We start from the raw sequence: 57671 nt of genomic DNA on the forward strand, positions 1-57671 counted from the left end.
GTGAAGGACGGGGAGAAGGGGGCTGGCCGCGCCCTTGCCGCTTCCTCCTTCTCCCCGTCCTTCACGGGGAGAAGGTCCCGGCAGGGGGATGAGGGGCGGCGCGGAGAGATGTAGGTGAATACCAGGGGACAGTTTACTTTCTTTCCGCCAGCGCGAGCCTTGAAGCGCATTCGCTCTTCTGCGGAAAAAAGTAAACTGTCCCCGGAGGCTGATCACGGCGCCTTGACCTCCATCATCCCCGTCGAGGTGCGGGCCGAGAATTGCGGGCGGTACATGTCCTCCACGCTCGCCGCCGGATGGGCGTAGACGCCGGGCGTTACAGCGCGCACGACATAGGCCAGCGTGACCTGCCGGCCGCTGTCGCCGTTGCGGTCGAAGGCCGCGACGAAACGGTCGTTGCGGAATTCGAGGTGTGCGGCTTCGGTCTGTTCCAGCCACGGGAAGCTGGACAGGCTGGCGCTGTTGACGAGGCCGGGATTGTCGATCTCGAAGCCGGCCGGCAGCAAATCGCTGACCAGCACGCGTGACGGCCAGGAGTTCTGCTCGGTGACCTTGAGAACCACGACATAGCGCTCGTTCTGATTGACCTGAGTGACATTCGCCTCCTTGCCGTCCAGCGTGTAGTAGGTACGCTCAATGGCAAAGCCGTCTCCGCCGGCCGGGAGCGGCTGCGACGGGGCGGCGACCGCGGTCACCACCGCCTGCACGGCGCTGGAGCCGGCGTTGGCGATGACAAGCGGACTGTCGACGATGTCACTGCCGTCGAAGCGCTGGGAATAGAGCCCGGTATGCTCTGTTCCGTTGACCGTCAGCTTCATGTCGGCGGCATTGGTGCGCAGCGCACGCGCCGCGAGCAGCATCCAGGCGTCGTCCTGCGTGCTGGTCCAGCGCCTTGCCTTGCGTTCCGCGCCGACCAGCTTGATCAGTTCGGGAACGACCGACGGCATCGGTTTGCTTTCGGCGGCGAGCGCCAGCATGGCGGCGCCGTCGCGCAGGCGCGAGCCGTAATCCGAGCGGTACCAGTCGTGCTCGGGGTTCTGCTTGGCAAGCTGGAGCGCGGCCTGGAAGGTCGCCTCGCTGCGCTGGGTGTCACCGTAGAGCGCGAGGCTGGCGGCGAGCTGGGCCACCGCCATCGGGCTGGAAAAAGCTTCCAGCTTGGTGTCGGCGTAATAGCGCAGGTCGCCGACCGACGCCTTCTTGTTGCGCGCGAGCACATAGAGAGCATAGGCGATCTCGCTGCCGCGGTCCTCGATGTCGAGGTCGTAGGAGAGCGAGTTCTGCAGATTGTTGATCGCCTGCAGCATGGCCTGGCGCGGCACATCGTAGTTGAGCTCGCGGGCCCGCGTCAGGAAGTCGGAGACGTAGGAGTCGAGCCAAAGGTCTCCCGAGCCGGGTCCCCACAGGCCGAAACTGCCCGACGAGGATTGATAGTTGAGCACGCGGTAGATCGCGTCCTGGATGCGGCCGCGCAGTTCGGGCTCGTCAGCCAAGCCGGCGCCGGCCGAAAGCTCGCTGACATAAAGCAGGGGCAGGGCGCGGCTGGTGGTCTGCTCGGCGCAGCCATAGGGGTAGCGGTCGAGCGCCAAGAGCAGCGACGGCACGTCGAAGGCGGCGGACGGCGAGACGCCGACGCTGACATAGGCGCCGGGCAGCACGCTGTCGGCCAGAAGTTCGCGGTCGATGCGAACGCTCTTGCCGTTCGGGCCAAGATCGACGACCAGCCGGTTGGTGACCGGCAGGACGGCGGGGCGAACCGGAATGTACAGGGTCTGCTCGACCGCCGGCCCGTTCTCATGGGCGAGGCGGATGGTCAGGCTGGCGTCGCCCGCCGTCTGGGCAATCAGCGGCACGGTGATCGACTGGCGTTTTCCTGATGTCAGCGTGACGTGGTCGGGAAGTGCCGCGCTGCCGGTCGACAGGTCGCCGGTGGTCTCGATGGCGAATTTGTAGTCGCCGTCGGGGCCGTCGGTGTTGGCGATGTCGAGGCGCATGACGGCGGAATCGCCCGGCGCCATGAAACGTGGCAGGCCGGCGGTGATGACCACCGGATCGCGCACGATCACGTCGGTCTGGGCGTGGCCGACGGCTTCCTTGGTCCAGGCGACGGCCATGATGCGGACCGCGCCGTTGAACTGCGGGATGTCGAAGTCGACGGTCGCCTTGCCGTCGGCGTCCAGCTTCACCGGCCCGGAGAAGAAGGCGACGAGCTTCTCCTTCGGCGGGTTGCCCTGCGCGGTGAGACCGCCGCCGTCGCCGCCGGTGCGCAGCCGCCCCGTGGCGCCGAGCGAGCCGTCGATCAGGCGGCCGTAGAGGTCGCGCAGTTCGAGGCCAAGGCGGCGCTGGCCGTAATACCAGGCTTCCGGATCGGGCGCCTTGTAGTCGGTCAGGTTGAGGATGCCGACATCGACGGCGGCGATGGTGACATAGGCGTCGGTGGCGGCGGGCAGGCCGGTGACCTGCACGGGGATGGTCAGCGGCTGGCGCGGCTCGGTTTTCTGGACCGGCGACAAGGAGACCGCCAGCTTGCGCGCGCCGGGGTCGACGGTCAGCCATTTCAGGCCGATGGCGCGCCCGGGCATGCGCGATTGCTGGGCGTCGCCAGGACGGAACAGGGTCGCCGTGACATAGGCGCCGGCGCCCCAGTCGGCGGAGACCGGGATGTCGATGGTGGCGCCGCCGGCGGGAACCGTGGCGGTGTAGGTGGAGAGCAGCCGGTCGGCGCCGACGGTAACCAGCAACTCGCCGGCAAAGCGCGGCGAGATTTGCAGCTTGGCGACCTCGCCGGGAGCGTAATGCTCCTTGTCCAGCGCGATCTCCAGTCCGTCCGGCGTCTCGGTGGAGGTCGCCGAGACGTACCAGCCGGCGTCGAATTCGACGCTGGTAGCCGGGCCTTCCGGATCGGCGGTCGCGACTTCGAGACGGTAGCGGCCCCAGTCGACCGGCATGGTGACGCTGGCTGTGCCGTCGGCATTGATGTCGAGCGTGCCGTTGGAGACGGCGCGGGTCTGGGTGACCGCCTCGTAGTTCCAGGAATTGCCGGTGCTGTACCACTGGTAGTCGCGCTCGACCTTGACCAGCGACCACTGCGCACCGGGCATCGGCTTGCGGTTGCCGTCGGGATCGACGGCGATGACGGTGAACTTCGCCGTGCCGCCTTCCGGCACCTCGCCGCCGGAGAAATCCGGGCGGATGCCGATGACGTCGGCCTGGCCCCTGATACCGAGGTCGATCGATTCTTCCACGGCGCGGCCGCCGCTCTCACGCATGCGCACGGTGACGGCGGCGGTGAGCAGCCGCGTGGTGGAGGGCAGGGCGTCGACTTGGACGGGGAACGTCGCCTTGCCGTCGTCGCCGACGAGCGGCAGGTCGGTGAGCGGGATGCGGGTGGCGTCACCTTCCTGCTCGTCGGCAAGGCCGAACTGGAAGTTCGGGAAGTCGTCCCACTCGCGGGTGGTGTCGACCGTCATTTCGCCTTCGAGCGCCAGGCCGGCAGCCGGCGCGCCATAGAGGAAGCGGCCGTCGACGGTGATGTTGGCGGGCTCGCCGACGCCGACCTCCTCCTTGTCGCTGGTCATGGTGAATTCGATGCGGTCGGGAACGAAATCCTCGACCAGAAAACTCTGGCTGGCGACGGCGGGCTGCTTGGGATCGGTGTAGATCGACAGCGTCCAGGTGCCGCGCATGGCGTTGGGCGACAGCAGCAGGTCGACGGCGTGGCCGCCGGCGGATGCGCCATCGCTGACAAGGCGCCGGTCCTCGACGCCGTCGGGGCGCGCGAAGACGAAGGTGAGCGGCAGCTTTTCCACGGCGCGCGCCGCGTCGTCGCGGGCGAGCGCGGCGACATGCACGGTCTCGCCGACGCGGTAGATGCCGCGCTCGGTCCAGGCATAGACGTCAAGCGCGCCTGGCGAGGCGCGGCCGGTGACGCCGCGGTCGGAAAGGTCGAAGCCGGCGCGGGTCATGTCCAGGAAGACGAAATCCTTGCCCTCGGCATTGGCCATCAGCACTGCCGGAACCATGCCGCCCGTGCCGCGAGTAAGTCCGGGGTTGAAGGTGGCGCGGCCTTCGGCGTCGGTCCTGGCGGTGCCGAGGATCTCGTTGTTCTTGGCGAGCAGCGTCAGGTCGACATTGGCCATGGCTTTGGCGGAGCCGAGCGAGCGGGCGAAGACGTTGAGCCCGTCCTGGCCGGTGTAGGTGGAAAGGCCGATGTCGGAGACAACGAACCACTGCGTGGCGCGCGACGACCACTCGTCGCTCTTGTCGTTCTCAGGCTGGGCGGTGAGCACGTAGACGCCGGGCTGGCGGTTGGGGAGCGCCTCGTCGACCGGGAAGGAGGTGGTGACGTCCTTGTTGATCTCGTTGGCGATGTCGAGCTTGCCCTCCCAGACGGGCGCGCCCATCTGGTCGGCGATGTTCTCGATGTCATAGGAATCGAGCTGCTTGAGGAACTGATAGCCTGAAAGCAACTGCGCCAGTGAGCGGTCGCCGATGCGGAACAGCTTCATGTCAGCGACGGTCATGTTGACGGTGACGACCGGGATGCCGCGCCGTGCGGTGGCGGGCAGGACAAAACTGTCGCCGGTGAAGCGTACGGAAGCGCCGCGGTCCTGGATATAGATCGACAGGGCGACGGGGGCGGAGATGACCTCGCCGATCGCGGCGGGCAGGCCGGAGCGGATGGTGATGTTGTAGTGGTGGCCGTGTTCCAGGCCCTCGACGCAGAGCTGCTCGTCCTTGGCCTCAACGGCCTTGGGGGCTGCGCCGTCGACGGTGACGAAGGGCGCGTAGTCGACGCCCGTCTTGACCAGTTCCTCGGAGAACTGGACGCAGAGGCGCGGCGAGGGCGTGTCTGCGTCGATCGTGTGCTCGACGACGCGGAAGCCTTTCCGGGCTTTCAGGTCTTCGTATTCGGCGCGGATGGATGCCGAATTGACCAGCGCGAGGCTAGCTTCATAGGCCTGCAGCGACGGGCGGAAGAGGTTGCGGCGGTCGAGGCCGGCGGCAATCGTGGCCAGTACGTCGGCGCGGCCGGGGCCGGTGCGCACGAGCTGGTAGGCATTCCAGGCGGCGGATGCGGCGTCGCGGTTGAGCGTCGCGCTTTCCGAACCGTTGGCGCCCTGAACGGCGAGCAGGGCGCGCGACAGGCCGAGCCACAATTTGCCGTCGTCGGGCGCGATGCGGATCGCGGCGGTGTATTTTGTAACCGCGCCGCGCGCATCGTCGGTGAGCAGCGCCTGCTCGGCGCCTTCGGTTAGATTGACGAGCCCGTCGGTCGGGCTGGGCGGCGTCGCCGTCAGGGCAGCGCGGTACTGCCAGGCCTCGTCGGCCATCCAGGACGGGAAGAAGGACATCTGCGGCGGCGCGCCGATGTCGGGCTCTCCATCGATGGTGACGACCTTGCCCGCGACCGCGCCGTTGAAGGTCTTCAGCGTCGCGAAATCCGACTTGAGGAAGCACCATTTCGCCTTGGTGTTGTAGGTGAAGGCGCGGCATTGCGTGTCGCCGAGACAGGTGGTCTTGCACTGGTCGAGCGACAGGTTCTGCTCGGAGCGCAGGTCGAAGCCGAAATAGTCGCTGTTCTGCGTGGTCTCGATCGCCCGCGCCTCGGCGGCAAGCGCCGGCGCCGACCAGGCTGCCATCATCAGGAACAGGGCCGACAGAATGCGAATCGCTCGCATAGCAACTCCCCCTAAAGCATCATCGCCGAGAGGTATTTATGCCACCCCAAGGCTCATCCTCACCAATTCGGCGGCCACCGCGTACCCATCAACGGTTGGCCATCGTTCTCATACGTGTTACGGCACCCATGGGGGCAAGTTGAACACGTATCATCATGAATTGCCCAACGATTTCTGACAGCGCGATTGTGGCCCCTTTACGAACGGTTCATATCGCCCGTTCAAAATTAGCCCCTGGAGTAAGTTTGCGTTAATGATGAAGCGGCAACCGCAGCGTTGGAGGGGCGAGACCGCGACCGTCAGGATCGCGCGCGTTGCCCTTTCCGGACTGTTGTGCACCACCGCGCTTGTCGCGCTGCCGCCACGCGCCGCCGCCTTCCAGATCTTCGGCTACAAGTTCTTCGAGAAGGAAAACGAGGAAGACGCCGACATCGCTGATCCGCTGCACTACACGGTGACGGTGGAAGTGCCGGGCAACGACGATCTGAAGAAGAAGATCAGTGACGCCTCGTCGCTGGTCGCCGACGAGGACCGCCCGGTATCGGGCTCGCTCGGCCTGCTGACCAAGGCGCGCGGCGACCGCGAGCGGCTGGTTGCGGCGCTCTACGAGGCGGCGCGTTATGACGGCGTCGTCGACATATTGATCGCCGGCAAGTCGATCGACACGCTGCCGCCGGACGCCGAGTTTGGCGCGGGGCCGGTGCCGGTGACGATCAGCGTCGAGGCTGGTCAGGCCTTCGTGCTGGGCGATGTGCAGTTGAAAGGGGATGCGGCGGGTTTGTCGCCGGCGGAGTTCGGGTTGACGCCTGGCGGCGATGCCGGGTCGACCAAGATACTCAAGGCCGAATCGGACGTGGTGAGGAGGCTGAAGGCGGAAGGCCGGCCGCTGGCCAAAGTGACAGGACGGGAAGTGATTGCCGACCACAGGACCGGGACCGTCGACGTTTCGCTGGCCGTTGCGGCCGGGCCGGTCGCCGGGTTCGGGCCGACGACGGTCGACGGCACCGAGACCATGGACAATGACTTCACCGCCTATATGGCCGGACTGGAGCCCGGAAAACCCTATTCGCCGGAGGATCTGGACGAGGCGCGCGACCGGCTGACCGGGTTGGGGGTGTTCAACAGCGTCGCGGTTGCCGAAGCCGACGCGCTGGATGCCAATGGCAGGATTCCGATCAACGTGACGGTGACCGAGCGCAAGTTGCGTTACTACGGTGTCGGCGCCACCTATTCCAACACCGAGGGAATCGGGCTGGAAGGTTATTGGGGCCACCGCAACCTGTTCGGACATGCCGAGAAACTGCGCATCGAGGGCTCGATCAGCGGCATCGGCAGCAACGAGTTCACGGCGTTGAACTACAATGCCGGCATCATGTTCGAGAAGCCCGGGGTCATCGGCCCGGCATCGAAGTTCTTCGCGAGCCTGAAAAGCGTCTTCGAACATCCGGATGCCTACGACCGGTTCTCCGTCGAAGGCAGCGTCGGCCTCGCCTACCAGCTCAGCAAGACGCAGAGCGTGTCGGCGGAGCTGGACGTCGAATTCTCGCGCATCACCGACGTCTTCGTGACCGACCACGACTACCTGATCGTCTCGACGCCGCTGCAATATGCTTTCGATAACCGCGACAACAAGCTGAACCCGACCAAGGGTTTTCGCGCCGTGGGTTATGTCGAGCCGGCCTACGACCTTTTGAACAGCGTCGCCTTCGTGAAGCTGAAGGGCGAGGGCTCGGCCTATCAGGCACTCGATTCCCAAGGCAGGATCGTGATCGCCGGCCGCGCGGTGCTGGGCTCCATCGTCGGTGCCAGCGTCGAGGAGGTGCCGGCCGACCGCCGCTTCTATGCGGGCGGCGGCGGCTCGGTACGCGGTTACGCCTATCAGGGCATCGGCCCCAGAAAGGACGACGAGCCGACCGGCGGCCTGTCGCTGGCGGAAGGCTCGGTGGAAGTGCGCTACGCGGTCAACGACACTTTCGGCATCGTGCCTTTCGTCGATGCGGGGACGGTGTCGCTGGAGTCGTTCCCGGATTTTGCCGACGTCAAGGTCGGCGCCGGCATCGGCATAAGGTACATGACGCCGTTCGGGCCGTTACGCGTCGACGCGGCCGTGCCGCTGAACCCCGACTCCCACGATCCGAGCTTCGGCATCTATGCCGGCATCGGTCAGTCGTTCTGAGGGCGTTGGGATGATCTGGGTCCGAAGATTTCTCAGGATTCTCAAATATACGGTGCTGATCGTGCTGGCCTTCGTGGTCGGTGCGCTGGCGGTGCTGACGCTGACCGGTAAGGGCCGGGAGAACCTTGCCTCGATGATCTCGGATTTTGCGTCGAGCCCCGACCGGAAGGTGCGGATCGCTGGCATTGACGGCATCTGGTCGGGTAATTTCTCGCTCAACCAGCTTGTGCTGGAGGATTCCGAAGGCCCCTGGCTGGCCGTGCGCGGCATTGAGGTCGACTGGTCGCCGATTTCGCTGCTGTGGCTGAAGTTCGACGCCGAGAGGGTTGCAGCCGAACGTGTCGAATTTGCTCGGCTGCCGAAACCGTCTTCCAAGCCACCGGCCAAAAGTGGCTCCGGCTCGCTGCCGGTTGACGTGTCGATCGGCGCGCTGGATTTCCCCGATATCGCGCTCGGCCAACCGGTGACCGGGGGGCAGGTGGCGAGCATCGCGGCCAAGGGCAAGGCGATGGCGCAGGCCTCGCCGCTGACAGTCAATGCGGACCTGACGGTATCGCGCACCGACGGCACGGCCGGCGAGGTGCTGGCGGCGATCGATTTTGCGCCGCGCGACAACAAGCTCGACATCGACCTGAAGGCATCCGAGCCCTCCGGCGGCATTTTGGCGAACCTGCTCGGCCTGCCGGGAAAACCGGCGGTCGACATTATCGTCACCGGTTCGGGGCCACTCGCCAACTGGAAGGGCAATGGCACCTTCGCGGTCGACGGAAACCTGATCACCACGGTTTCGGCCACGCACAGGCAGACCGACGCCGGCAATGTGGTCGAAGCCAAGGGCGACGGCGTGTTCGATCGTTTCCTGCCGGAACGGTTCCGGCCGCTGCTGGCAGGCAAGGCGGATTTTGACCTCGCAGGCACGCTCACAAAAAAGGGTGGCGTCGAGATCGCGCGCGCCCGCATCGACAGCGGAGCGCTGGGCGTCACGGCAACCGGGTCGTATGACCCCGCTGGCCTGACCGACATCGCGATGGAGCTTGCAGCCAAGAAAGGCGGCGTACCGCTGTCCTTCGGCACCGAGCAAAGCCCGATCGACATCGTGATCGGTTCGGCGACGGTGCGGGCGCTCGGCGACGGGCGCAAACCTGGCCTCGACATCTCGGCAAAGCTGCCGTCGGTTTCCACGAATGACGTCAGGCTGGCCGATCTCGGCATCACGCTGCATTCCGACGAGTTCGATATTGCCGCCCGCTCAGGGCCGGTCACCGGTGCTGCGACGGCGGCGAGCCTGACCATCGACAACCCGACCGTCGCGCCGCTGGTAGCGGGCGAGATTCGCGCCGGACTGGAAGGGACGCTCGCCACCGACGCGCTGAAGATCAGCACGGGGACGCTGCGCAGCGACGCGATCGACGGCAATTTCGCCGGCGATGTTTCGCTCAAGGACGGCTCGATCACGCTCAAGCTCGGCGCGGATGTGGTATCGGCCGCGCTGCCGCCCGGCGCCCGGCCGATGCTTGGCGACAAGGTTGCGTTGGCGGCCGATATCGAGCGCGACACTTCGGGTAACGTTTCGGCGAACGCGCTATCCGTGCAATCCGGCGGTCTGACCGCCAGCGGCTCGGCGCGACTTAGCGAGGGCGTTATCAACGCGGATCTCAAGGGGGCTCTGGCTGATATTTCGCCGTTGGCACCGCAGGCATCGGGCGCCATCGTCGTGTCGGCCAGGGCCAAAGGCCCGTTGGCCGCGCCTGAAGTCGAGGCCAACGTCACCAGCGAAAGGCTGGGTTTCGGCGACCGCGCCATCGACGATCTGGACCTTCGCGCGTCAGGAACCGTCGACCTCGCCGCGCCGCAGGCGTCGGTGACGCTGAAGGGCAGCTTCCAGGGCGAGGCGATTGACGGCAAGGCGGTGGTCGCCACGACCGATGGCAAGCGCGAAGTCCGCGACCTCGATTTTTCGCTCGGCCCCAACAAGATTTCCGGCAAACTTTCGCTGGACGACAAGTTCGTGCCGGCGGGCACCGTCGATTTTGACCTGCCGGAACTGGCGCGGCTGGCGGCGCTTGCCGGGCAAACGGTCGAGGGCGCGGCGAAGGGCAGCGCGATCTTTGCTGAAGACGGCGGTGTGCCGCAGGTGAAGGTGACGCTGGCGTCGGATTCGATCAAGCGCGAGGCGGTCAGCGTGACCAATATCGCTATCGATGCGCTGGTCGCCGACTACCTCAAGGCGCCGGCCATAGCCGGCACGATCGGCGCGACGCTGGCCGACGTGATGCCTGGCCAGCCCGCCGCCGACATTCGCATGTCGGTCAACGGCACCATGGCGGTGATCTCCGGCGACGGTACGGTATCGATGGAAGGCAAGCCGGTGACCAGTTTCACCGTGGCGCACCGCATGACCGACGCGGGTAGCCAGATCGAGGCCAAGGGCGACGGCGAGTTTTCGCGTTTCGTACCGGAGCGAGCGCGGCAGTTCCTCGGCGGCAAGACGAATTTCGACGTGGCGGCGCTGCTGCCGAAAACCGGCCCGATCAGCATCGACCATGCAGATGTTTCCAATGGTGCGCTGACGGCCAAGGCCAAGGGCACCTACGATCCCTCGGGTTCGGTTGATATGTCCGTCCAAGTCGGCGCGGGGCAGAGCGGACTGCCTTTGTCCTTCGGCACCGACGAGGCGCCGATCGACATAACCATCGGCTCGGCGACGGCGCGGGTTTCCGGACCGCTAGCCGAGCCGAAGCTGGACATCGGCGCAAACCTCTCGAAGGTCGCGACCAATGATGTGCAACTGGTCGACCTCGGCATCACGCTGCGTTCCGACAAGTTCAACATCGCGGCGCGCGCCGGGGCGTTCACGGGAGCGGCGAGCGCTGTGCGGCTGGTGATCGACAATCCGACCGTTGCGCCGCTGGTTGCCGGCGAGGTCAAGGCCCAGATGGAAGGGCTGCTGGAAACCGATGCACTGACGGTGACCAACGGCATCCTGCGCAGCGATGCGATCGACGGCGGTTTCGGCGGAAAAGTGTCGCTCAAGGACGGGTCGATTACGCTGAAGCTGAAAGCCGACGTTGTGACTGCCGCTCTGCCGGCGGCGGTGCGGCCTGTGCTCGGGCCAAAACTGACGCTGTCGACTGATCTGGAGCGCGACACGGAAGGCAATGTGTCGGCCAATTCACTGGCGTTGCAGTCTGGCGGCGTGACCGGCAGCGGCATCATCAAGCTGAGCAATGGCCAGATCGACGCCAACGTGAAGGGCGCGCTTGCCGACATCTCGCCGCTGGCCCAACAGGCGCGGGGCGCCGTGGCCTTCTCGGCCACCGCCAAGGGAGCGCTGGCCACGCCGGACGTGACGCTGGCGGTGACCAGCGACAAGATGACGGTTGCGGACCGGGACATCGAGAAGCTGGCGCTGAATGCCTCGGCGAGGGCAGACCTCGCCAACCCGCAGGCCAATGTTACGCTTACCGGCCGCGTGGCCGGCGAGACGCTGGATGGCAAGGCCGTGCTGAAGTCGACGGGCGGGCGGAGCGAGGTGAGCGACCTCAATCTGTCGCTTGGCAAGAACCGCATCGTGGGCGCGCTGACGCTCGACCAGAATTTTGTCCCCGACGGCTCTATCGATTTCGACCTGCCGGATATCGGCCCGCTGGCGGCACTGGCGCTGGAGACGGTTGAAGGCAGCGTCAAGGGCAAGGCCAATTTCACTCGGCAGGGACAGGCGGCGCAGGCGACGGTGTCGCTGAAGTCCGATTCGATCACGCGCGGTGACATCGTGGTGCGCGCGGTTGCGGTCGATGCGCTGATCACTGACTACATGGTTTCGCCCGGGGTTTCGGGAACGGTGAAGGCGCAGGAGGTGCGGGCCGGCACGACGGCGGTGCGCGGCATCGACCTGAAGCTTTCGCGCGAGGAGGCGTGGACGCGGTTTTCCGGCGGCGCGTCCGTCAACGACATTCCGCTGAAGGCTGCCGGCCGCGTCAAGGTCGAGAACGGCACCACCACCGTCGAGCTTGCCTCGGCCGAGGCGACGATGCGCGGCATCAAGGCCGCGCTTGCACGCGCTTCGACGATCAGCATCGCCGGCGGCCAGACCAAGCTCGGCAATCTGGCGCTGAACGTCGGCGGCGGTTCGGTGACCGTATCGGGCAGCGCTGGCTCGGTGCTCGACGTGAACGTGGCGATCGCCAGGCTGCCGGCCTCGGTCGTCAACGCCTTCGCGCCGGGGCTTGATACCGGCGGGACGATCTCCGGCACCGTCAAGGCGACGGGCGCCGCGGCAAATCCGGCCGTCGCCTACACGCTGGACTGGACGGGTGCGCAAACGTCGCAGACGCGTGGCGCCGGGCTTGGCGGGATGACCATCCGCTCAACAGGCAATTTCGCGTCGCAGCGGCTGACCTTCCAGGCGAATATGAGCGAGGGGTCCGGGCTGGCGCTGAAGGGTGGCGGTACGGTGGCGATGGGCGCCCCGCCACGGCTCGACCTGAAGTTCGACGGCGGCGTGCCGTTCGGTTTCCTGGCGGAAAAGCTTGCGGCGCAGGGGCTTTCCTTGACGGGTACGGCCAACGTCAACATGACGGTGACCGGCGCGGCCACGGCCCCGGTGATCGGCGGCAGCGTGCGCACCTCCGGCGCGCGCCTCGTCGACGCCAAGACGGGCATCGCGGTCAACGAGATCGCCGCCGACATCGCGCTCGGAGGCGGGCGGGCGACGATCAGCCGGGCCAGCGGCAAATTGTCGAGCGGCGGCTCGGTATCGGCATCCGGCACGGTCGGCATCGATCCGGCGCGGGGCTTTCCGGGCGACATCGCCGTGAAGCTTACCGACGCCCGTTATACGGACGGCGAGGTGGTGACCACGACGGCGTCCGGCGACCTGACAGTGAAAGGGCCACTGGCGTCGGCGCCGGTGATCGGGGGAACCGTCAACCTGTCGCGTACGGTCATCTCGATTCCGCAACGACTGCCCAGTTCGCTGACGGCGCTCGACGTCCAACACAGGAACGCGCCGGCGGCGGTGCGGAGGCAGGACCAGGCATTGTTTCCGCCGCAGGCAAGCGGCGGCGGCGGTTCGGGCGGGCTGGCGCTCGACCTGACGATCAACGCGCCGCAGCGCATCTTCGTGCAGGGCAGGGGCCTTGACGCCGAGCTTGGCGGGTCGCTGAAACTGGTCGGGCCGGTGTCGGCGCCGCGCGCTACCGGGCAATTCACCATGCGCCGGGGCCGGCTGTCGCTGCTCGGCCGGCGGCTGACGTTTACGCGCGGCAATCTCGGCTTCACCGGGTCGCTGGTGCCGACGCTCGACATGGCGGCGGAATCCAGTGCCAGCGATGCCACGATCACGGTCGCCGTCACCGGGCCGGCCAACAATCCGAAATTCAGCTTCACCTCGGTGCCAGCGCTGCCCGAGGACGAGGTGCTGGCGCGGCTTATCTTCGGGCAGGCGATGGGGAACCTGTCGCCGTTGCAGATCGCGCGGCTGGCAGAGGCCGCCGCCGAACTGGCGGGTGCCGGCGGGACGACCGGGCTCTTGAGTTCACTGCGCGAAAAACTCGGCGTCGACGATCTCGACGTCAAGTCCAACGCGGACGGCAGTACGGCGGTTTCAGTCGGCAAATACCTGAACGACAAGACTTATTTGACGATCGAGGCCGGCGATAAGGCCGGCTCCAGCAAGGCGGCTATCGATCTCGACGTCGGGCGCGGCGTGAAGCTCAGGGGCGAAGCCCATGAGGACGGGGAGGCCAAGGGCGGCATCTTCTTCGAGCGCGAGTATTGAGACCGCTGGTAGCTGCCAGTCTGCGTGGCACTTGCGGTGTCTCTCCGAAACATCGCCTTGATGAACGGTCACATGACGATTGTAATCGTCGAGGCCGGGCATATCATCGCCATTGTCAGGCACATGGGAGGCTCGCGGTTTGAAGATCAGCGCCACCAGGGAAGAGGCTGTCGCGATCCTCGCAGCCATGCGCGATGTATCCGGCCTGGACCGCGCTCTGACCGAGGCGGACCGCGCCAGCCTCGTGGCAGCAGCTCACTGGATATTCGGGATCGCGGACCCGGTCGATGCCGACCGCCTCCCGGCTGGTGATCCGGCCGCGCTGGCCGCGGCGCTCGAAACACCCGCGCTCAGAGAAGAGGCTATCCGCTTCATCGCCGTCTCGGCCTTCGTCGACGGCAGCCTCGATCCGGCCAAGATACGGCGCGTCCTCGCCTATGCGGCGGCCGTCGGCGTCGAAGGGGATTACATCGACGAAATCACCCAGGCAGCGAAAGGCAATCTCCAGTGGGCGCTCGGCCACATGGTGCGCGACAATCTGGAATCGATTACCGGCAAACCCTGGGCGGACGGCCCGAACCGCGATGCCGAGGCGCTGGCGTTCCTGCTCCCCTATCGTGGCGGCAAGGCCGATCCGGCACTGGCCGCGCGCTTTCGTACCCTTGCAGACCTTCACGAGGGCAGCTTCGGACGCGCTTTCCTCGATCATTTTGACAGGAATGGTTACGCGCTGCCCGGCGAGCCGGACGCCCTCAATCTGGTGTTTTCGCTTCCGCACGATTCCAGCCATGTGTTCGCCGGCTACGACACAACTCCGCGCGGCGAGTTGCTTGTTTCTACTTTTACCGCCGCGATGCATCCCGTGCACCCGATATCCGGCCACGTCCTGCCCGTGATCTTCTCCTGGCATCTCGGCATCAAGATCAACGATGTCGCGAAATCGGCGGAGGGCGCGATGGACCCTTCGGAATTCTGGCATGCCTGGGCACGGGGCGAAGCGATGAAGATCGACATTTTCGGGCCGGACTGGGATTTCTGGGCTTGGGCCGCCCGCCCACTTGCCGATCTGCGCCGGCAATATCTCGGCGATGGATGAGGACTGGCTGTTCGGCCGGGCGCGCTACGGGCCGAGCGTCGCCCTAGGTCCACCCATGCGATTGTCGGTCAGCGGTTTCTCGTCCGGAGACCACGGCCAGGGCGAGAGATCGTCGCGCGAATCGGCGCTGATCGAAACATGCATATGCTTGGTGTGGGGATTGGTCCCGATATACGGCTCCCACGCCTTGTGCTTTTCCGGCCCGTAATAACGCGGCGACGTGCAGCTTTCGTCCGCCTGCCGCCGGTGCGGTTGATCCGTAAAGCAAATCTGCTTGTTCCAGATCACATAGGTGACGCGGGAATCCCAAACCACATCCTTCGACAGTTCCTCGCAGTCGACGCCATTGGCCGGATCGTGCGTCAGGTCGAAGGCATTGCCGTCATTGTGGTCGCTCTTGCGGGCCTGATGCGCCGCGTCGCCCATGATGCCGTCGCTGGCGCGATTGCGTTTCGGCCAGCGAAGCGTCGCGTCCGACAACGCCTTTCGACATGCTGGTGCCGCGGTTGCCATATCGAGCCTCTCCAGAATGCGCCGCGTTGGCGGCTGTGGTCGCAGGGCCCCCAATAATGAAATTTACCCCGGTGTTGTAACTGCGCAATGCCGTTGTGCGAGCGCGTCGGTTTCATAGCGCGGATCGCAAAACCGCCGGTGGCACGACAGGCGGCGGGTTGTGGTCCTTATGCCGCCGGGCGATGTCTCATATCATTCCGGAAAATCAAGAATCGGATCACGCAATCGCAGATTTGCGAATTTGCGTCATTCTTGTCGTATTCGCGCGTACCGCCCCTCCCGCAAAGTTGCACATTCCGTCACGGGAACACCCTCCCTCCGCTTTGACAAGGCGGTGCGGATGCGGAATGGTAACGGCGAAAAGCCAACAGAGCGGGAGTTTGCAATGACATTCTACAAGAGCAACGGCGATCGCGTTCCGGCGCACATCGAAAAGATGGCCGAAGGCGTGAAAGCAGGATCGATGGATCGCCGCGAATTCCTGGCGCTGGCCAGCGTGTTCGGCGCCTCCACCGCGATGGCCTACGGCATGATCGGCCTCGCCGCGCCGACGCCGGCGATGGCGCAGGAGCCAAAGAAGGGCGGCGTGCTGAAGGTCGCCATGTGGGTCAAGGATCCGAAAGATCCGCGCCTCGCCGACTGGTCGGAAATCTCCAACGCCGAACGCCAGGCGCTCGAGCCGCTGGTCAAGTACACCAGGGACTACACGTTCGAGCCCTATCTGCTGGAAGGCTGGGAGATCAACGACGACGCCACCGAATACACGCTGAAGCTGCGCCCGGGCGTGACCTGGAACAATGGCGACACTTTCACGGCCGAAGACGTGATCTTCAATTTCACGCGCTGGGCCGACAAGAGCGCCGAGGGCAACTCGATGCCGGGCCGCCTCGGCACGCTGGTCGACGAAGCCAGCGGCAAGCTGCGCGAAGGCTCGGTCGAAAAGGTCGACGACATGACGGTGAAGCTGAAGCTCACCAAGCCGGACATTGCACTGATCCCGCAACTCTGCGACTACCCGGCGCTGGTCGTGCACCGCTCCTTCGACGAGACCGGCGCGAATTTCGTGAAGAATCCGATCGGCACCGGGCCTTTCGAACTCGTCTCCTATGATGTCGGCCAGAAGGTGGTCTACAAGCGCCGCGAGAACGGCAAGTGGTGGAACGGCGAAGCCTATCTCGACGGCGTCGAGTTCATCGACTATGGCACCGATCCGTCGGCGATGGTGTCGGCCTTCGAGGCGGGCGAGGTCCATACCAACCACGAGACGTCCGCCGACTATGTAACGATCCTCGAGGGCGTCGGCGCCGTCACTTCCGAGGTGGTGACCGCAGCGACGATCGTGGCGCGTACCAACGTCAACAACAAGCCCTATGACGACCAGAAGGTGCGCAACGCGCTGCAACTCGGTGTCGACAACGCCATCGTCCTGCAGCTCGGCTACGGCAACGCCGGCGTGCCGGCGGAAAACCACCACGTGGCGCCGATCCACCCTGAATATGTCGAGCTGCCGAAGGTGCCGCGCGACGCCGCGAAGGCCAAGGCGCTGATGGCGGAAGCCGGGCAGGCCGATTTCGAGCATGACCTGATCACGGTCGACGAGGACTGGCACAAGAACACCGGCGATGCTATCGCCGCGCAGCTTCGCGACGCCGGCATCAAGGTGAAGCGCACGGTTCTGCCCGGCTCTACCTTCTGGAACGACTGGACGAAATATCCGTACTCGATGACCAACTGGAACATGCGCCCGCTGGGCATCCAGGTGGTGGCCATCGCCTACCGCACCGGCGAGGCATGGAACGAGGCCGGCTATTCCAATCCGGAGCTCGACAAGAAGATCGGCGAGGCACTGTCGATCGTCGATGCCGAGAAGCGCAAGGCACCGATGGGTGAGATCGAAAAGATCCTGCAGGATTCCGGCATCATCATCCAGCCTTACTGGCGCAAGCTCTACAACAGCTCGATGCCGTCGGTGAAAAATCACGGAATGCACCCAACGTTCGAGCATGATTTCGGCAAAGTGTGGCTCGACGAAGCTTGATCGGCGACTTTACGAAAGGGGGCGGCTCGCCCCCTTTCCCGCCTTATCGGGGTGACGACTACTGACCCCAACCCGCACGGCAGGGGGCGATGATGCTTGCTTTTGTTCTGCGCCGTCTCGGCACCATGCTCATCACCATGGTCTGCCTGACGATGGTTGTGTTCTTCATGGTCAATCTCGAACCGAACCTGAAGAAGCTGGCGATCAGCCAGCTCGACATGCGCACGCCTGCCGACCAGCTCGAAAGCTGGCTGGTCAAGAACGGTTATAGGCAGAACTTTTTCGTGCGCTACGGCCAGTGGATCGGCGTGGTGCGCAAGCAGCCGAACATCGATGCCGCGACCGGCAAGGCGACACCGCGCTTCTCCTTCTGCAACGAGCCGGCCGAGCCGTATTTCGGCGGCATCCTGCAAGGCGATTTCGGCTGCTCGACAAAATTCAAGACGACGGTGTCGACGAAGCTCTGGCCGGCGCTGGGCGCCACCGGCATCCTCATGTTCTGGGTAATGGCGACGATGGTTCCGATCGCGCTGCTGGTCGGCATCCTCGCCGGCATGCGCGAGGGCTCGCGCTTGGATCGAACGCTGTCCGTCGCGTCAATCGCCACGACGGCGACGCCCGAATATGTGTCAGGCGTCATCTTCACCGTCATCTTCGCCTCGTGGCTCGGCTGGCTGAACGGCTCCGCCGCCTCGGCGCCCGGGCAGGGCATCACCTTCTATAATTTCACGCTGCCGGTGATGACGATGGCGGTCTACGGCATCGGCTACATCGCCCGCATGACCCGCGCCTCGATGGTCGAGGTGATGACGCAGCAATATATCCGCACCGCGCGGCTGAAAGGCCTGAGCTTTTCGAACGTCGTCATCAAGCACGCGCTGCGCAACGCGCTGATCGCGCCATTCACGGTGATCATGCTGCAGTTTCCCTGGCTGCTCACCGGCGTGGTCATCGTCGAGACTATGTTCCGCTATCAGGGTTTCGGCTTCACACTGGTGGAGGCGGCGGGCAACAATGACATCGACCTGTTGCTCGGCTGCTCGCTGGTCTCGGTGTTCGTCGTGCTTTTCACGCAGTTGATCTCCGATGTCGGCTACGCCTATCTCAACCCGCGCATCCGCGTGCAGTAGGAGCGAACGCCCATGCAAGTGGAATATATCGGCGCCCTCCAGATCATTCTCGGCGTGATCGCGCGGTTCTGGCCGGTCTGGCTGGCGATGGCGATCGTGATCGGCGCCAGCGTCGTCTACAAGAAGAAGCTCGGCCTCTACGGCCAGATCTACGACAACAATGTCGGCATCGCCGGCGTGCTGATCTGCTTCTTCTGGCTGTTCACGGCGATATTCGCCTCGACGGTGGCGCCCTACGATCCGCTCGCGCAGATACCGGTGATGAAGGACGCACTGCCGGGCGCCATCGTTCCAGACGCAGGCGGCATCTACTATTTCGGCGGCGACAAGCTGGCGCGCGATATCTTCAGCCGCATGGTCTATGGCAGCCAGATCGTGCTGATCATCGCGCCGGCCGCCACCATGTTCGCGATCATGGTTGGCGTCACGCTGGGTCTTCCGGCTGGTTATTATGGCGGCAGGATTGACTCGGTCCTGTCGTTCCTCGCCAATCTGGTGCTGGCCTTCCCCGTCATCCTGCTGTTCTACCTGCTGGTGACCCCCGGTATCATGGACACGCCAATCCCCTACGGGCTGGCCGGGGTGTTCTTCCTGTTCCCGATCATCTTCTTTGCCACGTTGTTCTACACGCGCTTCAAGAACCGTCCTGACCGGCTCTACATCCTGCTCGGCCTGACGATCGTTCTCGGCGGCTGGATCTATCTCGGCCTGGTCTTCGACGCCGATCCGCTCGGCATCGTCCACATCGATCCCAACCAGCTCAATATCTTCGTGGCCGTGGTGTTCGCGTCCAGTCCTGGTGTGTTCCGCATCGTTCGTGGCCTAGTGATGGACATCAAGACGCGCGACTACATCGCCGCCGCTCAGACGCGCGGCGAGAGCCCGTGGTACATCATGCTGTGGGAAATCCTGCCCAACGCGCGGGGGCCGCTGATCGTCGATGCTTGCCTGCGCATCGGCTATACGACGATCCTGCTCGGCACGCTGGGTTATTTCGGCTTGGGCCTTGCGCCGGAAAGCCCGGACTGGGGCACCGCGATCAAGGACGCCAGCCGCCTGCTGCGCTCCTTCATCCATCCAGCGCTGCCGCCGACCATCGCGCTGATGAGTTTCGTGCTCGGGCTGAACCTGTTGGCCGACGCGCTGCGCGAGCAATCGCTGAAGGACTGAGACCGAACTGCCGCTAGCGACCGAGGAGCCAGCCATGAACGAAGTCGTGAAACCCTCCGCAGTCCAAAGCTCGCAGCCGATCCTCGAGATCGAGAACCTGTCGATCTCCTTCTTCACCAAGCGGGGCGAGATCCCGGCCGTCATGGATTTCTCCTGCGCGGTGCAGCCTGGCGAGGCTATGGGCATCGTCGGCGAATCCGGCTGCGGCAAGTCGACCGTGTCACTCGGCATCATGCGCGACCTCTCCAACATCGGGAAGATCGTCGGCGGCAGGATAAGGTTCAAAGGCAAGGACATGGGCGAGATGAGCCAGGAGGAGCTTCGCTCCATCCGTGGCAACGAGATCGCCATGATCTATCAGGAGCCGATGGCCAGCCTCAATCCGGCAATGAAGGTCGGCCAGCAACTCATGGAAGTGCCGATCCTGCACGACAAGGTGTCGAAGGAGGAGGCCTATAAACGCGCGCTGGAGACGGTACGCGCGGTTCGCCTGCCCGACCCCGAGCGCATGATGCGCAGCTATCCGCACCAGCTTTCCGGCGGCCAGCAGCAGCGCATCGTGATTGCCATGGCACTGCTGTCGAAACCGGCGCTGCTGCTGCTCGACGAGCCGACGACGGCATTGGACGTGACAGTCGAGGCCGGCATCGTCGAACTGGTGAAGGGGCTGGGAAAACAGTTCGGCACGTCGATGATCTTCGTGTCGCACAATCTCGGCCTGATCCTGGAGACCTGCGACCGCATCACCGTGATGTATTCCGGCGAGGCAGTTGAGACCGGCAAGATCAAGGATGTGTTCGACCGGATGCGGCATCCCTATACACAGGGCCTGTTCCGATCGATCCCGCTTCCGGGCGCAGACAAGAACGAGCGGCCGCTGATCGCCATTCCCGGACAATTGCCGCTGCCGCATGAGCGGCCGAAGGGCTGCAATTTCGGCCCGCGCTGCCAGCATTTCGTGAAAGGCCGCTGCGACGCTGACGAAATCCCCATGATCCCGGTCGAGGGTCATGACGGACATTTTTCCCGCTGCATCCGTTTCAATGAGATCGATTGGGCCGCGCTGCCGGAGGGCGCGCGCAAGCAGAACCCGCCGGTCGAGCCGGGCGCGCCGGTCCTGAAGATCGAGGACCTCAAGAAGTACTACCGGGTGGTCGCCAACGAGGTGTTCGGCGGCAGCGCCGAAGGCCGCGTGGTCAAGGCCAACGAAGCGATCAGTTTCGTGGCGCGCGAGAGCGAGACCGTGGCGATCGTCGGCGAATCCGGTTGCGGAAAATCGACGCTGGCGAAGGTGCTGCTCGGGCTGGAGACAGCGAGCTCCGGAAAAGTGACGCTCGGCAATTCTGACATCCAGTCGACCGGCATCGAGATGCGCAATGTGCAGACCGTGTCGTCGATCCAGATGGTGTTCCAGAACCCGTTCGACACGCTGAACCCCAGCCATTCGGTCGGCTCGCAGATCATCCGCACGCTGGAGAAATTCGACATCGGACAGACGGTGGCCGACCGCAAGAAGCGGATGTTCGAGCTGCTCGACCTCGTCAAGCTGCCGCGGGCCTTCGCCGAGCGCATGCCGCGCCAGCTCTCTGGTGGCCAGAAGCAGCGCATTGGCGTGGCGCGCGCCTTCGCCGGCAATGCGAAAGTGGTGGTGGCGGACGAACCCGTCTCGGCGCTCGACGTGTCGGTGCAGGCGGCCGTCACCGAACTGTTGATGGATATCCAGCGCAAGAACAAGACGACGATGCTGTTCATCAGCCACGATCTTTCCGTGGTGCGCTACATCGCCGACCGCGTCGTCGTCATGTATCTCGGCCATATCGTCGAGCAGGGCACGACCGACCAGATCTTTGCGCCGCCCTATCACCCCTACACGGAGGCGCTTCTATCGGCGATCCCGATTGCCGATACCAGCGTGGTAAAGAAGCATATCGTGCTGGAAGGCGACATCCCGTCGGCAATGAACCCGCCGCCCGGCTGCCCCTTCCAGACGCGCTGCCGCTGGAAAAAATTCGTGCCGGGCAACAAATGCGAGACGCAACTGCCGCCGCTGAAGGCGCTCGGTAACGGCCATATGAGCCTGTGCTGGCTAGATGATGAGCAACTCGCCTCGATGGAGCCGGTGATCAGTTTCGACAAGGAGCATGCGGCGCACGAGGGCATGCCGGAGGACGCGCCGCACGGATCGGGTCCCGGCTTTGTCGGCACGCCGCCGCAGCGCCCGCATGGAAAGGTCGCAAGCGCGGGCGCCGGCGAGGACGAGGCTTCGTTCGAACAGGCCGAGGCTCGCGGCCATGCGCGCTCGCATGAACAGCGTGACGACCGCTCGGAGGATTTTGGCGCGACGCGCGACGCCAACACCGAAGTCGGGCCGATCGCGCCGCTCCAAGTCGGTGACGGAAGGCAGGCGGACGACGCCGACGTGCCTTCGGCCTTCGAGGACGACGCGCGGCCTGAGGACGAACCGAAGAAGGCGTGAGATCCGCGAGCCTTCTTGGCGTTCGTCCAGCCGCTCAGCCGCCGCAGGAACGCAACTGGACCTGATAACGGCGTGCCATATCATCGGTATCGCGCGCGTATTTTTGGATTTCCGGGGTCCAGTTGCCACGCTTGAAGCCGCCCCAGCCGTGGTAATAGGCGAGGTACAGGCGGAACGTGTCGTCGGGCGCGACGCCGTAATTGCTGACGGTTTTGGAATGATACCAGCCGACGAAATCCACCGCGTCGGCGAATTTGGTGCGCCGGGCGGTAAAGTTTCCCGTCTCGCGTTGGTATTGCGACCAGGTGCCGTTGAGCGCCTGCGAATAACCGTAGGCGCTGGAGACGCGCGTCCACGGAATGAAGCCGAAGAGTTTTGTGCGCTTTGGCCGCGCATTGCCCTTGAAGCCGGATTCTTTTCGCACCGTCGCCATGAGCACATGGACGGGGATACCGTATTTTTGCTCAGTCTTCTTCGCGGAGTCCTGCCAGTTGTCGAACCAGCCGTCGCGCTGTTCGAAGACGGCGCAGATGTCGTTGATGTGGCTCGGAGGCGTGGCGCAGGCCGACAGCGCAAGCAGAAGCGCGACCGGTACAATTTTACTAAAACGCGACACACACATTCCCGGACCAATAGGCCCAAAACATAAAAGGAGTCTTGCCGGCGCCGTTAAGGAATCTGGCGCGGCGATGCGAGGCTTGGCAAAGGATCAGGATTCCGACAGTTGGTGTCGTTTTGCTCTTATTCTGCCTTCTCCAATGACGCCACGGCTAAAATCGCGCCTGCGAATGACGAATTCCTGACAGCCGGGCGGCCCTGGTGGGGTCTTTGATATCTGTCATGACCGCATCCCGCAGCCGACGCAGCGCCGACCGCGCCCATTCACGGGCCGGCGCAGCCATACCGCAACTAAGCGCGAAAAACGTACGCAACCCCTATCCGCCGATGCAGCTTCTGTCGGTGGACCAGATCGAGGCGATCCACGAAGCCTCAATGCGTATCCTCGAAAATTTCGGCATCGAGGTGATGTCTTCGCGAGCGCTCGCCCTGTTCGAACAAGCGGGCGCATCGGTCGATCACGCCACGCAGACCGTTCGACTGGATCGCGGGCTGGTCGCGGAAAAGCTGCAAACGACACGGCCGACCTATACGCTGACGCCGCGCAACCCGGCGCAGGCCGTGCATATTGGCGGCGACACCATCAACTTCACGCTGGTCGCCGGGCCACCGAATGTCCATGATTGCGAGCGCGGGCGGCGCGCCGGAAACTATGGCGACTATTGCGAGCTGGTAAGGCTGGCGCAGCATTTCAACTGCATCACCATGCTCGGCAACCAGGTCTGCGCGCCGGTCGAACTGCCGGCCAACTCGCGCCACCTCGACACTTATCTCGCCAACCTGACGCTGACCGACAAGGCGTTCCACGTTTCGGCGATCGGCCGGGGCAGGGCGCTCGACGGCATCGAGATGATGGCGATTTCGCGCGGCCTGACGCTGGAGCAGCTAGCGGACGATTCCGGCGTGACCACCATCATCTCAGTCAACTCGCCGCGCCGCTTCGACGAGATGATGGCGGAAGGGCTGATGACCATGGCCGAATTTGGCCAATCCGTGGCGGTGACGCCGTTTACGCTGATGGGCGCGATGAGCCCGGTGACGCTGGCCGGCGCGCTGGCGCAGCAGAACGCCGAGGCGCTGTTCGGCATCGTGCTGACGCAACTGGTGCGGCCCGGTGCGCCAGTGATGTACGGCGCTTTCACCTCGAATGTCGACATGCGCTCAGGTGCACCGGCCTTCGGCACCCCCGAAAACACCAAGGCCAACATCGCCTCCGGCCAACTGGCGCGGCGCTACAACCTGCCCTACCGCACGACGCCGGGCAGCGCCTCCAATGCCGCCGACGCGCAGGGCGCCTACGAGACCATGATGGCGCTGTGGGGCGCGGTGCTCGGCCACGGCAATCTCGTCTACCACGCCGCCGGCTGGCAGGAGGGCGGGCTGACTGCGTCGTTCGAAAAGTTCATCCTCGACGTCGAGATGATCCAGCACATGATCGAGTTCCTGCGGCCGATCGCGGTGGACGAGGGCGAGCTGGCGCTGGATGCGCTCGGCCGCGTGCCGACGGGCGGACATTTTTTCGGCGACCCGCATACGCTCGAGCGTTATTCGACCGCGTTCTACCAGCCGATCGTGTCGAACTGGCAGAATTACGAAGCTTGGGCCGAGGCTGGCGGGCTCGATGCCACGGCGCGCGCGACGCGGGTGTGGAAGAAGGCGCTGGAGGAATATCGGCAACCGGCCATGGATGCTTCCGTGCGCGAGGCGCTGGAGGCGTATGTGGCGAGGCGGAAGGAAGAGATCGGGGATGGGGAGCCGTGAGGTCGTTGCGTCACTCTGCCCGGAATCCCTCACGCTTTGATTTAGCCTCCTCCCAAAACGATTCCTGAAATCCCTCCAACTCCCTGAACGAGAACGAAAATCATGAAATCGCATGCACGGGTCGTGGTCATCGGAGGCGGCGTCGTCGGCTGCTCGGTGCTGTTCCATCTGGCGCGAGCCGGCTGGACCGACGTCGTGCTGCTGGAGCGCGACGAACTGACGTCGGGCTCCACCTGGCACGCCGCCGGCGGCATGCACACCATCAACGGCGATCCGAACGTCGCCAAACTGCAGAAATACACGATCGAACTTTATAAGGAGATCGAGGAGCTTTCCGGCCAGGCGACCGGCGTGCACATCACCGGCGGCGTGCTGCTGGCCGCCACCGAGGCGCGCATGGACTGGCTGCGCGGCGTCGTCGCCAAGGGCCGCTATCTCGGGCTCGACCTGGAAGAGATTTCCGCGGAGGAGGCCCACCGCCTGATGCCGCTGCTCGACCCGAAACAGTTCGTCGGCGCGGTGCGCAATTCGGAGGATGGGCATCTCGATCCGTCCGGCGTCACCCACGCCTACGCCAAGGCGGCGCGAAAACTCGGCGCGGAGGTCGAGCGCTTCACCAAGGTCGAGGACATCCAGCGGCTGGCCGATGGCACCTGGCGCATCATCACCAACAAGGGCGAAATCGTCGCAGAGCATGTGGTCAACGCCGGCGGGCTGTGGGCGCGCGAGGTCGGCCGTATGGTTGGACTTGAACTGCCGGTGCTCGCCATGGAGCATATGTACCTCATCACCGAGGACATGCCGGAAGTCGCCGAGGTGAACCGGACGACCGGGAAAGAGGTGATCCACGCCGTCGATTTCGACGGCGAGCTTTACCTGCGCCAGGAGCGCGGCGGCATGCTGATGGGCACCTACGAGAAGGCCAACAAGCCGTGGTCGGAATGGTCCACGCCATGGAATTTCGGCCACGAACTCTTGGAGCCCGACATCGACCGCATCGCGCCGTCGCTGGAGGTCGGGTTCCGGCATTTCCCGGCGTTCCAGAACACCGGCATCAAGCAGATCATCAACGGCCCGTTCACCTTCGCGCCGGACGGCAATCCGCTGGTCGGGCCGGTGCGCGGCCTGCCGAATTTCTGGGTGGCCTGCGGGGTGATGGCCGGCTTTTCGCAGGGCGGCGGCGTCGGGCTGGCGCTGTCAAACTGGATGATCCACGGCGATCCGGGTTTCGACATTTTTGCGATGGATGTGGCGCGCTACGGCGACTGGGCGTCGATGCGCTACACCAATGCGAAGGTGCGCGAAAACTATTCGCGGCGGTTTTCGATCCGCTTCCCCAACGAGGAACTGCCGGCCGGCCGGCCGCTGAAGACGACGCCGGTCTACGATCTGCTTACGGCGCGCGGTGCGCAGTTCGGTGTCGCCTATGGGCTGGAGGTGCCGCTCTGGTATGCGCCTCATGGCGTCAAGGACGAGTTTTCCTGGCGGCGTTCCAGCGACTTCCCGCATGTGGCGAAGGAGGTCGCGACCGTGCGCGAGCGGGTCGGCCTGGGCGAGATTTCCAGCTACGCGAAATACCGCGTGACGGGGCAGAAGGCCAAGGCTTGGCTCGATCGCATGCTTGCCTGTAGGCTGCCGAAGCCGGGCCGCATGACGCTGGCGCCGATGCTGAAGGAAGACGGCAAACTGATCGGCGATTTTTCGCTGGCGAATTTGGGTGGAGCGCTGCCTGTGAATGGGGGTTCGACAGGTGGCGACCAAGAGTGGCTGATCCTCGGCTCGGGCATCGCCGAGCAATATCACATGCGCTGGTTCGAACAGCATTTGCCGGCGGATGGCTCGGTTTACGTCGAGGCGCTGGGGCTGAAACTCACCGGCCTGTCGATCGCCGGACCCAAGGCGCGCGACGTGCTGGCGAAGGTGACGCATGACGACGTGTCGAACGCGGCGTTTCCCTTCATGGCGATCCGGCGGATGGATATCGACATGGCGCCCTGCATCGTCGGCCGCGTCAGCTATTCGGGCGACCTCGGCTACGAGATCTGGATGGCGCCGGAATACCAGCGGCATGTGTTCACCACGCTGCTGGAAGCCGGCGAGGAATTTTCCGTCGGCCTGTTCGGCGGCAGGGCGCTGAACGCGCTCAGGCTGGAGAAGAACTACGGCACATGGGCGCGCGAATACCGGCCCATCTACGGGCCGGTTGAAGCGGGGCTTGACCGCTTCGTTGCCTATTCGAAGGAAGCCGACTTCATCGGCAAGGCCGGCGCATTGGCCGAGCGGAAAAACGGCGGAAAATACCGGCTGCGTGCCTTCGTCATGGAGGCGCTCGACGCTGACGTGATCGGCGACGAGACGATCTGGCACGGCGGCGCGGTTGTAGGCTGGGTGACGTCCGGCGGCTACGCGCACAATGCCCAGAAATCGGTGGCGTTGGGTTATGTGCCCAAGGAAGTCACCGGCGAGCAGGACGGTTTCGAGATCGAATTGCTCGGCCGGAGACATAAGGCGCGCCTTCAGCCGGCGCCGCTGTTCGACGCCAATCTGGAGCGGCTGAGGGGATAAGACCAATGCCGGCGGCGGAACCATGCCGGCTGCGATGGGTTGAGACCAAAACGGAGCCGCCGGATTCCGGCGCAACGTCCAATGTTCAGCGCTTTGCAAATCTTCAGCCTGCTGCTTGTCGCCGTCGCCATGGCGCTCTCGCTTGCCCATACGCTGGAGCTTCCGGGCAAGCTTCGGCTGTCGGAGGCGGAGTATCTGGCGGTGCAGCCGATCTATTATCCCGGCTTCACCATCGGCGGTGGCGCCGAGCCGGCGGCCGTCGTCGTACTGATCGTTCTTGCCCTCTTCATGCCGGCGGGCGCGCCGTTCTGGCTGACGGTCGGCGCGGCGGCAGCGGTTGCAGCCATGCAGGTGGTTTTCTGGCTGGCGACCCAGCCGGTCAACAAGGTCTGGCTGCAACGAACCAAACTGTCGAAGGCCGGCGAGAGCTTCTTCGGCGCGGTCTGGATGCGGTCGGACGAGATAGCCGACTGGCGCAGCCTGCGCGACCGCTGGGAGGATCTCATGTTGTCCGCGCAGTCCTGTCGACGCTCGGCTTTGTTCTGCTTTCGGCGGCGGTAGTGCTCGCTTGAGCGGCGGCCGCCGTGAGCCTACGTGTCGGTTTTCACCCAAAATTTGACCGATTGATAAAAAATCGAAACGTGCTAGCCTGACCCCAACAAAGCCAGCGAAAAGCCAGCTCAAGGGGAACATGGATGGCTGAAGGCCAGTTCAAGGAAGGCATCGCCGCGGCGCGTCTGTCGCCGGTGCAATATGCTGAGAATTTTGCCGACCTGCATCCGCCGCTCGACCATCACGAGGCGCTGGTCGAGGCCGACCGGTGCTACTTCTGCTACGACGCGCCGTGCATGAATGCGTGCCCGACCTCGATCGACATCCCGCTGTTCATCCGCCAGATTTCTACGGGCAATCCGATCGGCTCGGCCAAAACCATCTTCGACCAGAACATTCTGGGCGGCATGTGCGCCCGCGTCTGTCCGACCGAAACGCTGTGCGAGGAAGTCTGCGTGCGCGAGACGGCCGAGGGCAAGCCGGTGCAGATCGGCCGGCTGCAGCGTTTCGCCACCGACACCGCCATGCGACAGGGCAAGCAGTTTTATGAGCGCGCAGCACCGACCGGCAAGAGGATCGCCGTGGTCGGCGCGGGGCCGGCCGGCCTTGCCGCCGCGCACCGGCTGGCGCGGTATGGACATGACGTGACGATCTTCGAGGCGCGGCCGAAAGCCGGCGGGCTCAACGAATACGGCATTGCCGCCTACAAGAGCGTCGACGATTTCGCCCACGCCGAGGTGGAGTATGTGACGGCGATCGGCGGCATCGCCATCGAGAACGGCAAGGCGCTGGGCCGCGACATCCAGCTTTCCGAACTGACGGCCAATTTTGACGCGGTTTTCCTCGGCATGGGCATGGCCGGCGTCAATGCGTTGCGCGCCGAGGGCGAGGAGGCCGACGGGGTTCGTGACGCTGTGGAATTCATCGCCGAACTGCGGCAAGCCTCTGATCTTGGCGGATTGCCGGTCGGGCGGCGCGTCGTCGTGATCGGCGGTGGCATGACTGCGGTCGACGCTGCGGTGCAGTCAAAACTGCTCGGCGCCGAGGAGGTGACCATCTGCTACCGGCGCGGCCAGGAGCACATGAACGCCTCGGAATACGAGCAGGATCTGGCAGCCGCCAACGGCGTGACGATCCGCCACTGGCTGCAGCCGAAGCGAGTGATCGCCGAGGGTGGCAAGGTGTCGGGCATCGAGCTCGAATATACGGCGATGGCTGGCGACAGGCTGGCCGGAACCGGCGAACTTCTCATGCTGCCCGCCGACCAAGTGTTCAAGGCGATCGGCCAGACCTTTGTGCCGGCGGCGCTGAACGGCAGCGGCCCGGCGATGGTGCTGGAAAGCGGACGCATCAAGGTTGATGCGGAGGGCCGGACTTCGCTGGCAAAGGTATGGGCCGGCGGCGACTGCGTTGCCGACACGCGCGAGGATCTGACGGTTTCGGCGGTTGCGGCCGGCCGCGACGCGGCGGAGAGCATTCACCGGGCGATGCTGGGGTAATCACGTTGCTTGGTCGCCTGAAAGAAGTTTGGGCAAACGCGACCCGGCGAAAGAATAGTCTCTATCTTGTTGGAGACGGCGACGATGATGATCTGATCGACGCGATAGATAAGCATTTCGGCGTATTGATACGGTCATCTAAAGTGCTTCCACTCATCACAGTGGGTGATCTTAGCGACGAGATCGCAGAGCAACTCCGAACCAAGCCAAATCGCGAAATCGATACGCAAGGGCTTTGGAATGAACTCTGTCGGATCGTCGTACGCGAGACTGGTTGCACCGCTCAGATAGACCGTGCGACGACATTTATTTCTAGCGACGCCAAATGAGGTAGCGCCATGGCAGACATCCGCAACCACTTCGTCGGCATCAAATCACCGAATCCGTTCTGGCTGGCCTCGGCGCCGCCAACCGACAAGGCCTACAACGTCATCCGCGCCTTCAAGGCGGGCTGGGGCGGCGTGGTTTGGAAGACGCTGGGCGAGGAGGGACCGCCGGTCGTCAACGTCAACGGCCCGCGTTACGGCGCCATCTGGGGTGCCGACCGCCGCCTGCTAGGCTTGAACAATATCGAGTTGATCACCGACCGCGCGCTGCAGATCAACCTGCAGGAGATCAAGCAGGTGAAGCGCGACTGGCCGGACCGGGCGCTGGTCGTCTCGCTGATGGTTCCCTGCGAGGAACATGCCTGGAAGGCGATCCTTCCTGTCGTGGAGGATACCGGCGCCGACGGCATCGAGCTCAATTTCGGCTGCCCGCACGGCATGAGCGAACGCGGCATGGGCGCCGCTGTCGGGCAGGTGCCGGAATATATCGAGATGGTGGTGCGCTGGTGCAAACAGAACACCCGCATGCCGGTGATCACCAAGCTGACGCCGAACATCACCGACATCCGCCGCCCGGCGCGCGCGGCTAACGCCGGCGGCACCGACGCGGTGAGCCTGATCAACACGATCAACTCGATCACCTCGGTCAATCTCGACAGTTTTTCGCCGGAGCCATCGATTGACGGCAAAGGCAGCCATGGTGGCTATTGCGGCCCGGCGGTGAAGCCGATTGCGCTGAACATGGTCGCGGAGATCGCCCGCGATCCAGAGACACGCGGCCTGCCGATCTCGGGCATTGGTGGCATTACCACTTGGCGCGACGCGGCGGAGTTTTTGGCTCTCGGTGCCGGCAACGTGCAGGTGTGCACGGCGGCGATGACCTACGGCTTCAAGATTGTGCAGGAGATGATCGAGGGGCTGAAGAATTGGATGGACGAGAAAGGCCATGCCTCGCTCGATTCGATCGTCGGTCGCGCCACGCCAAATGTCAGCGACTGGCAGTTCCTCAACCTCAACTACGTCGCCAAGGCGCGCATCGACCAGGACGCCTGTATCAAATGCGGCCGCTGCCATATCGCCTGCGAGGATACTTCTCACCAGGCGATCACATCGATCGTCAACGGCGTGCGGCATTTCGAGGTGATGGAGGACGAGTGCGTCGGCTGCAACCTATGCGTCAACGTCTGCCCGGTGGAAGGCTGCATCACCATGGAACCGCTGGCCGCCGGCGTGATCGACCAGCGCACGCAAAAACCCGTGTCGCCGGTCTACGCCAACTGGAGCACGCATCCGAACAATCCGATGGCGAAGGTGGCGGCGGAGTAGGAGCCGCAGGGGACAGTCTACTTTTATCCCCTTGATCCATCGGCAGATCGTCGAGCCTTTCAGGGGATAAAAGTAAACCGTCCCCGGGTTCCCGCGCCGGTTGCGTTTGCGCTTCCAGCGGCGCTTGCGATCGTCTATCACCGCCGTCAAACAGGCGGGTGGACATGACGACCGCAGAGTTTCTGACGCATATCGGCCGGATCATTTTCGGCGGCTTTTTTCTCATCGCCGGTATCCGGAACTTCCTGCATTTCCGCGAGCGAACGGAGCTTTCCACAAACTATGGCTGGCGGCTGCCGGCGGCGCTGATCGCCGTGGGTTTTGCGATGCAGCTTGTCGGCGGCGTGTCGCTCATCTTCAACCTGCATGCCGCGACCGGGGCGGGATTGCTGATCGTCTTCCTCATCGTGGCGACATCGCTCTACCACAACCTCTTCATGTTCCAGGGCAAGGAGCGCGACCCGCATCTTTATCTGACGCTGGTCAACATCACGCTTGCCGGCGGCTTGCTTATGGTGATCGCCGACGCGCTGTAGTCAGCCTCGGTCAGTTCACGAACGAGCAAACCCTGTCATTCGGATAACGGAATGGTGGTTACGCCTATTGCGGATATAAAATATCCATGATATAAAATATCCACGATTGGAGATCGTCCATGAAGCTCAGCGAAGGCGTGGAGGCGGCGGTGCATTCGGCGATCGTGCTGGCCGACCTGCCCGAGGGCGCCACCCTGCCCAGCTCGGCGCTGGCCGAGTATCATGGCGTGTCCGGAAGCTATCTGCTCAAGCACCTGAAGGACCTCGTTGCGGCAAAAATCCTGGATTCGGTGCCGGGGCCGGCCGGTGGATACCGGCTGGCGCGTGGCGTCGACAGGATCAGCCTGCTCGACGTCGTGCTGGCGGTGGAGGGGCCGCAGCCGGCCTTCCGCTGCCTGGAAATCCGCCAGAAGGGTCCGGGTGCGCTGGAGCCCGCCTCCTACAAAAGACCGTGCGGCATCAACACGGCAATGCTGAAGGCCGAGCGCGCCTATCGCGCTGTGCTCGCCGAGACAAAACTCTCCGACCTGATCGAGGAGTACGAGATCGATGCCGACCCGAGGGCGGTGGCGTTCGGCTGCGCTTTCCTCGAACGTTATCAGCGCATGCCGCGCTAATCGATTTTTCCTCAACCAAATGAAAGGAACGACCATGAAGACGCGCATGAACTATTTCGCCAAGGCGCCTGAACTGCTGAAGGCGGTAAGCGCGCTCGAACAGGCTGTGCAGGATTCCGGCTTCGACAGAAAGCTCACGCATCTGGTGAAGCTACGCGCCTCGCAGATCAATGGCTGCGCCTATTGCGTCGACATGCATGTCAAGGAGGCGCGCAAGGACGGCGAGACCGAGCAGCGCATTCACCTGATCAGCGCCTGGCGCGAGAGCCCGCTCTACAGCGAGCGCGAACGGGCCGCATTGGAGTGGACCGAGGCACTGACCCTGCTGCCGCAGAGCCGCGCCAACGACGAATTCTACGAGCCGCTGAAGACGCATTTTTCCGACGCGGAGATCGTGCAGCTCACCGTGCTGATCGGCGCCATCAATGTTTGGAACCGGCTCGCCGTCGGTTTCCGCTCGCAGCATCCGGTCGACCGACAGGCCGCAGCGGCCTAAGGTCGCTTGAAGGAGGGCGGCACGGACCCGTGCCGCCCATGCAGAACCGGAGGGGCAATGGATCCCGACTTCTCGACGGCGATGATCGCGATCGGCCGCATTCTGCTCGGCGGCGCCTTCGTATTCGCCGGCATCCGCAACATCATCAACGCGTCGCTGGTGAGTGGCATGATGGCGGCGCGGGGCGTGCCGATGGCGAGGCAGGCGCTTTATGCCGGCATCGTGCTGCAGATTTTAGCCGGCCTGCTGCTAGCCGCCGGCCTGTGGGTGCCCTACGCCGCTGGGGCGCTGATCGTCTTCCTCATCGCCGCCACCCCGATGTTCCACAATTTCTGGGATGTTCAGGGACCGGAGCGGGCGGCGAAGATCAACGGCTGGGTCAGCAATGTCGCGCTGGCAGGCGGCCTGCTGATTGCCGCTGCTTGAGTTAGGCGAGCGTTGTGTAGCCCGCTCCGACCGCCTCAAACCTCGACTGTATCGAAGACCAGCAAATCCACCCCGCCATCGGCGAAATTGGCGAGGTCGCCGGCAGTCGCCTGGCCCTCAGGCGAGCCCAGCGCGCTCTGGATCGCCGCGACGGAATCGAACTGCAACGTGGCGACCAGATGGAAATCCGAGGGACCCGCCGGCGTGTTCACGCCACCCTTGCTGATGTCGTATTTGCGCAAGCCGGGAATCTTCTTGGCCAACGGAATGTGAGTGGCGTGGTAGTAGCGGTCGAAGGCGTCCTTGTCCTTCGGCGTCTTATAAAGTGCGATTAGTTTTGCCATCGGTTTTCCTCCCGGTTGTGGATGCTCCGGGTTTGCGGCCCGCAACATCGATGCTTGCTCGGCGCGATGGTGTGCCAGGCATGCATGGCAGGCAATGGGACTTTCGGGGCAAGCGGCACGCCGGCCCTCACGCCGTCGCGAACTGGTCCCAGGCGCGCAGCGCGTCCGCCGCATACATCAACGCCGGGCCGCCGCCCATATAGACCGATATGTCGCTGGTGATCTGGCGAAAATCCTTGGTCATCATGGTCTCCGGAATAGTGCTTGTCATATGCGATTTTTTTGATATCATAAAAGTATGAAATGTAAACGCGGGTCGCGATGGGGTTGAGCGACGAAATGCCCGAAAGGGCGCAGGCCGTGGCGGGCTTCCTCAAAGGGCTGGCGAATGCCGACCGGCTGCTGGTGCTGTGCGCGCTGGCCGACGGCGAGAAGAACGTCACGCAACTGGTCGAGATGACAGACATCGCGCAGACCTCGATGTCGCAGCATCTCGCCAAACTGCGCGAGCAGGGCATTGTCGATTTTCGCCGCGCGCATCGCCAACTGTTCTATTTCATCAGCAACCGGGCGGCGGACGAGGTCATGGCCGTCCTTTACAGGCACTTTTGCAGGATGGACCAAAACGATGCATCAGAACGCGATCAGGACGGTTGATCCGCAAACCGCCGCCGGATGGCACTCGGCCGGCGACGCCATTCTCGTCGATGTACGCGAGCCGGAAGAATTCCGCGCCGAGCACATTCCCTACGCCGCGTCGGTGCCGATGCAAGCGGCCTTTCGGCTCGGCGAGGCGTCTGGCCTGCCGCGGGGCCGCAGAATCATCTTCCAATGCCTGGCCGGCAGCCGGGGCGCACAGGTCTGCGGCGCGGTCGCGGGAGCCTTTCCGGACCGTGAAATCTACAATCTCGCCGGCGGCATAACGGCGTGGAAGGGCGCCGGCCTGCCCGTCGTCGGTACGACGGGCCGCGGGGCGGCATTGCCCTCGCTGTTCCGCCAGGTGCAGATCGCGGTCGGCTCGCTGCTGCTGGCCTTTCTTGCGCTGGGCTGGCTGGCCAATCCCGCCAGCTACGCCGTGGCGGCGGCAATGGCGGCCATGCTGGTCGTGGCGGGCGTCACAGGCTGGTGCGGCATGGCGATGCTGCTGTCGCGCATGCCGTGGAACAGGGCCTGACAGCCGCTCAGGCCGGAATCAGGCGGACGGTCTCAGGCCGTTTAGAAAAAGCTGCTCCAGGAACCGAGCGGCGTCCTCGAAGCGGCCGTCGGCGCCGCGGTCCGGTCCAAGGACGGCGCGCACCTGCACGTCGAAGTCGGCATAATGCTGGGTGGTCGCCCAGATCGAGAAGATCAGATGGTAAGGATCGGTGCGGGCGATCTTTCCCGAACGCATCCAGCCCTTGATCACTTCGACCTTGTCGTCGACCAGCGCCTTCATCTCGCCGCTGAGGATCGGCATGATGCGCGGCGCGCCTTGAAGAATCTCGTTGGCGAACAGCCGGCTTTCGCGCGGAAAATCGCGCGCCATTTCCAGCTTGCGTCTGATATAGCTCCTGAGCTCGGTCATCGGGTCGCCGATGTCGTCGAGTTCGCGCAACGGTGCAAGCCAGGTGTCGAGCAGGCGCCGCATCAGCGTCACATGGATGTCTTCCTTGCTGCGGAAATAATAGAGCAGGTTGGGTTTCGACATGCCCGCCGCCTCGGCGATCTGGTCGACGGTGGCACCGCGAAAGCCGTGGGCGGAAAACACCTCCAATGCTGCTTCCAGGATCAGCTCGCGCTTTTCCTGCTGGATGCGGGTGCGGGGCCGGCGCGTCGCGCTTTCCATCAGGCTCGGCACCCTTCGCTACAGGAAAAATCGGCTCTCTGGCCCAATCGTCTGGACCAGTTTCTGACCTGCTGTGGAGCGCGATTTCGGCGCGGCATTTCCGATACTATTGTCTTGACCGCCGATCCGGCGGTGCTAACGTTTGTCCAATCGGTCAAAATTTGCGTATCACCAAACGTCGCGAAGACCAAGCGTCGGCCGTTAGCTGGTTAGGGGAATTTCTGGAAAGGCTTGGTCATGTCCAACCGTTTGAAAGTCACGCCGAACGATCTCAGCGCGTTCTGGATGGGGTTCACGCCCAACCGTCAGTTCAAGAAGCAGCCGCGCATCGTCGTGTCCGCCAAGGACATGCACTATCAGTCCTCCGACGGCAGGCAGATCCTCGACGGCGCTGCCGGCCTGTGGTGCGTCAATGCCGGCCACTGCCGGCCCAAGATCACCGAGGCGATCCAGCAGCAGGCGGCTAATCTCGACTTCGCGCCGACCTTCCAGTTCGGCCATCCGACGGTCTTCGAGCTTGCCAACCGCCTCGTCGACATCGCCCCGGCCGGGCTGGAGCATGTCATGTTCACCAATTCCGGCTCGGAATCGGTCGACACGGCGCTGAAGACGGCCATCGCCTATCACCGCGCCAAGGGCGACGGCTCGCGCTTCCGTCTCATCGGCCGCGAGCGCGGCTATCACGGCGTCAATTTCGGCGGCGTCTCGGTTGGCGGCATCGTGCCCAACCGAAAAATGTTCGGCACGTTGCTGACCGGTGTCGATCATCTGCAGCATACGCACAACCTCGCCAAGAACGCCTTCACCAAGGGCGAGCCGGAGCATGGGGTCGAACTCGCCGACGAGCTGGAGCGCATTATCGGCCTGCATGACGCCTCGACCATCGCGGCTGTCATCGTCGAGCCGGTGGCCGGCTCCACCGGCGTTCTCATCCCGCCGAAGGGCTATCTGAAGCGGCTGCGCGAGATCTGTACGAAGCACGGCATCCTGCTGATCTTCGACGAGGTCATCACCGGCTACGGCCGCCTCGGCACGCCATTTGCAGCCGACTATTTTGGCGTGACCCCCGACATCATGGTGACTGCCAAAGGCCTGACCAACGGCGTTATCCCTATGGGCGCGGTGTTCGTCACCAAGGCGATCCACGACGCCTTCATGAACGGGCCGGAGCACATCATCGAGTTCTTCCACGGCTACACCTATTCGGGCAACCCGATCGCCTCGGCCGCCGCGCTCGGCACGCTCGACACCTACAAGGACGAGGGCCTGCTGACGCGCGGCGCCGAGCTCGCGCCCTATTGGGAGGAGGCGGTGCATTCGCTGAAGGGCGAGCCGAACGTCATCGACGTCCGCAACATCGGCCTGATCGGCGCGGTCGAAATGTCGCCCATCCCCGGCGAGCCGGGCAAGCGCGGCTTCAACTCGATCATCCGCGCCTTCGAGCACGGCGCCATGCTGCGCATCACCGGCGATATCATCGCGCTGTCGCCGCCGCTGATCATCACCAAGGGCCAGATCGACGAATTGATCGACCACGTCCGCGACACGATAAGGGCCGTGGCGTGACCTACCAGGCGCGGCAGCAGGCAAACGCCACTCGGTTGGTGGACGACGAAAAAGTGCGCGTCACGCGCTGGGATTTCGATCCAGGCGCGGAGACGCGATGGCATCGCCACGAGATGGACTATGTGGTCACCACGCTGACGCCATGCAGTTTCCTGCTGGAAGAGCCGGGCGGCGGCACGCGGCGCGTCGACATGGAGGCCGGATCGGTCTATCGGCGTGACGAGGGCGTGGAGCACAACGTCGTCAATGGCGGCGACCAGCCGATGAGCTTTGTCGAGGTGGAGCTGAAACGGTAACGCCACACCGGTGAGTGGGTCAATGGGGCATGGTGTCGGCTGCACGAACAGAAAAGCTCGAAGCAGAAAGGCAACTGCTTGAGTCCGAATACAACCGGGCACTGTTGGCTGCGCTCCGAGCTTGTCGTGAGGGGGCTTGGGGGCTCTTTAAACAGAATTCGGGATTGCTGTCGGAGGCCTTGGAAGCGCGTTTGATCCATGCCTCGGTAAGGGAACTCGAGACCGTTGGCGACCGGCTCGTTTTCATAAGGCGCAGGCTCGGGTACACGGACCACTATGGGCCGATGCAGAAACTTCTGGACTTGCAGGCAAGGCGAGACGCAAACACTCTAGGCGAGACGCGCTTGGCCGAAGCGCTTCTTCACGAACTCTATCCAGCGAGACATTGAATGGCAGCCCCCGGCGAAAATCTGCGAATCAATCCAGAGCGTTTGTGGGATTCGATCATGGAGATGGCGAAGATCGGCCCCGGCGTTGCCGGCGGCAACAACCGCCAGACCGTGACCGATGAGGACGGCGAGGGCAGGCATCTGTTCAAGCGCTGGTGCGACGCCGCCGGGCTCGAAATGGGCGTCGACGAAATGGGGACCATGTTCGCCCGCCGCGAGGGCACTGAGTCAGATCTGCCGCCGGTCTATGTCGGCAGCCATCTCGACACCCAGCCGACCGGCGGAAAGTTCGATGGCGTGCTGGGCGTGCTCGGCGGGCTGGAAGTTGTACGCACCCTCAACGACCTTGGCATCAGGACAAAACATCCGATCGTCGTGACCAACTGGACGAACGAGGAGGGTGCGCGTTTCGCCCCGGCGATGATGGCGTCCGGCGTGTTCGCCGGCGTGCTGGATCAGGCCGATGTCTACCAGCACACCGACCGGGCGGGCAAGAAATTCGGCGAGGAGTTGGAGCGCATCGGCTGGAAGGGCGACGAGAAGGTCGGCGACCGGAAGATTCACGCCTTCTTCGAACTGCATATCGAGCAGGGACCGATCCTGGAGGACGAGGGCATCGACATCGGCGTCGTCACCCATGGCCAGGGCCTGAAATGGCTGCAGGTGACGCTGACCGGCAAGGAGGCGCATACGGGCTCCACCCCGATGCCGAAGCGCCGCAACGCCGGGCTCGGCATGGCGCGCGTCACCGAACTGGTGCATGAAGTGGCGATGGACTACCAGCCGGACGCGGTCGGCGCGATCGGCCACATGGAAGTCTATCCCTGTTCGCGCAACATCATCGCCGGAAAAACCGTCTTCACCATCGATATCCGCTCGCCGGAAAAGGAAGTGCTGGACGCGATGGACGGGCGCATCCGCGAGGGCATCGAACTGATCTGCGAGGCGCTGGACATAAAGTTCGAGATCCAGCAGGTCGGCCATTTTGATCCAGTCACCTTCGACGAGAACTGCGTGAAGGCGGTGCGCGACGCCGCCGAACGGCTTGGCTACAGCCACCGCAACATCGTGTCCGGCGCCGGCCACGACGCCTGCTGGATCAACCGCGTCGCGCCGACCGCGATGGTCATGTGCCCATGTGTCGACGGGCTGTCGCACAACGAAGCCGAGGACATCTCTAAGGAATGGGCCGCCGCAGGCGCCGACGTGCTGTTCCACGCGGTGGTGGAAACGGCGGGGATTGTGGCTTGACGCGGCGTTGATCGACGAAACGAAAAGCCTCAATGTCCTGCTGGGGTGGACACCCACCCCACCGCCTTATCCGACGCGCCTTGTCGAAGCATGTGAAGCAGCCTTGGCTGCACCGTTGGGCAGCCTGAGCGCGAGCCAAATTCGCATGTTGATCGGCCAGGGTTTTGGATTGGAAATCCTGTTGCCGAAGGCGTTCGACCTTCTCCGTGAAAATCCGCTGGTATCGGTGGAATTTTACGAAGGTGATCTTCTTTGCACGTGCCTCAAGGCCAAGCAAGAATTTTGGGCTGATCACGACGCGCTTTGGATGGAATTGAATTCCATCGTCGAGTCATTGCATGACACGATGGAGCAGGTGAATCGCGATTTCAAAGAGTTCCAAGCGCGCAATCCGTACGGAGCGAAACTTTGAACGCTTCTGACGGAATGGCGGGCGCTGACGTGTTGTTTCACGCAGTGGTAGAAATGGCGGCCGGCAGTCGCATCGCATGAGAGTTGCCGGCCTGTTGCTCGTTCTCGCATCGACCGACGCGCTTGCGTGGGAAAAATTCCCGCCGGGCGAAAGCTGGGACTGGCAGCTAACTGAGCCGATCGATATCGAGCGCAAGGTAGACGTGCTCGATCTCCATCCCGACCTTGTCGACGCCGATGCCGTGCGGGCGCTCCAGGCGCGCGGCGTGAAGACCATCTGCTATGTCAGCGTCGGCACTCTGGAGAAAACATCGCCGGATCGCGGCCGGTTTCCGAAAGAAGTCGTCGGCAAGGTTTACGGCGACTGGCCGGACGAGCGCTTTCTCGACATCCGCCGGCTCGATGTGCTGTTGCCGCTGATGAAGGCGCGGTTTTTGGCGTGCAAGGCGCTCGGCTTCGACGCCGTCGAGCCGGACAATATGGACGTGCATGAGAACGAGTCGGGATTTCCGATCAACGAGGAGCACGCGGCGTCCTACGTGCTGGCGCTGGCGAAGATCGCGCATGAGACCGGCCTCGCCATCGGCCAGAAGAACGTGCCGGAACTGACGCAGAAGCTTGTCGTTTCGCTGGATTCGCGATTGCCGAGAGCTGCTTTCAGGACGGTTGGTGCGACGCGCTCGCTCCATATGTCGCGGCGGGCAAGGCGGTTTTCGCGGCGGAATATTCCGACCGGCCGCTCGACCTGGCGGCTGCGTGCCGGGCGGCCAAGGCACTGGATATTTCAATGATCGTCAAGGACAGGGATTTGACGCGAGAGTCTCATGCCTGTCGGGATTGAGGTATGGATAGAGAACCGATCGCAAGGCGGCGGACTGGGCGTGATTTGACCAGTTCCACAGCGAAACGGCGCGTTCTACCGCGCCGTCGATTTCAAGATCTGCCAGCCGAGGGGAAATGATGCGACGACTACCGCAGACGGAAGGGGCGCGACAATGATCGTGGCGGAGCGCTACTTTTCCTTGCCGGCCTCTTCGTCTTCCTCGTCCTTGTCGTCGTCATCCTCGTCTTTGTCATCATCATCGCCGTCGTCATCGTCGTCATCGTCGCCGTCTTCATCGCTTTCGGACTCGTCGTCCTTGCTCTCGGCGTCGTCGGATTCCTCGCCGGTCTCCTCGTCAGTCTCGGCCTCTTCATCAGCCTCGGCGACGACCTCCTCCTCATCAGCCTCGGCTACGACTTCTTCGTCTTCCTCAACGTCGGATTCGGCTTGTTCGACGGCCTCGCCGGCATCATTCTCCGGCTGGGCGGCCGCAAGAATTTCCTCGGACGCGGCTGAGGAAGGGGTTTCTTCTTGAACGAGCGTATTGGTTTCTTCTGTCATGTCGGCCTCCGGAAAAGGGTTGCGGAGACGACCCTATGGCCGCGTCATGAATGGGCGGTGACGCCGAGACGACGGCTTGATGTCCTGTCGATGACGGTTTTGCCCGTGGCTTTGCGTGGCGTGTTCGCGATGGCTTTCGCGGCTGCGGCGCTGCCTGCCATCGCCGCCGACACGCTGCCGATCACCGGCGCCTACGGCAACGCAGAGGGCTGCAAGTTCCACAAGGACGGCACGATCGACAACGATACCTTGCTGCTGCTCACCACTGACTGGGTGCAGAGCTACGGCACCGGCTGCGACATCCTGCAGGCGCTGCCGGGCAAGGACGGCGCCTTCCTCATTTCCGGCATATGCGGCTTCGAAGGCGAGGAGACCATCGCGCCGCGCATGATGGTGATCACCAAGGTGCCGGACGATCCGGCGGCCCTGCGCATTCGCGACGAGGAGGGAACGGTGTGGGGCGACGTAAAACCCTGTCCGTAACTAGCTTCCCGCATGGCCCCGACAGGAACGGGAATTCACGCCGGCACGCGCGCGTCGAGATGCGGCAGCAGCACGACGCTCTCCTGCTCGTTCGGATCGGTCCGGGCGATCACCGCTGATGCGGGCTCGTTGGAAAGATTGGCCGGCAGATGCGGCACGCCGGCCGGGATGTAGAACAGGTCGCCGGCACGGGCGACCAGCAGATGTTCCAGCTCATCGCCGAACCAGGTGTGAACCTCGCCCGACAGCACGTAGATCGCCGTCTCGTGGCTTTCATGCATATGCGCCTTGGCGCGGCCACCGGGTGGCACGGTGAGCAGATGCATGCAGATGCCTTGCGAGCCGACCGTCTCCCTGGCGATGCCGGCGAGGTAACGAAAACCCTGCTTGCCGTCGTAACCCTCTTCTGCCCGCAGCAGGCGGCATGTCGGCTTCGATCCCTCTTCCATTTTTGTCTCCTGCAACCCCTGCCCAGCGAATGATGACGATCAGGACGCAAATTGATGTTTATACGGCATCAGCGACAGCCTGCCGCTCTTGAAGCTGCCGTGGCCTGTGCAACAAGATGACTTCATGAACACTGCAGTTGTTTCCGCCAGCGGCCTGTCGCTTACTTTCCAGACCAATGACGGTCCGGTCAACGCCCTGTCGGACGTCGATCTCTCGATCGGCAAGGGCGAGTTCGTCTCCTTCATCGGCCCCTCCGGCTGCGGCAAGACGACGTTTTTGCGCGTCATCGCCGACCTGGAAAAACCGACCGCCGGCTCGATCCTCATCAACGGTATGACGGCCGAGCAGGCGCGCGAAAAACGCGCCTATGGCTACGTCTTCCAGGCGGCCGCGTTGCTTCCCTGGCGCACCATCGAGAACAACGTGGCGCTGCCGCTGGAGATCATGGGCATTTCCCGGGCCGAGCAGCGCGAGCGGGTGAAGCGCACGCTCGACCTCGTCAACCTCAGCGGCTTCGAGAACAAATATCCGTGGCAGCTTTCCGGCGGCATGCAGCAACGCGCCTCGATCGCCCGGGCGCTGGCCTTCGACGCCGATCTTTTGCTTATGGACGAGCCGTTCGGGGCGCTGGACGAGATCGTGCGCGACCATCTGAACAAGCAGCTTCTGGAACTCTGGGCGCGCACCACCAAGACGATCTGCTTCGTCACCCATTCCATTCCGGAAGCCGTCTATCTCTCCACCCGCATCGTGGTGATGTCGCCGCGGCCAGGGCGGGTCACCGACGTCATCGAATCCAACCTGCCGCGCGAGCGCCCGCTGCACATCCGCGAGACGCCGGAATTTTTGGAGATCGCCCACCGGGTGCGGGATGGGCTGAGGGCGGGGCATAGTTATGAGGATTGAAGTGGCGCGCGCGAGACGACGGTTGGCTCAGCTCATTCTCGCTTCTGGAATGGCGGCTGCAGGGGTGCTTGCTCCGGTAGCAGTGCCTTTGCAAGGTACCGCTGTCGCGCAGTCCGACCCTCCGCCTGCGTTGCAAACTCGCGACGGGGAACTCAGCACTGTCGTGCTGATCACATCTGATGCGGACTGGCTGGAGAAGTGGAATACTCCTACTTCCAACATTCCGCAGTTCAAGACCGCAAGCCAATTGAAAGCCGGGCAGACGGCAACACTTCTAATTTTCTTTTCCGGACTGGTTCCGGCGGAAGGCCGCCTGAAGGCTTTGTGTACAATTGAAATCCGTAAGCCGAACGGAGTCACTGACGGATTGCCGGAGTCCGTTTGTTACGACCAGATGTCGCTTGGCCAACGGAAGAATGTTTTGTTGGCTGATGCCCGGGTCGAATTCAAGGTGGAGGCCGATGATCCGGAGGGTCTTTGGCTATTTCGAGTAGTCTTGTGGGACCCTAACAGCTCGTCACGAACTGTGAGCGAGGTTGGCGTTCGGCTTCTAGGTGACGGCGGAGATCCGTGAAAAATTCGATTACGCCTGTCACCACCATTCTAATCTTGCTCGTCGTCGTCTGGTACATCGGCGCGGTGTTCATGAACGCACCGTTCCAGCGCGATCTCGACCGGCGCGGCGATGTCACTCGCACCACGCTGGAGTTCGTGCAGGCGACGCTGTCGCAGCCGAAGCCGACGCTGCCGGCGCCGCATCAGGTGGCGGCCAATTTCTTCGAGAACACGTTTCTCAGAAAAATCACCAGCAACCGCAGCCTCGTCTACCATTCCTGGGTGACGCTGTCGTCGACGCTGGTCGGCTTCCTGTTCGGCACGGCGCTGGGCATCGCGATCGCGGTCGGCATCGTGCATCTGAAGTCGCTCGACCGCAGCCTGATGCCGTGGATCATCGCGTCGCAGACAGTGCCCATCCTCGCCATCGCGCCGATGATCATCGTGGTGCTGGCGGCGGTGAACGTCACCGGGCTGATTCCCAAGGCGATGATCTCGACCTATCTGTCGTTCTTCCCGGTCGCCGTCGGCATGGTGAAGGGGCTTCGCTCGCCAGAGATCATGCATCTCGACCTGATGCGCACCTATTTTGCCAGCGCCTCGCAGGTGTTCTGGAAGCTGCGGGTTCCGGCCTCGGTGCCGTTCCTGTTCGCCTCGATGAAGGTGGCGGTGGCGGCGAGCCTGGTCGGCGCCATCGTCGGCGAGCTGCCGACCGGCGCGGTCGCCGGCATCGGCTCGAAACTTTTGGCGGGCTCCTATTACAGCCAGACCATCGACATCTGGGCGGCGCTGGTAGCGGGCTCGGTGGTGGCGGTGCTGCTGGTGGCGCTGGTCGGGCTCGCCGGAAAAATCGTCGAGCGCGCCATGGGAGCGCGGCCGGCATGAGGTCCCGGAACATCTCGTGGCAGGTTTTGGGCTCGCTCGTTCTGGCGCTAGCATCGTTTGCTTTCCTTCCGATCGTTCATGATGAGATTGGGACGCTGAACTTCCCCATGCTCGATCTTCCGCCACCGCTCGGAGGCCAGGGAGGAGCGTTTCTCTCGCTTTTGGTTTTGCTCGTCAGCGTGGCCGCTTTGTCTGCAAGGACCGTTGTAACTGAAGCCACGATTGAGATCGTCGCGGCTCATGTCATTGCGCTGCTGCTGCTCGACATGATTTCAACTGCTGGCAACGGCAATGCCGGAGCGGCGTACTACGTTCTGCTTGCCGCCGCCTGGCTGCTCGCCTGGCGTTGCGTAACCCTGCTGTCCGGCCTGCAGCCGGCGGCGCGCTGGGCTCAAATCCTGCTGCGGCTCGTCATCCCGGCAATCTTCGGCCTGTGGCTGCTGATCTTCTGGGAGGCGATCACGCGCGGCGCCGGCATCCCCTTCATCCTGCTGCCGCCGCCGAGCGCGGTGGGCGCACGCATCGCCACCTCCCTCCCGATCCTCGCCGCCGACGTGCAGCAGACCATCTTCAAGGCGGCGCTTGCCGGCTATGCCATGGGCTGCGCGGCGGGTTTCGTCGTCGCCATCCTCGCCGACCGGTTCCTGTTCCTGCGGCGCGGCCTGATGCCGATCGGCAACATGGTGTCGGCGCTGCCGATCATCGGCGTGGCGCCCATCATGGTCATGTGGTTCGGCTTCGGCTGGGAATCGAAGGCGGCGGTGGTGGTCATCATGACCTTCTTCCCGATGCTGGTGAACACGGTGGCCGGGCTGGCGGCGAGCGGCCACATGGAGCGCGACCTGATGCGTACCTATGCATCGTCCTACTGGCAGACGCTGTTCAAGCTGCGCCTGCCGGCCGCCGCGCCCTTCATCTTCAACGCGCTGAAGATCAACTCGACGCTGGCGCTGATCGGCGCCATCGTCGCCGAATTCTTCGGTACGCCCGTGGTCGGCATGGGGTTCCGCATCTCCACCGAGGTCGGCCGCATGAACATCGACATGGTGTGGGCCGAAATCGCGGTTGCGGCGCTCGCGGGTTCGGTCTTCTATGGCGTGGTCGCCCTGTTCGAAAGGGCCGCCACGTTTTGGCATCCGTCTGTCCGTGGTGGATAGACTTATCCAGAGGGTAGAAAAAATGAAAAGAACGATCGTTTCACTGCTTGCCGGCGCGATGTCGCTCACCGCCTGGCAGGCGCTTGCCGCCGACGCGGTGACGCTGCAGCTCAAATGGGTGACGCAGGCGCAGTTCGCCGGCTATTACGTCGCCAAGGAAAAGGGTTTCTACGAGGAGGAAGGGCTCGACGTCACCATCAAGCCGGGCGGCCCCGACATCGCGCCGGAGCAGGTGATCGCCGGCGGCGGCGCCGACGTCATCGTCGACTGGATGGGCGGCGCGCTGGCCGCCCGCGAAAAGGGCGTGCCGCTGGTCAACATCGCCCAGCCCTTTAAAAAGGCCGGCATGGAACTGGTCTGTCCGAAGGACGGGCCGGTCAAGACCGAAGCCGATTTCAAGGGCCATACACTCGGCGTCTGGTTCTTCGGCAACGAATATCCGTTCTACGCCTGGATGAACAAGCTCGGCCTGCCGACCGAAGGCGGGGCCGACGGTGTCACCGTGCTGAAGCAGTCTTTCGACGTACAGCCGCTGATCCAGAAGCAGGCCGACTGCATCTCAGTCATGACCTACAACGAATACTGGCAGTTGATCGACGCCGGCTACAAGCCGGAAGACCTGATCGTCTTCAACTATACCGCGATGGGCAACGACCTGCTTGAGGACGGCCTCTACGCCATGGAGGACAAGCTCAAGGACCCGGCCTTCGAGGACAAGATGGTGCGCTTCGTCCGCGCCTCCATGAAGGGCTGGAAATACGCCACCGAGAATCCCGACGAGGCGGCCGAAATCGTCGTCGACGCCGGCGGGCAGGACGAAAACCATCAGAAGCGTATGATGGGCGAGGTGGCAAAACTGATCGATAACGCTGACGGCAAGCTCATCGAGGCCGCCTACCAGCGCACGGCTGACGCCCTGCTGGCGCAGAAGATCATCACCAAGGAGCCTTCGGGCGCCTGGACGGCGGCCATCACGGACAAGGCGATCAAGTAAGGGCGGTTGGTTTCACGCAAGATCGGGAAGGGGCGGGCGACCGCCCCTTCTCAATGGGGGATGCCGATCGTTATTCGTCGTGCTTGCAACTACCCCCTGATCCCTTTTGAGATGCCACCTTAATGGTGGCATATAGACTATGGAAAAGCGCAAGCCGAGCTGCCGATATTGCCGCGGTCAAAGCCGCGGTCGGCAGCGTGGAGACGCTGTCGATAACCGCAGCGGCACTGCGAAGCGCGCGGCTATTCGGTTTGATATCGAGGATATCGTAGAGGTCATTCGGAGTGTTGAACGAAGGATGTTCTTCAAATCGATGACGGCCTACGCCGATCATCGCAAGTGGCAGGATGTCTACCATGTACCGGCTCGCGGTATGGTTCTCTATCTAAAGTTCCAGAGCGACGTCGTCACGGAGTTTACGGTGGTGTCTATCAAGGAGAAATAGAGATGGCCACGCCAAAACCACTTCCGGAAACGATGGTGTCTCCCGATACGGGCGAGACGCTGGTCCGGCAAGTTCGACCAGTCACCCTTTCCTACAAAGGCCATGCGGTCACAGTCGACATGCCGGGGTACTACAATCCGAGCAACCCGGACGACGCGGTGCATGTCGGCAATGACATGCATGACTACGACGAAGTCTGGCGCGAACTGCGTCGGCGCGTCGACGGCCTTCCGTCGCCGTCGACAATCAAGGAAATCCGCGCCAAGCTAAAACTGTCGCAACGCGAGGCGGGGGAACTCTTCAAGGTCGGGGAGAATGCGTTCGACAAATACGAGCGCGGGCTCGTCGAGCCGAGCGGCCCGACGACGCAACTCATGAAACTCCTGTCGAAGCATCCGGAACTTGTTGACGAGTTGCGGAAGTAGACGGCGAAGCAGTTTTGTTGCTCACCGCCTCTCGCGAATGTCCGTCAGCGTCCGCGTCGGCGTGATCGCTTCCGGATCGATCCTGACCTCGATGATCGCCGGCTTGCCGCTCGCCCGCGCCCGCTCGAAGGCCGGGGCGAACTGCTCGGTCTTTTCCACCGTCTCGCCATGCCCGCCATAGGCGCGGGCGAGTGCTGCAAAATCCGGGTTTTTCAGGTCGGTGCCGGAGACGCGGCCGGGATATTCGCGCTCCTGGTGCATGCGGATGGTGCCGTAGATGCCGTTATTGACCAGCACCACGATGATCGGCAGGTCGTATTGCACGGCGGTGGCGAATTCCTGGCCGTTCATCAGGAAGCATCCGTCGCCGGCGAAGCAGATGACGTCGCGATCCGGGAAAAGCTGCTTTGCCGCGACCGCCGCCGGCGCGCCGTAGCCCATCGAACCGGAGGTCGGGGCGCCTTGCGTCGCAAAGCGGCGGAAGCGGTGGAAACGATGCACCCAGGTGGCGTAGTTGCCGGCGCCGTTGGTGAAAATCGCGTCGTCGGGCAGCACGGTTTCCAGATAGGCTATGACTTGGCCCATGGCGACCTGGCCGGGGCCGCTCTCCGGCGGCGTCGACCAGTCGAGATAGGCGGCATGCAGCCGCTCGGTCTCGGCTTCCCAGGCAGGCGGCGCTTTCGGCGCGGTCGCGGCGAAGGCCTCGGCGAAGGCGGCTGGCGATGAATTGATGGCAACCGTCGGCCGGTAGACGCGGCCGAGTTCATCCGGATCGGCGTGGACATGGACCAGAGTCTGGTCGGGGTAGGGGCTTTTGAGCAGCGTATAGTCCGAGGACGGCATTTCGCCGAAACGCCCGCCGACCATCAGCACCAGATCGGCCTGCTTGATGTAACTGGCGAGTTTCGGGTTCGGCCCGATGCCGACATCGCCGGCATAACAGGGATGCAGATGGTCGAACAGCATCTGCCGGCGGAAGGAGACACCGACCGGCAGCGCCCAAGCTTCCGCGGCCTTCTCGAATGCCGATTTGGCGTCCGCAGTCCAGCGCGTCCCGCCAAGAATGGCGATCGGCCGCTTGGCGTTCGCCAGCAGGTCGGCGAGCTGCCGCATCTCCGGCTCGCCCGGTCGCGTTTCGACCGGTGTCCAGGCTTTCGCCGCCGGGGCCTCGACTTCGCTCGTCAACATGTCCTCCGGCAGTGCGATCACAACCGGTCCGGGCCGTCCCGAGGTGGCGACTGAGAACGCGCGGGTGACGATTTCCGGAATGCGCGAAGCATCCTCGATCTCCGTCGCCCATTTGGCGATCGGGCCGAAAAACGCGCGGTAGTTCACCTCCTGGAATGCCTCGCGTTCGCGCGCGTGGCTGGCGATCTGGCCGATGAACAGGATCATCGGGATCGAGTCCTGCATGGCGATGTGGACGCCGGCCGAGGCGTTGGTGGCGCCGGGGCCGCGCGTGACGAAGCAGATGCCGGGTTTTCCGGTCAGCCGGCCGTGGCAGTCGGCCATCATCGCTGCACCCCCTTCCTGGCGGCAGACGATGGTCTTGATCGGCGAATCGTGCAGCGCGTCGAGCACGGCCAGATAGCTCTCGCCCGGCACGCAATAGAGACGGTCGACGCCGTTGGCCTCCAGCGCGTCGACGATCAGTTGTCCGCCGGTTTTCATGAGCCCTCCAGTTCGGCAAGGATTTCGGCCGTATGCTCGCCGAGGCGCGGCGAGGGCCGCTCGTATGCCAGAGGCGTCTGCGAAAACACCATCGGCGAACGCACCGAGGGCAGTTGGTTACCGTGGCCGTCGTCGAGGTCGAGCCGCATCTTTCGCGCGATCGCCTGCGGGTCGGCGAACATATCGGCAATCGTGTTGATCGGACTGGCCGGAACGCCGGCCGCTTCCAGCTTTGCGAGCAGCGTGGCGCGATCGAACCCCGCCAGCTTTTCGACCATTGCAGGGCGCAGCGCGGCACGGTTGGCGACACGTGCCGAATTGGTGGAAAATTCCGGATTGTCGGCAAGACCGTCCAGCCCGACCACCGCGCAGAATTTGCGGAACTGGCCGTCATTGCCGACCGCCAGGATGAAATGGCCGTCCGCGACAGGAAGCACCTCGTAGGGCGCGATGTTGGGATGGGCGTTCCCCATTTGCGCGGGCGCCTTGCCGGAGACGAGGTAGTTGAGGTTCTGGTTGGCGAGCACGGAAATCTGCGCGTCGAACAGCGCCATGTCGATGTGCTGGCCTTCGCCGGTAGCCTCGGCGTGGCGAAGCGCCGCCTGGATGGCGATGACCGAATAGAGCCCGGTGAAAACATCGGTCACCGCGACGCCCACCTTCTGCGGTTCGCCGCCGGCCGCACCCGTGATCGACATCAGGCCGGACATGCCCTGGACGATGAAGTCGTAGCCGGCGCGCGCCGCGTAGGGTCCATCCTGGCCGAAGCCGGTGATCGAGCAGTAGATCAGTTTCGGGTTGAGCTTGCGCAGGCTTTCATAATCGAGACCGTATTTCTTCAGGCCGCCGAGCTTGAAGTTTTCGATGAGCACATCGGCGGAAGCTGCCAGTTTTCGAATCGTTTCGGCTCCCTCCGGCGTCGAGAAATCCACCGCGATCGAGCGCTTGCCGCGATTGCAGGAGTGGTAATAGGCGGCCGAGAGGTTCTCGCCGTCCGCCCCTGTGACGAAGGGCGGCCCCCATTTGCGGGTGTCGTCGCCTTCCGGGCTTTCGACCTTGATGACGTCGGCGCCGAGATCGGCCAGCAACTGCCCGGCCCAGGGGCCGGCGAGGATGCGGGCGAGTTCGATGACGCGGATGCCGTGAAGAGGTGGATTGGACATCGCTTCTCTATGCCAGTCCGGCGCGCGCCAGGAAACAGGATTCGGATGCGACAGCTTCGCCGAGGCCGCAGGCACGTGCGGTGCTGCTGCGCAGCTTTTGTCAAGGTGATGCGTGCAATCCTTTTAGAGGCGGAAGCAGTTTTCGTAAAATTTGAGATGACTTTTGTCAAAATTCCAAGAAATATTCATCTATAGGATTTGTTAACCATGAATTTCTATGGGGGGGAATCCTATGGCAATCGTCAAAGACAATACGTTGGGGTTGGCTTCGGTACAGTTCGACCAGGGGGCACAAGCGCTAAGCAATGCTTTTGGCTTGGAAATTCTGTCTGTCGGGGGGCAGACTTTCGTCTATGTCGCAGGTTATCTCGATGACGGCATATCCATCAACAAGCTGGATGCCAGCGGAAATCTCTCCTTCGTCTCGTCGACCTTCGATGTGGGTGCGACAAAACTCGATGGGGTCGCAAATTTCGCATCTGCCAGCTTCGGTTCGACACGCTATCTCTATGCCGCTGGAGCGCTCGAGAGCGGCATCAACACGTTCAAGGTCGGCAATGACGGCAGTCTGACCTTCGTCGGCAGCGTCGCCGACGACGCGACTCTCGAACTGGCCAACAATGAAGGCGAGATGACCGTCGTCCAGAAGGGCGGCAAGCAATTTCTCATCGCGCCTGGCCAGAATGACGACGGCGTCAGTGTCTTCGAATTGCAATCGAACGGTTCGATGACCAACGTCGCCAATCTCTCGGACACCGCAACAACGGCTCTCAACGGCGCCTACGGTACGACATCGTTGACGACGGCAACCTCCACCTTCGTGTTTGTCGGCGGGCGGGTCGACAGTGGCGTATCGGCTTTCGAACTGGGCGCCGACGGATCTCTGACGGAAACCGACACGGTCTTCAACAGCACCGGTCTCAACATCGCGAGTGTATTCTCGCTGGCGACCACCACTGTGGGCGGAAACCATTATCTTATCGCTTCCGGCGAGGCTTCGAATGGCCTCAGCGTTTTTTCGGTCTCCGATACGGGCGTTCTGCTCAACGTGTTCAATATTTCGCATTCGGCGGATATTCCGCTCAACGGTGCCCGAGGCTTGAAGGTCTTCTCATACGGCGGTGAAACCTACCTGGCGGCCGCGGCAACCGGGTCCAGCGGGGCGGTTTCCTATTTTCGCATCGAGGCGAACGGCTCGCTTACCCATATCGACAGCTTCTTCGACGCTGAGAACACTGCGGCACGCCTGACCTACGCTTCGCATGTCGATTTCGTGGAATTGGGCGGCACCGCCTATCTGGTCGCAACAGGGGCTACCGGTGACGGCGTCAATGCGTTGAGCATAGGCGGCGGCAATAGCACGCTCGACGGCACAAGCGGCGTCGATTCGCTCTACGGCTATGGCGGCAACGATACGCTGAACGGGTTGAGCGGGAACGACCGGCTGGATGGCGGACTGGGCGCCGACACGATGGCGGGGGGCAAGGGCGACGACTTCTATATCGTCGATCAACAGGGCGACGTGATCGTCGAGACCGTGGGAAACGGCACGGCCGATCGGGTCGCGGCCCGCGGCAGCTACGCGCTCGCAGCAGATGACGACATCGAACTGTTGACCACGACCAACAGCGCCGCCACGTCGTCGATCAATCTCACCGGCAATCTGGGGTTCCAGACGATCTATGGCAACGCCGGTAACAATGTGCTGAGCCCCGGCGGGGCGAACGGCGCGACGGACGTCATGCGCGGGCTGGGCGGCAACGATACCTACCGTGTGTACAATTCGGGAGACACGATCGTCGAAGGTGCGGCGGAAGGGGCGTCCGACCGCCTGGCCGCCGCGGTGGATTACGTGCTTGGCGCAAATGTCCATATCGAGTTGATGTTCACCAACGGTTCGACCGGAACGGCCTCGATCGACCTCACTGGCAACGCTCTCAAGCAGGAAATCGTCGGCAACGCAGGCAACAATACCCTGCATGACGGCGGAGTCGGCGCGGCCGACTCGATGAGCGGCCTCGGCGGCAACGACACATATCGCGTGTACAACGCCGGCGACGTCATCTTCGAGGCGGCAGGCAACGGCAACGACCGCGTGGCCACGACGGTCAGCTATATTCTGACCGCGGGCGCCGAGGTGGAAACGATCCAGACCAGCTCGACGCTGGGGTTGGGCGCAATCAACCTGACCGGCAATGAGTTCGGACAATCCATTATCGGCAACGCCGGCAACAATCGCCTGGAGGGCAAAGGTGGCGCCGACACTTTGCGCGGGCTGGACGGCCTCGACACATTCGTTTTCGCCAGTTCACTAGGGTCAGGCAATATCGACACGATTGTCGGTTTTGTGGCTGCCGACGACCGCTTCCAACTGTCGAAGGCAATCTTCTCCGCTTTCACGCAGACCGGCGTGATTTCATCCAGTCAATTCCGCGCCAACGCGACGGGCGAGGCCGAGGATGCCAATGACTTCATCATCCAGGACGTCGACAACGGCCGGCTGTATTATGACGCCGACGGTTCGGGGCTAGGTTTGCGCATTCACTTCGCTACCGTTGGAGCGGGCGTGACGTTGACGAGCGCGGATTTCATCATCGCCTGATGGGCGAAATGCCGGCGGACGGAATCAATGTGATCGGGCGCTTGCTGCGTCTTCCGGCATTGCGGCAAGCGCCCGACCGCTTTTTGCCGCAGGATGCCTGGCGACGATATTTGTCAGTGGGGAGCGTTCGTTCGTTGTCTTGGTTGCCGGGCGGAACACTCGGAAACCACGCGTTTCGCCCAGCCGCTGAAATCCGCCGTGATCTCGTCGCGGTTGATGTCGTTCAAGCTTTCGTGGCGAGTCTCCGGCCAAACCTTTGAGACCAGATTCGAAAAGCCCATTTTTCGCATGCGCGCGGCAAGTTTCTCGACAGCTTTGCCGTTTACTGTCGAGGGGTCGGCGCCGCCGCCGGCGAGGTTGAAAGGCAGGTTGCGGCGGACCGATGCAAAGCTGCGGTCGTCGGCGCCGGCGAAGACCATTTTGAACACGTCTTGCCACATCGATACCGATGCATCCCAGCCGCAAAGCGGATCGGTCACGTATTTGTCGACCTCGACGGGGTCGCGCGACAGCCAGTCGGCGGAGGTCCGGTGGTTCGGGATCTTTTTGGCCCAGTCCTGGAAGGTCAGTTTAGGCAGGATGCGCGACGGCACATCGGAGCCGAGGCGGAATTTTTCCCAGGCAAGGATTGCCTGGCCGACCCGGCCGAGCAGGCCGGGTGAAAAATTGGCGTTCCAGACCGCCGCGCCGGCGAGGTGTTTTGAGCGGCGCAGGACCGAGTTCAGCGTAACAATGCCACCCATCGAATGACCGAAGATGATCAGGGGCAGGTCCGGGTGCTTCCTGACTATCTGGTCGTGAACCGCGTCGATATCAGTCAGGACCTTTTCGACGCCGTCATTCGCGGCGAAGCGTCCGGGGACGGCGTCGGCGGCCCTGGTGTGGCCATGGCCGCGATGGTCGTGGGCATAGACATGGAAGCCGGCCCCGGCCAGCGCATCGGCGAAGCGGTCGTAGCGGGCTGAATGTTCGGCCATTCCGTGGTTGATCTGGATGACGCCGACCGGCTTGCCCTCGGCCAGCGTAACGGTCTGGGAAAGCACCGCTCCGGTCGGTGACGCGAACTCCCTGTGGTGACGAGTGACCATGCGTGCCTGGCCCGTTTGCGGCGGCGCCAGGCGCCTCGCCATAGCCTTAGACGATGGCAAGGTGGTCAGCAATCCGGTGCAGGTGCCTGTGCAGCGTGTTCGAGAAACGCGCACCGAAACCGGCCCGGACGACGCGGCCCGGTCGAAAGATCAGGGCTTCAGCCGCGACAGCAGTGCCACCAGTTCGGCTGGCGACTGACGCCGGTCTTCCGGGCAGGCGGCCGGTAACAGGCGATAAATACGCCGGGAGCAGTGATGCTCCCGGCGCTTGACGTTTTCCGGTCCGGCCGAAGCCGGACTATGGGCGTTACACGATGAAGAAATCCGCGTTGGTAATGCCGAGACCTGCTGTCAGTGTCGCGAACAGGGTTGATCCGCCGGCGGCGTTGCCGTTGGTGTCGTAGTAGAGTTCGCCAGTATCGGTCTCGTAGATGATGCGGTCGTTGGCGTCGCCCGCCGTGCCGCTTGTATTGGCCGCGAACTGCGCCGCTGAGAGCACACCGACCCCGATGATGGCATTGAAGATGGCGTTGTCCAACTGAATTGTGTCGTTGACGAAGTTGAAGTCGGTGATGTCGTCGACATTGGTCGCGCCAAGGGCGGTATCGAACAGGAAGTTGTCGTTGTTGCCGCCACCCGTCATGGTGTCGCTGCCTGCCCGGCCGTTCAGCGTGTCCGCGCCGCTGCCACCGAGGATGACGTTGATGGCGCCGTTGCCGGTCAGCGTGTCGCCGAAGGCCGTACCGGTGAGGTTCTCGACCGACGAATAGGTGTCGCCGGCTGCGTCTCCGGTGTTGATCGCCGGCGTGGTCAGGCTTGCGATGACGCCGGCGGCGGCCGTGCTGTAGGAAGCCGTGTCCGATCCGTTGCCGCCGGACAGATCGTCCGCGCCGGTGCCGCCGACCAAGGTGTCATTGCCATCCTGGCCGAACAGATTGTCGTCGCCGCCGAGGCCGATCAGCAAATCGTCGCCGGCGCCGCCGATGATGCTGTTGGCGCTGTTGGTGCCCGTCAGCTTATCGGCGAAGGCCGAGCCGGTGAGGTTTTCGATCGACGCATAGGTATCGCCCAGCGCCTCGCCGGTGTTGGTTGCCGGGCTGAGCAGCGCGGCCGTGACACCCGATGCCGCGTTCTCGTAACTGGCCCGGTCGTTGCCCGCGCCGCCGGACAGATCGTCTGCTCCGGCGCCGCCGTTCAGCACGTCGTCGCCGTCCTGGCCGAACAGATTGTCGTCGCCGCCGAGCCCGATCAGAACATCGTTGCCGGCGCCGCCGATGATGCTGTTGGCGCTGTTGGTGCCGGTCAGCTTGTCGGCGAAGGCCGAGCCCGTGAGGTTCTCGATCGAGGCGAAGGTGTCGCCCAGCGCCTCGCCGGTATTGGTGGCCGGGCTGAGCAGGGCCACGACCACGCCGGCCGCCGCGTTCTCGTAGGAGGCGCGGTCGAATCCGAGCCCGCCCGAGAGATCGTCTGCGCCGACGCCGCCGTTGAGCACGTCGTCGCCGTCATTGCCGAACAGATTGTCGTCGCCGCCGAGGCCGACCAGCACGTCGTTGCCGTTGCCGCCGAGGATGCTGTTGATGCCGCCATTGCCGGTCAGCGTGTCGGCGAAGGCCGAACCGGTCAGGTTCTCGATCGAGGCGTAGGTGTCGCCGGCGGCTTCGCCGGTGTTCGCCGCTGGATTGGTCAGGCTGGCGACCACACCTGCCGCCGCGTTCTCGTAGGAGGCACGGTCGAAGCCGAGGCCGCCGGACAGGTTGTCGGCGCCGGCGCCACCGTTGAGAACGTCGTCGCCGTCGTTTCCAAACAGATTATCGCCTCCGCCGAGGCCGGAGAGCTTGTCGTTGTCATTGCCGCCGATGATGCTGTTGACGCCGTTGGTGCCAATCAGCGTGTCAGCGAAGGCCGAGCCCGTGAGGTTCTCGATCGAGGCGTAGGTATCGCCGGCCGCTTCACCCGTGTTGACGGACGGATCGAACAGGCTCGCCACCACGCCGGAAGTCGCGTTGGCATAGGTTGCCCGGTCGAATCCGAGCCCGCCCGACAGCAGGTCGTCGCTGCCGCCGCCGTCCAGCACGTCGTTGCCGCCGGTGCCGAAAAGCTCGTCGCGGACGGACGTGCCGCGCATCTGCTCGTCGTCATTGTCGCCGAGGATGATCAGCCGGTCGCCCTCGCCGACGCCCGGGTTGAAATCGAACACCTGCAACTGCGACAGGTCGACCGAAGTGGCGGCAAGCATCTCGACGCGGAACTTGTCGGGCGTGCCTACAGCCGAAAAATCGACGATGAGGTTCGCGGCCAGGCCGGCGCCGATCTGGTCGGCGCGGACAGTCACCGACTTTTCGGGCGCCACGGCCTGGAACTCGATTTCCTCGATCGAAAACAGCGCCGTGTCGACGAGGCTGATGTCGCCGGTCGCCAGGATGCGGTCAGAATCGGCGCCGCCGTCGAGCGAGTCGTTGGTGAATGCATCCAGCCCGCCGCCCTGGAACGTGTCGAAGCCCGCATTGCCGAAGGCGATGTCGCTCAGGCTGTCGACCAGAATCGTGTCGCTCGCGGCGTCGCTGGTCGAGAAGCGCTGGCCCTGGAGGATCTGCCCGACCACGTCGCCGGCGGTCGCATTGGTGTGGAACGTCGCGAGCTGGCCGTTGTTCATGGCGGCGATCGAAACGTCGAAATCGTTGTGGGTGGTGCCGACGCTCGATTTGGTCAGGGCTGCCCCGGTGTTCTGGTCGACGAGGGTCCAGACCGGGTCGTTGTGCCCGAAAAAGTCATCAATCGAGCCGACCGCGATCATGCCGTTTGAAAGCACCGTGGCCGAAGGCCCGGTGTCGTTCGAAGTGTTCTGTGAAATGTCGTCCCAGTCGACGAAATTGCCGGCGGCGTCGAAGCGGGCGAGCGTGATGTCGATGTCGCCGTCCCAACCATTGTCCTCGTAGGCAATGGCGAAGCCGCCATTGTCGAGCGCAACCACGCTGGCGTTACGGTTCACGGTGCCGATGTTGTCGAGCTGCGTCGGCGCCAGTCGCACGGTGCCGTTGGCTTCGTAGACGGCATACCACAACTCGTTGCTGGAGCCGACGTTGCGGTGCCAGGCGACGGCGAAGCCGCCGTCGGCCAGCCCGGCGACGCTCGGGTTCTGGTCATTGGCGCCGCTGGCGTCGACCGCGAAGTTCAAGAGCAGGTTGCCGTCGTTGTCGTAAATCCGGAGGTCGACGTCGTTGTCCGTGCCGCCGAAGAAATCCTGGATGGCGACGACGAAACCGCCGCCGGTCAGGGCCGCCACTTCCGGATCCAGGACGTCTGGCCCGCCCTCGCCGATGCTGGTGTCGACCCGCACGGTCGCACCCGTGGTCGTGACGATGCGGAATGACATGTCGGTGCCGATATCCGACAGCACGACGATGTTTCCGTTGCTGAGCTGGGTCACGGCCGAGTCGACGCCGGTGATGACGGACGCGCTTCCCGCAATGTCTCCGTCAGCCTCGAAGGTCGTGAGGTCGGTGTGCCCGATATGATCGCCGACGACGGCGACGCCGCCGTCGGAAAGGCTGGTGGCGTCAGCGCGTCCCGTGATGGAGAAAGGATCGATGCTTTCGAGGAAACCGAATGAAAAGCTTGTGGTGATGGCCATGGATAGAACTCCCGTTCTGGTTACGGTTGATCCGGATTGCGCGGCGCGCCCGGTCCCCGAGCCGGAATTGGCCGGTTCTCGCGCGGCAAGGGCAGGGCAAAAGTCGGTCGTCGGGCGCGGCAAAGCACACCGCCCGTATCAGGACCGCATCCAGATGAGCCCGGCCAAAACGACTTAAGACAACGCGTCAGGTTTCCCGCCCATGACACGGAGGCGTTGACAGTCCCGCATTACCCATGAAGCGGACGGCTTAGGCAGTCCGTATCGCAGGGTGATTTGTGTAAATCTCTCCTGTTCCCATTGCTTGTCTCTTCAAGCAGAGGGCCTGTTGTTTACCATCTTGCCCCAGCGTCCACATTTCGGGACGGGCGAAGCTCCAGCTAGGAGAAAAAAGAGCTTCAAGATATACGGTTAAACAACTTTTGTTTTTCTTACATTATGCAAAGTATTTCGATTCAAGCAAGGAGAAATTGTAAATTAATCCACAATCTACGATTGTTAATACCTTTAGGATATGGTCGATATTTCAAATTTCCTTTGCCTGTCAGATGGTTGATCGATCGCCGTCAAATTTGGAATGAAGGCATTTTTGTGGAAAGTTGCAACATTTGCGTGCCGATTATCAACCCAGCGTTTCAGTTCAGGCCGTCCGTGCGGCGTTGCCGCGCGGGTCTGCCGGCGCTCGAATCGCCGCCACTTGGACATTGCCGTTTGGCGCCGCTTCGCCTACATAGCGCGCGACCCTCCGAAACCCGTCCAAGGATATTGCGCGCGTGGCACGCCAGTTCATCTATCACATGTCGGGCCTCTCCAAGGCCTACGGCACCAAGAAGGTGCTGGAGAACATCCACCTGTCCTTCTACCCCGACGCAAAGATCGGCATTCTCGGCCCCAACGGCTCGGGCAAGTCGACCATCCTCAAGATCATGGCCGGGCTGGACAAGGAATATTCCGGCGAGGCGTGGCTGGCCG

The 57671-nt window shown here is 63.5% G+C and carries 46 protein-coding genes and 1 pseudogene (1 of these 47 running past the window's edge); 35 read left to right on the forward strand and 12 right to left on the reverse strand.

Annotation, left to right across the window (positions count from 1 at the left end):
* Nucleotides 1-212: 212 nt before the first annotated feature.
* Nucleotides 213-5678: an MG2 domain-containing protein gene (locus ACH196_RS04870; RefSeq protein WP_396645399.1), complete on the reverse strand. Its 5466-nt coding sequence runs from the start codon at nucleotides 5676-5678 to the stop codon at nucleotides 213-215.
* A 253-nt stretch (nucleotides 5679-5931) separates the two neighbouring features.
* Here ACH196_RS04870 and ACH196_RS04875 point away from each other — a divergent pair, with 253 nt between their 5' ends.
* The 3 genes from ACH196_RS04875 to ACH196_RS04885 all read left to right on the forward strand — a co-directional run bounded on the left by ACH196_RS04875 (nucleotide 5932) and on the right by ACH196_RS04885 (nucleotide 14729).
* Nucleotides 5932-7854 carry an autotransporter assembly complex family protein gene (locus ACH196_RS04875; protein WP_396645401.1) on the forward strand — a complete coding sequence of 641 codons (1923 nt, stop codon included), beginning with the start codon at nucleotides 5932-5934 and terminating at the stop codon, nucleotides 7852-7854.
* 10 nt (nucleotides 7855-7864) lie between these two features.
* Nucleotides 7865-13633 (forward strand): translocation/assembly module TamB domain-containing protein, encoded by a 5769-nt coding sequence (locus ACH196_RS04880; protein WP_396645403.1) that lies wholly within the window; start codon nucleotides 7865-7867, stop codon nucleotides 13631-13633.
* A 139-nt stretch (nucleotides 13634-13772) separates the two neighbouring features.
* Nucleotides 13773-14729 (forward strand): hypothetical protein, encoded by a 957-nt coding sequence (locus ACH196_RS04885; RefSeq protein WP_396645405.1) that lies wholly within the window; start codon nucleotides 13773-13775, stop codon nucleotides 14727-14729.
* Nucleotides 14730-14753: 24 nt separating this feature from the next.
* Here ACH196_RS04885 and ACH196_RS04890 read toward each other — a convergent pair whose 3' ends face one another.
* Entirely contained in the window at nucleotides 14754-15242 is a 489-nt protein-coding gene (locus ACH196_RS04890) for a hypothetical protein (protein WP_396645407.1), read from the reverse strand.
* A gap of 385 nt (nucleotides 15243-15627) precedes the next feature.
* Between ACH196_RS04890 and ACH196_RS04895 the strand changes: the two genes are divergently transcribed.
* The 4 genes from ACH196_RS04895 (at nucleotide 15628) to ACH196_RS04910 (ending at nucleotide 22056) form a co-directional block, all read left to right on the forward strand.
* Entirely contained in the window at nucleotides 15628-17280 is a 1653-nt protein-coding gene (locus ACH196_RS04895; protein WP_396645409.1) for an ABC transporter substrate-binding protein, read from the forward strand.
* Nucleotides 17281-17372: 92 nt separating this feature from the next.
* On the forward strand, nucleotides 17373-18410 hold the full coding sequence (locus ACH196_RS04900; RefSeq protein WP_396645411.1) for an ABC transporter permease: 1038 nt from the start codon (nucleotides 17373-17375) through the stop codon (nucleotides 18408-18410).
* A 12-nt stretch (nucleotides 18411-18422) separates the two neighbouring features.
* The gene (locus ACH196_RS04905; protein WP_396645413.1) at nucleotides 18423-19580 is read left to right on the forward strand and encodes an ABC transporter permease; all 1158 of its coding nucleotides are present in this window, start codon (nucleotides 18423-18425) and stop codon (nucleotides 19578-19580) included.
* Between the two features lie 34 nt (nucleotides 19581-19614).
* The gene (locus ACH196_RS04910; RefSeq protein WP_396645415.1) at nucleotides 19615-22056 is read left to right on the forward strand and encodes a dipeptide ABC transporter ATP-binding protein; all 2442 of its coding nucleotides are present in this window, start codon (nucleotides 19615-19617) and stop codon (nucleotides 22054-22056) included.
* 34 nt (nucleotides 22057-22090) lie between these two features.
* On the opposite strand, the gene ACH196_RS04915 is transcribed toward ACH196_RS04910, so the two are convergent.
* Nucleotides 22091-22678, reverse strand: a complete 588-nt coding sequence (locus ACH196_RS04915; RefSeq protein ID WP_396645417.1) for a transglycosylase SLT domain-containing protein — start codon at nucleotides 22676-22678, stop codon at nucleotides 22091-22093.
* A gap of 218 nt (nucleotides 22679-22896) precedes the next feature.
* Between ACH196_RS04915 and ACH196_RS04920 the strand changes: the two genes are divergently transcribed.
* The 10 genes from ACH196_RS04920 (at nucleotide 22897) to ACH196_RS04965 (ending at nucleotide 32778) form a co-directional block, all read left to right on the forward strand.
* Nucleotides 22897-24435: a trimethylamine methyltransferase family protein gene (locus ACH196_RS04920; RefSeq protein ID WP_396645419.1), complete on the forward strand. Its 1539-nt coding sequence runs from the start codon at nucleotides 22897-22899 to the stop codon at nucleotides 24433-24435.
* 102 nt (nucleotides 24436-24537) lie between these two features.
* Nucleotides 24538-27000 (forward strand): FAD-dependent oxidoreductase, encoded by a 2463-nt coding sequence (locus tag ACH196_RS04925; RefSeq protein ID WP_396645421.1) that lies wholly within the window; start codon nucleotides 24538-24540, stop codon nucleotides 26998-27000.
* Between the two features lie 81 nt (nucleotides 27001-27081).
* Nucleotides 27082-27561, forward strand: a complete 480-nt coding sequence (locus ACH196_RS04930) for a DUF1772 domain-containing protein (protein ID WP_396645423.1) — start codon at nucleotides 27082-27084, stop codon at nucleotides 27559-27561.
* 134 nt (nucleotides 27562-27695) lie between these two features.
* The gene (locus tag ACH196_RS04935) at nucleotides 27696-29051 is read left to right on the forward strand and encodes an NAD(P)-dependent oxidoreductase (RefSeq protein ID WP_396645425.1); all 1356 of its coding nucleotides are present in this window, start codon (nucleotides 27696-27698) and stop codon (nucleotides 29049-29051) included.
* Between the two features lie 5 nt (nucleotides 29052-29056).
* Entirely contained in the window at nucleotides 29057-29380 is a 324-nt protein-coding gene (locus ACH196_RS04940) for a hypothetical protein (RefSeq protein WP_396645427.1), read from the forward strand.
* A 9-nt stretch (nucleotides 29381-29389) separates the two neighbouring features.
* A complete protein-coding gene (gene preA / locus ACH196_RS04945; RefSeq protein ID WP_396645429.1) occupies nucleotides 29390-30703 on the forward strand; it encodes an NAD-dependent dihydropyrimidine dehydrogenase subunit PreA in 1314 nt (437 codons plus the stop codon).
* Nucleotides 30704-30867: 164 nt separating this feature from the next.
* Complete coding sequence (locus ACH196_RS04950) at nucleotides 30868-31239, forward strand: DoxX family protein (RefSeq protein ID WP_396645431.1); 372 nt, start codon at nucleotides 30868-30870, stop codon at nucleotides 31237-31239.
* A 119-nt stretch (nucleotides 31240-31358) separates the two neighbouring features.
* Entirely contained in the window at nucleotides 31359-31856 is a 498-nt protein-coding gene (locus ACH196_RS04955) for an RrF2 family transcriptional regulator (RefSeq protein ID WP_396645433.1), read from the forward strand.
* 34 nt (nucleotides 31857-31890) lie between these two features.
* Nucleotides 31891-32352 carry a carboxymuconolactone decarboxylase family protein gene (locus ACH196_RS04960; RefSeq protein WP_396645435.1) on the forward strand — a complete coding sequence of 154 codons (462 nt, stop codon included), beginning with the start codon at nucleotides 31891-31893 and terminating at the stop codon, nucleotides 32350-32352.
* 57 nt (nucleotides 32353-32409) lie between these two features.
* Complete coding sequence (locus tag ACH196_RS04965; RefSeq protein ID WP_396645437.1) at nucleotides 32410-32778, forward strand: DoxX family protein; 369 nt, start codon at nucleotides 32410-32412, stop codon at nucleotides 32776-32778.
* A 35-nt stretch (nucleotides 32779-32813) separates the two neighbouring features.
* Here the strand turns inward: ACH196_RS04965 and ACH196_RS04970 are convergent, their stop codons facing one another.
* Entirely contained in the window at nucleotides 32814-33122 is a 309-nt protein-coding gene (locus tag ACH196_RS04970; RefSeq protein ID WP_396645439.1) for an EthD family reductase, read from the reverse strand.
* A gap of 360 nt (nucleotides 33123-33482) precedes the next feature.
* Here ACH196_RS04970 and ACH196_RS04975 point away from each other — a divergent pair, with 360 nt between their 5' ends.
* Together ACH196_RS04975 and ACH196_RS04980 are read left to right on the forward strand one after the other, a co-directional pair.
* Complete coding sequence (locus tag ACH196_RS04975) at nucleotides 33483-33779, forward strand: ArsR/SmtB family transcription factor (protein WP_396645441.1); 297 nt, start codon at nucleotides 33483-33485, stop codon at nucleotides 33777-33779.
* A complete protein-coding gene (locus tag ACH196_RS04980) occupies nucleotides 33751-34296 on the forward strand; it encodes a rhodanese-like domain-containing protein (protein ID WP_396645443.1) in 546 nt (181 codons plus the stop codon). Before ACH196_RS04975 ends, ACH196_RS04980 begins: the two co-directional genes overlap by 29 nt.
* 18 nt (nucleotides 34297-34314) lie before the next feature.
* Here ACH196_RS04980 and ACH196_RS04985 read toward each other — a convergent pair whose 3' ends face one another.
* The gene (locus tag ACH196_RS04985) at nucleotides 34315-34947 is read right to left on the reverse strand and encodes a TetR family transcriptional regulator C-terminal domain-containing protein (protein WP_396645445.1); all 633 of its coding nucleotides are present in this window, start codon (nucleotides 34945-34947) and stop codon (nucleotides 34315-34317) included.
* Between the two features lie 237 nt (nucleotides 34948-35184).
* Between ACH196_RS04985 and ACH196_RS04990 the strand changes: the two genes are divergently transcribed.
* The 5 genes and pseudogenes from ACH196_RS04990 to ACH196_RS05010 all read left to right on the forward strand — a co-directional run bounded on the left by ACH196_RS04990 (nucleotide 35185) and on the right by ACH196_RS05010 (nucleotide 39701).
* Nucleotides 35185-36513, forward strand: a complete 1329-nt coding sequence (locus tag ACH196_RS04990; RefSeq protein WP_396645447.1) for an aspartate aminotransferase family protein — start codon at nucleotides 35185-35187, stop codon at nucleotides 36511-36513.
* Nucleotides 36510-36809, forward strand: coding sequence for a cupin domain-containing protein (locus ACH196_RS04995; protein ID WP_396645449.1), 300 nt, complete (start codon nucleotides 36510-36512; stop codon nucleotides 36807-36809). Before ACH196_RS04990 ends, ACH196_RS04995 begins: the two co-directional genes overlap by 4 nt.
* Before the next feature lie 389 nt (nucleotides 36810-37198).
* On the forward strand, nucleotides 37199-38449 hold the full coding sequence (locus tag ACH196_RS05000; RefSeq protein ID WP_396645451.1) for a Zn-dependent hydrolase: 1251 nt from the start codon (nucleotides 37199-37201) through the stop codon (nucleotides 38447-38449).
* Nucleotides 38439-38861, forward strand: coding sequence for a contact-dependent growth inhibition system immunity protein (locus ACH196_RS05005; protein WP_396645453.1), 423 nt, complete (start codon nucleotides 38439-38441; stop codon nucleotides 38859-38861). Before ACH196_RS05000 ends, ACH196_RS05005 begins: the two co-directional genes overlap by 11 nt.
* A gap of 76 nt (nucleotides 38862-38937) precedes the next feature.
* Nucleotides 38938-39701, forward strand: a pseudogene (locus ACH196_RS05010) (endo alpha-1,4 polygalactosaminidase).
* A gap of 171 nt (nucleotides 39702-39872) precedes the next feature.
* Here the strand turns inward: ACH196_RS05010 and ACH196_RS05015 are convergent.
* On the reverse strand, nucleotides 39873-40244 hold the full coding sequence (locus ACH196_RS05015) for a hypothetical protein (protein ID WP_396645455.1): 372 nt from the start codon (nucleotides 40242-40244) through the stop codon (nucleotides 39873-39875).
* A gap of 90 nt (nucleotides 40245-40334) precedes the next feature.
* Between ACH196_RS05015 and ACH196_RS05020 the strand changes: the two genes are divergently transcribed.
* Nucleotides 40335-40727: a hypothetical protein gene (locus ACH196_RS05020; protein WP_396645457.1), complete on the forward strand. Its 393-nt coding sequence runs from the start codon at nucleotides 40335-40337 to the stop codon at nucleotides 40725-40727.
* Between the two features lie 35 nt (nucleotides 40728-40762).
* Here ACH196_RS05020 and ACH196_RS05025 read toward each other — a convergent pair whose 3' ends face one another.
* Complete coding sequence (locus ACH196_RS05025) at nucleotides 40763-41176, reverse strand: cupin domain-containing protein (protein WP_396645459.1); 414 nt, start codon at nucleotides 41174-41176, stop codon at nucleotides 40763-40765.
* Nucleotides 41177-41300: 124 nt separating this feature from the next.
* On the opposite strand from ACH196_RS05025, the gene ACH196_RS05030 reads away from it, so the two are divergent.
* From ACH196_RS05030 to ACH196_RS05050, 5 genes are read left to right on the forward strand one after another with little or no spacing between them, the layout of a single operon-like run.
* The gene (locus tag ACH196_RS05030) at nucleotides 41301-42083 is read left to right on the forward strand and encodes an ABC transporter ATP-binding protein (RefSeq protein ID WP_396645461.1); all 783 of its coding nucleotides are present in this window, start codon (nucleotides 41301-41303) and stop codon (nucleotides 42081-42083) included.
* A gap of 22 nt (nucleotides 42084-42105) precedes the next feature.
* On the forward strand, nucleotides 42106-42657 hold the full coding sequence (locus tag ACH196_RS05035) for a hypothetical protein (RefSeq protein ID WP_396645463.1): 552 nt from the start codon (nucleotides 42106-42108) through the stop codon (nucleotides 42655-42657).
* On the forward strand, nucleotides 42654-43523 hold the full coding sequence (locus tag ACH196_RS05040; RefSeq protein WP_396645465.1) for an ABC transporter permease: 870 nt from the start codon (nucleotides 42654-42656) through the stop codon (nucleotides 43521-43523). The genes ACH196_RS05035 and ACH196_RS05040 overlap by 4 nt, the downstream gene beginning before the upstream one ends.
* Nucleotides 43520-44680: an ABC transporter permease gene (locus tag ACH196_RS05045; RefSeq protein WP_396645467.1), complete on the forward strand. Its 1161-nt coding sequence runs from the start codon at nucleotides 43520-43522 to the stop codon at nucleotides 44678-44680. Before ACH196_RS05040 ends, ACH196_RS05045 begins: the two co-directional genes overlap by 4 nt.
* A 22-nt stretch (nucleotides 44681-44702) precedes the next feature.
* Nucleotides 44703-45674 (forward strand): ABC transporter substrate-binding protein, encoded by a 972-nt coding sequence (locus ACH196_RS05050; protein WP_396645469.1) that lies wholly within the window; start codon nucleotides 44703-44705, stop codon nucleotides 45672-45674.
* A 70-nt stretch (nucleotides 45675-45744) separates the two neighbouring features.
* Here ACH196_RS05050 and ACH196_RS05055 read toward each other — a convergent pair whose 3' ends face one another.
* Entirely contained in the window at nucleotides 45745-46032 is a 288-nt protein-coding gene (locus ACH196_RS05055) for a hypothetical protein (protein ID WP_396645758.1), read from the reverse strand.
* Between ACH196_RS05055 and ACH196_RS05060 the strand changes: the two genes are divergently transcribed.
* Nucleotides 45952-46119: a type II toxin-antitoxin system MqsR family toxin gene (locus ACH196_RS05060; protein ID WP_396645743.1), complete on the forward strand. Its 168-nt coding sequence runs from the start codon at nucleotides 45952-45954 to the stop codon at nucleotides 46117-46119. The two genes, ACH196_RS05055 and ACH196_RS05060, sit on opposite strands and share 81 nt — an antisense overlap.
* Before the next feature lie 2 nt (nucleotides 46120-46121).
* Nucleotides 46122-46544, forward strand: coding sequence for a type II toxin-antitoxin system MqsA family antitoxin (locus tag ACH196_RS05065; protein WP_396645471.1), 423 nt, complete (start codon nucleotides 46122-46124; stop codon nucleotides 46542-46544).
* 21 nt (nucleotides 46545-46565) lie between these two features.
* Here the strand turns inward: ACH196_RS05065 and ACH196_RS05070 are convergent, their stop codons facing one another.
* Complete coding sequence (locus ACH196_RS05070; RefSeq protein WP_396645473.1) at nucleotides 46566-48215, reverse strand: thiamine pyrophosphate-binding protein; 1650 nt, start codon at nucleotides 48213-48215, stop codon at nucleotides 46566-46568.
* Nucleotides 48212-49378, reverse strand: coding sequence for a CaiB/BaiF CoA transferase family protein (locus tag ACH196_RS05075; protein ID WP_396645475.1), 1167 nt, complete (start codon nucleotides 49376-49378; stop codon nucleotides 48212-48214). Before ACH196_RS05075 ends, ACH196_RS05070 begins: the two co-directional genes overlap by 4 nt.
* Nucleotides 49379-49610: 232 nt before the next feature.
* On the opposite strand from ACH196_RS05075, the gene ACH196_RS05080 reads away from it, so the two are divergent.
* A complete protein-coding gene (locus tag ACH196_RS05080; RefSeq protein ID WP_396645477.1) occupies nucleotides 49611-51980 on the forward strand; it encodes a beta strand repeat-containing protein in 2370 nt (789 codons plus the stop codon).
* Nucleotides 51981-52093: 113 nt separating this feature from the next.
* On the opposite strand, the gene ACH196_RS05085 is transcribed toward ACH196_RS05080, so the two are convergent.
* Nucleotides 52094-53068 (reverse strand): alpha/beta fold hydrolase, encoded by a 975-nt coding sequence (locus tag ACH196_RS05085; RefSeq protein WP_396645479.1) that lies wholly within the window; start codon nucleotides 53066-53068, stop codon nucleotides 52094-52096.
* On the opposite strand from ACH196_RS05085, the gene ACH196_RS05090 reads away from it, so the two are divergent.
* On the forward strand, nucleotides 53067-53267 hold the full coding sequence (locus ACH196_RS05090; RefSeq protein ID WP_396645481.1) for a hypothetical protein: 201 nt from the start codon (nucleotides 53067-53069) through the stop codon (nucleotides 53265-53267). The genes ACH196_RS05085 and ACH196_RS05090 overlap by 2 nt on opposite strands.
* 108 nt (nucleotides 53268-53375) lie before the next feature.
* Here ACH196_RS05090 and ACH196_RS05095 read toward each other — a convergent pair whose 3' ends face one another.
* On the reverse strand, nucleotides 53376-56699 hold the full coding sequence (locus ACH196_RS05095; RefSeq protein WP_396645483.1) for a beta strand repeat-containing protein: 3324 nt from the start codon (nucleotides 56697-56699) through the stop codon (nucleotides 53376-53378).
* 773 nt (nucleotides 56700-57472) lie between these two features.
* Between ACH196_RS05095 and ettA the strand changes: the two genes are divergently transcribed.
* Nucleotides 57473-57671, forward strand: partial view of an energy-dependent translational throttle protein EttA gene (gene ettA / locus ACH196_RS05100; protein ID WP_396645485.1) — the beginning only. The gene runs 1451 nt beyond the window's last position; 199 of the gene's 1650 nt are visible here — the first part of the coding sequence; it begins with the start codon at nucleotides 57473-57475; the stop codon falls past the right edge of the window.

The organism is Mesorhizobium sp. IMUNJ 23232 (assembly GCF_044326205.1).
Taxonomy (GTDB): domain Bacteria; phylum Pseudomonadota; class Alphaproteobacteria; order Rhizobiales; family Rhizobiaceae; genus Kumtagia.

What these genes read in the sequence shown, in the direction of transcription:
- ACH196_RS05080 (WP_396645477.1), top strand. Translation starts at nt 49,611, where the DNA reads ATGGCAATCGTCAAAGACAATACGTTGGGGTTGGCTTCGGTACAGTTC.
- ACH196_RS05025 (WP_396645459.1), bottom strand. Translation starts at nt 41,176, where the DNA reads ATGGAAGAGGGATCGAAGCCGACATGCCGCCTGCTGCGGGCAGAAGAG.
- ACH196_RS04960 (WP_396645435.1), top strand. Translation starts at nt 31,891, where the DNA reads ATGAAGACGCGCATGAACTATTTCGCCAAGGCGCCTGAACTGCTGAAG.
- preA (WP_396645429.1), top strand. Translation starts at nt 29,390, where the DNA reads ATGGCAGACATCCGCAACCACTTCGTCGGCATCAAATCACCGAATCCG.
- ACH196_RS05090 (WP_396645481.1), top strand. Translation starts at nt 53,067, where the DNA reads ATGCGTGCCTGGCCCGTTTGCGGCGGCGCCAGGCGCCTCGCCATAGCC.
- ACH196_RS04910 (WP_396645415.1), top strand. Translation starts at nt 19,615, where the DNA reads ATGAACGAAGTCGTGAAACCCTCCGCAGTCCAAAGCTCGCAGCCGATC.
- ACH196_RS05030 (WP_396645461.1), top strand. Translation starts at nt 41,301, where the DNA reads ATGAACACTGCAGTTGTTTCCGCCAGCGGCCTGTCGCTTACTTTCCAG.
- ACH196_RS04970 (WP_396645439.1), bottom strand. Translation starts at nt 33,122, where the DNA reads ATGGCAAAACTAATCGCACTTTATAAGACGCCGAAGGACAAGGACGCC.
- ACH196_RS04880 (WP_396645403.1), top strand. Translation starts at nt 7,865, where the DNA reads ATGATCTGGGTCCGAAGATTTCTCAGGATTCTCAAATATACGGTGCTG.
- ACH196_RS05075 (WP_396645475.1), bottom strand. Translation starts at nt 49,378, where the DNA reads ATGTCCAATCCACCTCTTCACGGCATCCGCGTCATCGAACTCGCCCGC.
- ACH196_RS04985 (WP_396645445.1), bottom strand. Translation starts at nt 34,947, where the DNA reads ATGGAAAGCGCGACGCGCCGGCCCCGCACCCGCATCCAGCAGGAAAAG.
- ACH196_RS05065 (WP_396645471.1), top strand. Translation starts at nt 46,122, where the DNA reads ATGGCCACGCCAAAACCACTTCCGGAAACGATGGTGTCTCCCGATACG.
- ACH196_RS04915 (WP_396645417.1), bottom strand. Translation starts at nt 22,678, where the DNA reads ATGTGTGTGTCGCGTTTTAGTAAAATTGTACCGGTCGCGCTTCTGCTT.
- ACH196_RS04890 (WP_396645407.1), bottom strand. Translation starts at nt 15,242, where the DNA reads ATGGCAACCGCGGCACCAGCATGTCGAAAGGCGTTGTCGGACGCGACG.
- ACH196_RS04875 (WP_396645401.1), top strand. Translation starts at nt 5,932, where the DNA reads ATGATGAAGCGGCAACCGCAGCGTTGGAGGGGCGAGACCGCGACCGTC.
- ACH196_RS04900 (WP_396645411.1), top strand. Translation starts at nt 17,373, where the DNA reads ATGCTTGCTTTTGTTCTGCGCCGTCTCGGCACCATGCTCATCACCATG.
- ACH196_RS04870 (WP_396645399.1), bottom strand. Translation starts at nt 5,678, where the DNA reads ATGCGAGCGATTCGCATTCTGTCGGCCCTGTTCCTGATGATGGCAGCC.
- ACH196_RS04905 (WP_396645413.1), top strand. Translation starts at nt 18,423, where the DNA reads ATGCAAGTGGAATATATCGGCGCCCTCCAGATCATTCTCGGCGTGATC.
- ACH196_RS04955 (WP_396645433.1), top strand. Translation starts at nt 31,359, where the DNA reads ATGAAGCTCAGCGAAGGCGTGGAGGCGGCGGTGCATTCGGCGATCGTG.
- ACH196_RS04895 (WP_396645409.1), top strand. Translation starts at nt 15,628, where the DNA reads ATGACATTCTACAAGAGCAACGGCGATCGCGTTCCGGCGCACATCGAA.
- ACH196_RS05050 (WP_396645469.1), top strand. Translation starts at nt 44,703, where the DNA reads ATGAAAAGAACGATCGTTTCACTGCTTGCCGGCGCGATGTCGCTCACC.
- ACH196_RS04935 (WP_396645425.1), top strand. Translation starts at nt 27,696, where the DNA reads ATGGCTGAAGGCCAGTTCAAGGAAGGCATCGCCGCGGCGCGTCTGTCG.
- ACH196_RS04990 (WP_396645447.1), top strand. Translation starts at nt 35,185, where the DNA reads ATGTCCAACCGTTTGAAAGTCACGCCGAACGATCTCAGCGCGTTCTGG.
- ACH196_RS04950 (WP_396645431.1), top strand. Translation starts at nt 30,868, where the DNA reads ATGACGACCGCAGAGTTTCTGACGCATATCGGCCGGATCATTTTCGGC.
- ACH196_RS05085 (WP_396645479.1), bottom strand. Translation starts at nt 53,068, where the DNA reads ATGGTCACTCGTCACCACAGGGAGTTCGCGTCACCGACCGGAGCGGTG.
- ACH196_RS04980 (WP_396645443.1), top strand. Translation starts at nt 33,751, where the DNA reads ATGCATCAGAACGCGATCAGGACGGTTGATCCGCAAACCGCCGCCGGA.
- ACH196_RS05070 (WP_396645473.1), bottom strand. Translation starts at nt 48,215, where the DNA reads ATGAAAACCGGCGGACAACTGATCGTCGACGCGCTGGAGGCCAACGGC.
- ACH196_RS05045 (WP_396645467.1), top strand. Translation starts at nt 43,520, where the DNA reads ATGAGGTCCCGGAACATCTCGTGGCAGGTTTTGGGCTCGCTCGTTCTG.
- ACH196_RS04925 (WP_396645421.1), top strand. Translation starts at nt 24,538, where the DNA reads ATGAAATCGCATGCACGGGTCGTGGTCATCGGAGGCGGCGTCGTCGGC.
- ACH196_RS05055 (WP_396645758.1), bottom strand. Translation starts at nt 46,032, where the DNA reads ATGGTAGACATCCTGCCACTTGCGATGATCGGCGTAGGCCGTCATCGA.
- ACH196_RS05020 (WP_396645457.1), top strand. Translation starts at nt 40,335, where the DNA reads ATGACGGTTTTGCCCGTGGCTTTGCGTGGCGTGTTCGCGATGGCTTTC.
- ACH196_RS05015 (WP_396645455.1), bottom strand. Translation starts at nt 40,244, where the DNA reads ATGACAGAAGAAACCAATACGCTCGTTCAAGAAGAAACCCCTTCCTCA.
- ACH196_RS05095 (WP_396645483.1), bottom strand. Translation starts at nt 56,699, where the DNA reads ATGGCCATCACCACAAGCTTTTCATTCGGTTTCCTCGAAAGCATCGAT.
- ACH196_RS05000 (WP_396645451.1), top strand. Translation starts at nt 37,199, where the DNA reads ATGGCAGCCCCCGGCGAAAATCTGCGAATCAATCCAGAGCGTTTGTGG.
- ACH196_RS04920 (WP_396645419.1), top strand. Translation starts at nt 22,897, where the DNA reads ATGACCGCATCCCGCAGCCGACGCAGCGCCGACCGCGCCCATTCACGG.
- ACH196_RS04965 (WP_396645437.1), top strand. Translation starts at nt 32,410, where the DNA reads ATGGATCCCGACTTCTCGACGGCGATGATCGCGATCGGCCGCATTCTG.
- ACH196_RS04930 (WP_396645423.1), top strand. Translation starts at nt 27,082, where the DNA reads ATGTTCAGCGCTTTGCAAATCTTCAGCCTGCTGCTTGTCGCCGTCGCC.